At 71.6% G+C, this 57,161-nt stretch carries 51 protein-coding genes and 1 pseudogene (1 of these 52 only partly in view); 29 read left to right on the top strand and 23 right to left on the bottom strand.

The genetic code is table 11. From position 1 onward, the window contains the following. Together EAO73_RS36905 and EAO73_RS37440 are read left to right on the top strand one after the other, a co-directional pair. Positions 1-194: pseudogene (locus EAO73_RS36905) on the top strand (MFS transporter); the annotation flags it as partial. Between the two features lie 14 nt (positions 195-208). Then, a complete protein-coding gene (locus EAO73_RS37440) occupies positions 209-358 on the top strand; it encodes a hypothetical protein (RefSeq protein WP_191134256.1) in 150 nt (49 codons plus the stop codon). 298 nt (positions 359-656) lie between these two features. On the opposite strand, the gene EAO73_RS28240 is transcribed toward EAO73_RS37440, so the two are convergent. The 7 genes from EAO73_RS28240 to EAO73_RS28270 all read right to left on the bottom strand — a co-directional run bounded on the left by EAO73_RS28240 (position 657) and on the right by EAO73_RS28270 (position 9,471). Then, complete coding sequence (locus EAO73_RS28240) at positions 657-2,258, bottom strand: MDR family MFS transporter (protein WP_147974343.1); 1,602 nt, start codon at positions 2,256-2,258, stop codon at positions 657-659. Between the two features lie 84 nt (positions 2,259-2,342). Further along, the gene (locus tag EAO73_RS28245; RefSeq protein ID WP_147974344.1) at positions 2,343-2,945 is read right to left on the bottom strand and encodes a TetR family transcriptional regulator; all 603 of its coding nucleotides are present in this window, start codon (positions 2,943-2,945) and stop codon (positions 2,343-2,345) included. A 69-nt stretch (positions 2,946-3,014) separates the two neighbouring features. Then, on the bottom strand, positions 3,015-3,989 hold the full coding sequence (locus EAO73_RS28250; RefSeq protein ID WP_147974345.1) for a DUF6215 domain-containing protein: 975 nt from the start codon (positions 3,987-3,989) through the stop codon (positions 3,015-3,017). Positions 3,990-4,089: 100 nt separating this feature from the next. After that, positions 4,090-6,132: a beta-galactosidase gene (locus EAO73_RS28255; protein ID WP_147974346.1), complete on the bottom strand. Its 2,043-nt coding sequence runs from the start codon at positions 6,130-6,132 to the stop codon at positions 4,090-4,092. A 65-nt stretch (positions 6,133-6,197) separates the two neighbouring features. Next, a complete protein-coding gene (locus tag EAO73_RS28260) occupies positions 6,198-7,547 on the bottom strand; it encodes an ABC transporter substrate-binding protein (protein ID WP_147974347.1) in 1,350 nt (449 codons plus the stop codon). Positions 7,548-7,602: 55 nt separating this feature from the next. After that, positions 7,603-8,538, bottom strand: a complete 936-nt coding sequence (locus EAO73_RS28265) for a carbohydrate ABC transporter permease (RefSeq protein ID WP_147974348.1) — start codon at positions 8,536-8,538, stop codon at positions 7,603-7,605. A gap of 6 nt (positions 8,539-8,544) precedes the next feature. Continuing rightward, on the bottom strand, positions 8,545-9,471 hold the full coding sequence (locus tag EAO73_RS28270; RefSeq protein WP_147974349.1) for a carbohydrate ABC transporter permease: 927 nt from the start codon (positions 9,469-9,471) through the stop codon (positions 8,545-8,547). Positions 9,472-9,820: 349 nt separating this feature from the next. Here EAO73_RS28270 and EAO73_RS28275 point away from each other — a divergent pair, with 349 nt between their 5' ends. Beyond that, entirely contained in the window at positions 9,821-10,819 is a 999-nt protein-coding gene (locus EAO73_RS28275; protein WP_147974350.1) for a LacI family DNA-binding transcriptional regulator, read from the top strand. Positions 10,820-10,868: 49 nt separating this feature from the next. Here EAO73_RS28275 and EAO73_RS36915 read toward each other — a convergent pair whose 3' ends face one another. Further along, positions 10,869-11,081 (bottom strand): hypothetical protein, encoded by a 213-nt coding sequence (locus EAO73_RS36915; RefSeq protein ID WP_224756497.1) that lies wholly within the window; start codon positions 11,079-11,081, stop codon positions 10,869-10,871. Between the two features lie 251 nt (positions 11,082-11,332). On the opposite strand from EAO73_RS36915, the gene EAO73_RS28285 reads away from it, so the two are divergent. Further along, positions 11,333-12,439, top strand: coding sequence for an aldose epimerase family protein (locus EAO73_RS28285; protein ID WP_224756498.1), 1,107 nt, complete (start codon positions 11,333-11,335; stop codon positions 12,437-12,439). 64 nt (positions 12,440-12,503) lie between these two features. Here the strand turns inward: EAO73_RS28285 and mmsB are convergent, their stop codons facing one another. From mmsB to chvE, 3 genes are read right to left on the bottom strand one after another with little or no spacing between them, the layout of a single operon-like run. Continuing rightward, positions 12,504-13,751 (bottom strand): multiple monosaccharide ABC transporter permease, encoded by a 1,248-nt coding sequence (gene mmsB, locus EAO73_RS28290; protein WP_147974352.1) that lies wholly within the window; start codon positions 13,749-13,751, stop codon positions 12,504-12,506. Beyond that, positions 13,748-15,319 (bottom strand): multiple monosaccharide ABC transporter ATP-binding protein, encoded by a 1,572-nt coding sequence (gene mmsA, locus EAO73_RS28295; RefSeq protein ID WP_147974473.1) that lies wholly within the window; start codon positions 15,317-15,319, stop codon positions 13,748-13,750. The genes mmsB and mmsA overlap by 4 nt, the downstream gene beginning before the upstream one ends. A 47-nt stretch (positions 15,320-15,366) precedes the next feature. Then, entirely contained in the window at positions 15,367-16,476 is a 1,110-nt protein-coding gene (gene chvE, locus EAO73_RS28300) for a multiple monosaccharide ABC transporter substrate-binding protein (protein WP_147974353.1), read from the bottom strand. 411 nt (positions 16,477-16,887) lie between these two features. Between chvE and araB the strand changes: the two genes are divergently transcribed. From araB to araD, 3 genes are all read left to right on the top strand, one after another. Continuing rightward, a complete protein-coding gene (gene araB / locus EAO73_RS28305; RefSeq protein WP_147974354.1) occupies positions 16,888-18,594 on the top strand; it encodes a ribulokinase in 1,707 nt (568 codons plus the stop codon). A gap of 74 nt (positions 18,595-18,668) precedes the next feature. Then, positions 18,669-20,177 carry an L-arabinose isomerase gene (araA, locus tag EAO73_RS28310; protein WP_147974355.1) on the top strand — a complete coding sequence of 503 codons (1,509 nt, stop codon included), beginning with the start codon at positions 18,669-18,671 and terminating at the stop codon, positions 20,175-20,177. A gap of 35 nt (positions 20,178-20,212) precedes the next feature. Next, entirely contained in the window at positions 20,213-20,926 is a 714-nt protein-coding gene (gene araD, locus EAO73_RS28315) for an L-ribulose-5-phosphate 4-epimerase AraD (RefSeq protein WP_191134257.1), read from the top strand. A 171-nt stretch (positions 20,927-21,097) separates the two neighbouring features. Here the strand turns inward: araD and EAO73_RS28320 are convergent, their stop codons facing one another. Further along, positions 21,098-22,198, bottom strand: coding sequence for a LacI family DNA-binding transcriptional regulator (locus tag EAO73_RS28320; protein ID WP_147974357.1), 1,101 nt, complete (start codon positions 22,196-22,198; stop codon positions 21,098-21,100). A 265-nt stretch (positions 22,199-22,463) separates the two neighbouring features. Between EAO73_RS28320 and EAO73_RS28325 the strand changes: the two genes are divergently transcribed. The 5 genes from EAO73_RS28325 to EAO73_RS28345 all read left to right on the top strand — a co-directional run bounded on the left by EAO73_RS28325 (position 22,464) and on the right by EAO73_RS28345 (position 29,948). After that, on the top strand, positions 22,464-23,414 hold the full coding sequence (locus tag EAO73_RS28325) for an ABC transporter substrate-binding protein (RefSeq protein WP_147974474.1): 951 nt from the start codon (positions 22,464-22,466) through the stop codon (positions 23,412-23,414). Positions 23,415-23,481: 67 nt separating this feature from the next. Beyond that, complete coding sequence (locus tag EAO73_RS28330) at positions 23,482-25,029, top strand: sugar ABC transporter ATP-binding protein (protein WP_147974358.1); 1,548 nt, start codon at positions 23,482-23,484, stop codon at positions 25,027-25,029. Further along, a complete protein-coding gene (locus tag EAO73_RS28335; RefSeq protein WP_147974359.1) occupies positions 25,026-26,033 on the top strand; it encodes an ABC transporter permease in 1,008 nt (335 codons plus the stop codon). The genes EAO73_RS28330 and EAO73_RS28335 overlap by 4 nt, the downstream gene beginning before the upstream one ends. Next, positions 26,030-27,013, top strand: a complete 984-nt coding sequence (yjfF, locus tag EAO73_RS28340; RefSeq protein WP_147974360.1) for a galactofuranose ABC transporter, permease protein YjfF — start codon at positions 26,030-26,032, stop codon at positions 27,011-27,013. The genes EAO73_RS28335 and yjfF overlap by 4 nt, the downstream gene beginning before the upstream one ends. Positions 27,014-27,119: 106 nt before the next feature. Then, on the top strand, positions 27,120-29,948 hold the full coding sequence (locus tag EAO73_RS28345; protein ID WP_147974361.1) for a beta-L-arabinofuranosidase domain-containing protein: 2,829 nt from the start codon (positions 27,120-27,122) through the stop codon (positions 29,946-29,948). A 53-nt stretch (positions 29,949-30,001) separates the two neighbouring features. On the opposite strand, the gene fxlM is transcribed toward EAO73_RS28345, so the two are convergent. Further along, positions 30,002-32,371: a methyltransferase, FxLD system gene (gene fxlM, locus EAO73_RS28350; protein ID WP_147974362.1), complete on the bottom strand. Its 2,370-nt coding sequence runs from the start codon at positions 32,369-32,371 to the stop codon at positions 30,002-30,004. 415 nt (positions 32,372-32,786) lie between these two features. Between fxlM and EAO73_RS28355 the strand changes: the two genes are divergently transcribed. The 9 genes from EAO73_RS28355 (at position 32,787) to EAO73_RS28395 (ending at position 40,292) form a co-directional block, all read left to right on the top strand. Beyond that, positions 32,787-33,074 (top strand): hypothetical protein, encoded by a 288-nt coding sequence (locus EAO73_RS28355; RefSeq protein WP_147974363.1) that lies wholly within the window; start codon positions 32,787-32,789, stop codon positions 33,072-33,074. 317 nt (positions 33,075-33,391) lie between these two features. After that, positions 33,392-34,192 (top strand): SAM-dependent methyltransferase, encoded by an 801-nt coding sequence (locus tag EAO73_RS28360; RefSeq protein WP_147974364.1) that lies wholly within the window; start codon positions 33,392-33,394, stop codon positions 34,190-34,192. 43 nt (positions 34,193-34,235) lie between these two features. Beyond that, entirely contained in the window at positions 34,236-35,087 is an 852-nt protein-coding gene (locus EAO73_RS28365) for a HipA family kinase (protein WP_191134258.1), read from the top strand. Further along, complete coding sequence (locus EAO73_RS28370) at positions 35,084-35,467, top strand: DUF3037 domain-containing protein (RefSeq protein ID WP_147974365.1); 384 nt, start codon at positions 35,084-35,086, stop codon at positions 35,465-35,467. Before EAO73_RS28365 ends, EAO73_RS28370 begins: the two co-directional genes overlap by 4 nt. Positions 35,468-35,683: 216 nt before the next feature. Next, positions 35,684-36,445, top strand: a complete 762-nt coding sequence (gene fabG, locus EAO73_RS28375) for a 3-oxoacyl-ACP reductase FabG (protein ID WP_147974366.1) — start codon at positions 35,684-35,686, stop codon at positions 36,443-36,445. Positions 36,446-36,465: 20 nt separating this feature from the next. Next, a complete protein-coding gene (locus tag EAO73_RS28380; RefSeq protein WP_147974367.1) occupies positions 36,466-37,221 on the top strand; it encodes an SDR family oxidoreductase in 756 nt (251 codons plus the stop codon). A gap of 118 nt (positions 37,222-37,339) precedes the next feature. Continuing rightward, the gene (locus tag EAO73_RS28385; protein WP_147974476.1) at positions 37,340-38,917 is read left to right on the top strand and encodes an ABC transporter substrate-binding protein; all 1,578 of its coding nucleotides are present in this window, start codon (positions 37,340-37,342) and stop codon (positions 38,915-38,917) included. Between the two features lie 106 nt (positions 38,918-39,023). Continuing rightward, a complete protein-coding gene (locus EAO73_RS28390; protein ID WP_147974368.1) occupies positions 39,024-39,707 on the top strand; it encodes a uracil-DNA glycosylase in 684 nt (227 codons plus the stop codon). A 99-nt stretch (positions 39,708-39,806) separates the two neighbouring features. Then, entirely contained in the window at positions 39,807-40,292 is a 486-nt protein-coding gene (locus EAO73_RS28395; protein ID WP_147974369.1) for a hypothetical protein, read from the top strand. 34 nt (positions 40,293-40,326) lie between these two features. Here the strand turns inward: EAO73_RS28395 and EAO73_RS28400 are convergent, their stop codons facing one another. Both EAO73_RS28400 and EAO73_RS28405 read right to left on the bottom strand, forming a co-directional pair. After that, positions 40,327-40,803: a hypothetical protein gene (locus EAO73_RS28400; RefSeq protein WP_147974477.1), complete on the bottom strand. Its 477-nt coding sequence runs from the start codon at positions 40,801-40,803 to the stop codon at positions 40,327-40,329. Positions 40,804-40,949: 146 nt separating this feature from the next. Further along, entirely contained in the window at positions 40,950-41,537 is a 588-nt protein-coding gene (locus EAO73_RS28405) for a TetR/AcrR family transcriptional regulator (protein WP_147974370.1), read from the bottom strand. An 80-nt stretch (positions 41,538-41,617) separates the two neighbouring features. Between EAO73_RS28405 and EAO73_RS28410 the strand changes: the two genes are divergently transcribed. Both EAO73_RS28410 and EAO73_RS28415 read left to right on the top strand, forming a co-directional pair. Beyond that, positions 41,618-42,826 carry an FAD-dependent monooxygenase gene (locus tag EAO73_RS28410; RefSeq protein WP_147974371.1) on the top strand — a complete coding sequence of 403 codons (1,209 nt, stop codon included), beginning with the start codon at positions 41,618-41,620 and terminating at the stop codon, positions 42,824-42,826. Positions 42,827-42,884: 58 nt separating this feature from the next. Beyond that, a complete protein-coding gene (locus EAO73_RS28415) occupies positions 42,885-43,784 on the top strand; it encodes a Gfo/Idh/MocA family protein (protein WP_147974372.1) in 900 nt (299 codons plus the stop codon). An 11-nt stretch (positions 43,785-43,795) separates the two neighbouring features. Here the strand turns inward: EAO73_RS28415 and lnt are convergent, their stop codons facing one another. Further along, a complete protein-coding gene (gene lnt / locus EAO73_RS28420; protein WP_147974373.1) occupies positions 43,796-45,370 on the bottom strand; it encodes an apolipoprotein N-acyltransferase in 1,575 nt (524 codons plus the stop codon). A 92-nt stretch (positions 45,371-45,462) separates the two neighbouring features. Then, positions 45,463-46,329, bottom strand: coding sequence for a universal stress protein (locus EAO73_RS28425; protein WP_147974374.1), 867 nt, complete (start codon positions 46,327-46,329; stop codon positions 45,463-45,465). A 146-nt stretch (positions 46,330-46,475) separates the two neighbouring features. On the opposite strand from EAO73_RS28425, the gene EAO73_RS28430 reads away from it, so the two are divergent. Beyond that, entirely contained in the window at positions 46,476-46,853 is a 378-nt protein-coding gene (locus EAO73_RS28430) for a hypothetical protein (protein WP_191134259.1), read from the top strand. A gap of 48 nt (positions 46,854-46,901) precedes the next feature. Here the strand turns inward: EAO73_RS28430 and EAO73_RS28435 are convergent, their stop codons facing one another. Both EAO73_RS28435 and EAO73_RS28440 read right to left on the bottom strand, forming a co-directional pair. Beyond that, the gene (locus EAO73_RS28435; RefSeq protein WP_147974375.1) at positions 46,902-47,774 is read right to left on the bottom strand and encodes an undecaprenyl-diphosphate phosphatase; all 873 of its coding nucleotides are present in this window, start codon (positions 47,772-47,774) and stop codon (positions 46,902-46,904) included. A 186-nt stretch (positions 47,775-47,960) separates the two neighbouring features. Then, positions 47,961-48,671, bottom strand: a complete 711-nt coding sequence (locus EAO73_RS28440) for a TVP38/TMEM64 family protein (protein WP_147974376.1) — start codon at positions 48,669-48,671, stop codon at positions 47,961-47,963. Positions 48,672-49,035: 364 nt separating this feature from the next. Between EAO73_RS28440 and tuf the strand changes: the two genes are divergently transcribed. Further along, positions 49,036-50,205: an elongation factor Tu gene (gene tuf / locus EAO73_RS28445; protein WP_147974377.1), complete on the top strand. Its 1,170-nt coding sequence runs from the start codon at positions 49,036-49,038 to the stop codon at positions 50,203-50,205. Between the two features lie 69 nt (positions 50,206-50,274). Further along, positions 50,275-51,120 carry a spermidine synthase gene (locus EAO73_RS28450; protein ID WP_147974378.1) on the top strand — a complete coding sequence of 282 codons (846 nt, stop codon included), beginning with the start codon at positions 50,275-50,277 and terminating at the stop codon, positions 51,118-51,120. On the opposite strand, the gene EAO73_RS28455 is transcribed toward EAO73_RS28450, so the two are convergent. Then, entirely contained in the window at positions 51,082-52,395 is a 1,314-nt protein-coding gene (locus EAO73_RS28455; RefSeq protein WP_147974379.1) for an MFS transporter, read from the bottom strand. The two genes, EAO73_RS28450 and EAO73_RS28455, sit on opposite strands and share 39 nt — an antisense overlap. Positions 52,396-52,449: 54 nt before the next feature. Beyond that, the gene (locus tag EAO73_RS28460; protein ID WP_147974380.1) at positions 52,450-53,535 is read right to left on the bottom strand and encodes a hypothetical protein; all 1,086 of its coding nucleotides are present in this window, start codon (positions 53,533-53,535) and stop codon (positions 52,450-52,452) included. Positions 53,536-53,689: 154 nt separating this feature from the next. On the opposite strand from EAO73_RS28460, the gene EAO73_RS28465 reads away from it, so the two are divergent. Further along, positions 53,690-54,127 carry a DUF4442 domain-containing protein gene (locus EAO73_RS28465; protein WP_147974479.1) on the top strand — a complete coding sequence of 146 codons (438 nt, stop codon included), beginning with the start codon at positions 53,690-53,692 and terminating at the stop codon, positions 54,125-54,127. Positions 54,128-54,275: 148 nt separating this feature from the next. Next, positions 54,276-54,938, top strand: a complete 663-nt coding sequence (locus tag EAO73_RS28470) for a DedA family protein (RefSeq protein WP_147974381.1) — start codon at positions 54,276-54,278, stop codon at positions 54,936-54,938. 14 nt (positions 54,939-54,952) lie between these two features. Here the strand turns inward: EAO73_RS28470 and EAO73_RS28475 are convergent, their stop codons facing one another. Continuing rightward, entirely contained in the window at positions 54,953-55,483 is a 531-nt protein-coding gene (locus tag EAO73_RS28475) for a gamma carbonic anhydrase family protein (RefSeq protein ID WP_147974382.1), read from the bottom strand. Between the two features lie 166 nt (positions 55,484-55,649). On the opposite strand from EAO73_RS28475, the gene EAO73_RS28480 reads away from it, so the two are divergent. Next, positions 55,650-56,387, top strand: a complete 738-nt coding sequence (locus EAO73_RS28480; RefSeq protein WP_147974383.1) for an acyltransferase — start codon at positions 55,650-55,652, stop codon at positions 56,385-56,387. Between the two features lie 57 nt (positions 56,388-56,444). Here the strand turns inward: EAO73_RS28480 and EAO73_RS28485 are convergent, their stop codons facing one another. After that, positions 56,445-57,161: the 3' portion of an EamA family transporter gene (locus tag EAO73_RS28485; RefSeq protein WP_147974480.1), read on the bottom strand. 150 nt of this gene lie beyond the right edge of the window; only the last 717 of its 867 coding nucleotides appear in the window; its start codon lies beyond the right edge, outside the window — the gene reads right to left on this strand; its stop codon occupies positions 56,445-56,447.

Genomic DNA, 57,161 nt, shown 5'->3' on the forward strand with positions numbered 1-57,161 from the left:
TGCAGAACCTCGTGCTGGCCGCCCAGAACGACGTCCCCGCCTCCGAACTCGGCGCGGCCACCTCGGTCCTGTCGTTCTTCCGCAGCCTCGGCGGCGCCATCGGTACGAGCGCGCTGGGCGCCGTCCTCGGTCACCGGGTGGCCGAGGAGCTGAAGAAGGGCTTCGGCGGTGCGGCCGGCGGCGGCACCGGCGGGGCGCGGAACCGTCGGTGGGGACCACCCAGAGGGTGCCCGCGAGGGCGAAGGCCGCCAGGCGCACCGGGGCGTCGGTGGCGTACGAGACCACCCCGGAGGAGGTCTCGCGGGCGCGTTCGCGCCGGGCCCGCTCCTCCGGCGGGACCTCGCCGGGCTCCTCCTGAGCGAAACCGGGCCCGAGCGGGTCGGCGAGCAGCCTCTCCGCGCCGTCCTCGTACAGCCAGAGCCGGCTCACCGGGTCGGTGCCCGAGGTACCCCGGACGAACACGATCCGCTCGCCGTCGGGGGAGACGGTGAACTCCCGGGGCACGCCCAGCGAGAAGCGCCGCGTACGGGCGAACTGGCCGGGGAGCGCATCGGCGGGCGAGCCGGAGGGGTCTGTCATCCCGACACCATGACAGGTGGCGCGGGGCGAAAGCCGTCCGGGGCCCGTCCGCCGTGGACGGGCCCCGGGAGCGGGGATCAGTGCGCGGCGGGCGCGGCCGGCTGTGCCGCAGCCGTCTCCTCCGCCAGGCGCTCCATGCCGCTTTGGGTGCGCAGCGGCTTCTCCTTGATGAACAGCACCGCGATCAGCGCCAGGAAGGCGAAGGGGGCGCCGATCAGGAAGACGTCGGCGGTGGCGACACCGTAGGCGTTCTCCACGATGACGCGCGCCGGCTCAGGAAGCTTGCTGAGCTCGGGGACACCGCCGCCGGTGCCGCCGCCGGCCGCACCGCCGAAGCCCTTCTTCAGCTCCTCGGCCACCCGGTGACCGAGGACGGCGCCCAGCGCGCTCGTACCGATGGCGCCGCCGAGGCTGCGGAAGAACGACAGGACCGAGGTGGCCGCGCCGAGTTCGGAGGCGGGGACGTCGTTCTGGGCGGCCAGCACGAGGTTCTGCATCAGCATGCCGACACCGACGCCGAGGACCACCATGTAGACGCTGAGCAGGCCGAAGGAGGAGTCGGCGCCGATCGTGGAGAGCAGGCCCATGCCGGCGGTCATGATGACGCCGCCCGCGATGAGGAAGCCCTTCCACTTGCCCCGGGCGGAGATGATCTGGCCCGCCACGGTCGTCGAGACCATCAGACCGAGGATCATCGGGAGGCTCATCAGACCCGCGATCGTCGGGGACTTGCCCAGCGAGATCTGGAAGTACTGGGAGAGGAACACCGTGCCGCCGAACATCGCCACACCGACCAGCAGGCTCGCCACCGTCGTCAGCGCGACGGTGCGGTTGCGGAAGATGTCCAGCGGGATGATCGGCTCCGCCACCCGGGACTCGACCCACACCGCGGCGGCCAGCAGAACCACACCGGCGGTGACGAGCGCGGCGGTCTGCCAGGACGCCCAGTCGAAGCGGTTGCCCGCGAGGGTCACCCACAGCAGCAGCGAGCTGACGCCGCTCATGATGAGGACGGCGCCGACGTAGTCGATCTTCACCTCGCGGCGGATCGTGGGCAGCTTCAGGGTCAGCTGGAGCAGCACGATCGCGAGCAGCGCGAACGGTACGCCGATGAAGAAGCACCAGCGCCAGCCCAGCCAGGAGGTGTCCACCAGGACCCCGCCGATGAGCGGCCCGGCGACCGTGCCGACGGCGAAGACGGCACCGAAGACGCCGGAGTATCGGCCGAGTTCGCGCGGCGGGATGATCGCCGCCATCACGACCTGGGCGAGCGCGGTGAGACCGCCCGCGCCGATGCCCTGGACGACACGGCTGACGATGAGCAGCCCGACGCTGTGCGAGAAGCCCGCGACGAGCGAGCCGACGACGAACATCGACAGGGAGAGCTGGATGAGCAGCTTCTTGTCGTACAGGTCGGAGAGCTTCCCCCAGATCGGCACGGTCGCCGTCATGGCGAGGAGTTCGGAGGTGACGACCCAGGTGTACGAGGACTGGGTGCCGTGCAGGTCGGCGATGATCCGGGGCAGGGCGTTGGAGACGACCGTGGAGGCCAGGATGGCCACGAACATGCCGGCCATCAGGCCCGACATGGCCTGGAGTATCTGGCGGCGCGTCATGCCGGACGCGGGCCCCTCGGTCGGACCGGCGGCGCCGGTTTCGGGTGTGACGGCAGCGGTCATCGGCTGACGTTCCTCATTCTCTGGTGACTGGCTCCGCGACCGGTGGTGCCGCGCGGAGTGGTGGTGCGGGCGCGCCGGGCGCGCTCAGGCCTTCAGACCGGCGGCCAGCGAGGCGAACGCCTCGCGGTACAGGCTCTGGAAGGTACGTGTACGGCCCGTGGCCACCCAGACCTCGACCGCGGCCCGCACGGCGGCGACGGCCACGTGCGCGAGAAGCCGGGGATACAGGTCGCTCTCGGGGTCCTGGCCCAGCCGCTCGGCGACGACGGCCACCATGGCGGTCTCGTCGGCGCCCCGGGCGGCCAGGAAGTTGGGGAGCAGCGCCGGGCTCTTCTTCAGCACCGCCAGCTGGAGCTCCCAGCGCTCGTGGTCCTCCTCGATGGAGGCGAGCTCCTGGGCGATGGCCTCGCTGAGGGCTTCGAGCGCGGTGAGGTGCTCCGGGGCGTTGAGCACGGCCCGGCGGGTGCGTTCGGCGTTCTCCTGGGCGGGACGCGTGATCGCGTCCTCCAGGCACGGGAAGTAGTTGAAGAACGTGCGCACGGAGACGCCGACCGCGGCGGTGACCGCTTCCACGGTCACGTGCTCGAAGCCGCGGTCGGCGGCCATGCGCAGGGCCGCGCCGGCCAGGGCGTCACGCGTGGCGCGCTTCTTGCGTTCACGCAGCCCCAGGGGCGGGTCGTCGCTCATGAAGGTGCATGCTATGCAATTTTGCAGGACGGGCAAAATTGTTGTCGGCGGCCCCGGCGGGGCCGGACCTCACCCCGCGGCCCGGTCCGGGAGCGTCGGGAGGATCTTCTCGACGACGGAGAGGATGACGCCGTCGTCGGGGAGGGCGGACCCGGACTCGCTCCACACGGTGAAGTCGAAGGAGCCGCCCGGGTCCTTGCGGTCGAGGGCCACCGTCAGCGTCCTGGCCAGGGGGCCCTGCGTGCCGGGCCCGCCGGACGCGTCGCCCCCGATGCGGAACTGCATGAGGTGGTCCGAGGTGAAGACCGCGGGCCGGCCGAGGACCTTGTCCGGCCTGGGGTCGAGGGTCTGGGGCGCCAGCACCTTCACGTACTGGGCGACGGTCAGGTGGTTGTACGTCGCCGAGAACTCCACGGTGTACGTCTCGAACTGGACCCGGGCCTCCGGCTCGGCGACCTTGTCGGCGGTCAGCGACGCGGTGCCGCTGTTGCCGTAGGCCACGGTCGCCTTCTCGCCGGGCGTTCCGAGCAGCTCCGCCAGGTCGGCGCGGTTGAGCGCCTTGCACAGGTCGTCACCGGTCACCGCCCCCGGCGTCAGGGCGTACGCCTTCGGCAGCTCCTTCCCCGCGTCGTGGTCCGTGCAGGAGGCGGGCTTGCGGGCGCCGGCGGTGTCTTCCCCCGTGAAGTGGGGGGCCAGCCACACCGCGCCCACGAGCGCCCCGACCAGAGCCAGGGCCGCGAAGACCTGTGCCCCGGCGCCGGGCCCCTTCTTCTGCGCGGCAGGGGCCGGAGCCGGTGCCGGTGCCGGCGGGGCTGCCGCCGCCGGGGTCGTGGTCGTGCCGGACCAGCGGGCACGCAGCGCCTTGACCACCGTGTGGACGCGGAACGCGGTGGCTATGAGGAAGACCGCGCCGATGCCCGCCAGGATCCACCTGCGTTCGTCGAGGGCGAGATACAGGATGCGTACGCCGAAGACGGACCCGAGCAGGATGAAGAGGGGTTCGCGGACCCAGAAGGGCAGAAGGCGGAGAAGGAGACCGAGCACCCGGTGATCTCACCAGATCGTGATCATGGCCGCTGTGACGGAGGCCATAATTCCGGGCATGTTCGGACTTGGTGAGTACCTGTGCACGGTCTCCCCTCGCTCAGCCGGCCGGCTGCCGGAGTACGGCGACCCCGCGCGGCTTCAGCACGAGGGCGCCGTCCGCGTCGTTGTCACCCAGCAGCACCTCGCCGGTGGGGCCGGGGACGGTGACCGTCCGGTCGGTCCTGTTGACCAGGAACCGGAACGTGGCGTCCGGCCCTCTGCGTACGGTCGTCTCGACCGGGCCGCGTGCGGCGGGCGGCAGTTCGGCGTGCACGCCGGCCGCGTCCAGCAGCCGAGGGAGCAGCTTCGCCAGCCCGGCGGTGCCGAGCCGGGTGGAGACGTACGCGGCGGACCCCTCACCCGTCGCGAGCCGGGTGACGGCGGGGCGCCCGGCCTGCACACCGGTGCGGTACGCGGAGAGCACCTCGGTCCCCGGAGCGGTGGCCGTGATCCGGTCGGTCCACAGGGTGCCGGTCGTCCCGTCGTCCAGCTCCACCGTCTCACCGGCGACCAGCGGTCCGAACTCCTCGATCCGGATGCCGAGCAGCTCGCGCAGGGCGCCCGGGTAGCCGCCGAGCCACACGTGGTCGTTCTCGTCGACGATGCCGGAGAAGTAGGTGGTCACGAGATGGCCGCCCTGTTCGGCGTAGCGCGTCAGCGCCTTGCCCAGGCCGGCCGGGACCATGTGCAGCACGGGGGCGACGAGCATCCGGTGCCGGTGCAGATCGGCGCGGGCGGTGACCAGATCGGCGCGGATTCCGGCGTCGAGGAGGGCGGTGTACCAGTCCAGGGCCTCCTGCCGGTAGTCCAGCAGGGCGCTGGGGTGGGAGTCCTGCTCGACGGCCCACCACGACTCCCAGTCGTACAGGATGCCGACCGGAGCCGGCTCGCGCACGCTGCCGGCGACCGGGGCGAGGTCGCGCAGGGTGGCTCCGAGGTCGCACACCGAACGGAACAGCTCGCTGTCCTCGCCGGCGTGCGGGAGCATCGCGGAGTGGTACTTCTCGGCACCGGCCGCCGACTGGCGCCACTGGAAGAAGCACACCGCGTCGGCCCCGTGCGCCACATGCAGCAGCGCGTCCCGGGCCAGATCGCCCGGCGCCTTGGCGACGTTGACGGGCTGCCAGTTGACGGCGCTGGTCGAGTGCTCCATCAGGAACCACGGCCGCCCCCCGGCGATGCCGCTGGTGAGGTTCGCGGAGAAGGACAGCTCGTCACGGTCCTGCGGCCCGGGGTGGACGTAGTGGTCGTTGGAGACGAAGTCGATCTCGTCCGCCCAGTCCGGGTAGTTCATGCCGCGGGTCCCGCCCATCACCATGAAGTTGGTGGTGACGGGGACGCCCGGCGTGAGCTCGCGCAGGATGTCCCGTTCGGCGCGCAGGTGCTCCTTGAGCATGTCCGATGAGAAGCGTTTGAAGTCGAGCTGCTGGGTCGGGTTCGGGTGGGAGGCGGCCAGGCGCGGGGGGAGGATCTGCTCCCACGCGGTGTAGTGCTGGGACCAGAAGGCGGTGCCCCAGGCATGGTTGAGCGCGCCGAGGGTGGTGTATCGGTCCTCCAGCCAGTCCCGAAAGGCGCGGGCGGCGTCGTCGGAGTAGTCGTAGACGTTGTGGCAGCCCAGCTCGTTGTTGACGTGCCACGCGACGAGGGCCGGGTGTTCCGCGTAGCGGGCGGCCATCGTCCGTACCAGCTGGAGCGCGTGCCGGCGGAAGACCGGGGAGGTCGGCCGCCAGTGCTGGCGGGCCCCCGGCCACACCGTCTCCCCGTGCGCCGTGCGGGGCAGGATCTCGGGGTGCGCGGTGGTGAGCCACGGGGGAGGGGAGGCGGTCGCGGTGGCGAGATCGACGCCGATCCCGTGCGCGTGCAGGAGGTCCATGACCTCGTCGAGCCAGCCGAAGTCCCAGGTGTCCGGGCCCGGTTGGAGGCGCGCCCAGGAGAAGATCCCGACGGACACCAGGTTGACGCCCGCCCGGCGCATCAGCCGGACGTCCTCCTCCCAGACGTCGCGGGGCCACTGCTCGGGGTTGTAGTCGGCACCGTGGACGAGACGGGGGCCGGAGGTGCCGTCCGCGCCGCTGGGGCCGGACAGGAGGTGGGAGATCATGACGGTCCTTCCGGAGATGGCACCGGCGGGCGGCGCGGACGCCCGTCCGCGCCGCCCGGGGCGTACTACTTCTCGACGGTGAAGCCCTGCTCGTCGCCGTACTTGACGGATGCGTCCTGCCAGGCCTTCAGACCCTCGGCGAGCGTTGTGCCGGAGACGTACGCCTTGCCGGCCGTGTCGTTGAAGACGGAGTTCGCGTACACCTGGTACGGCAGGTACGACCAGTCGTCGGGCACGGCGGCGGCCGACTGCGCGAAGACCTTGTTGGCCTGCTGCCCGCCGAAGTACGGGAAGGCGGTGTTCTGGAACGAGGCGGACTCCAGCTGCGCGGTGGTGGCCGGGAACGCGCCGCCCTTCACCCGGGTGTCGACGCCCTTGCCGGCGTTCGCGTACTCGATGAACGCGTAGGCCAGCGCCTCGTTTCCGCCCAGCTCGGGCAGGGCGAGGGCGCTGCCGCCGTTCTCCGCGCTCGCCGTGGCGCCCGCGGTCCACTGGGGGAGCGGGGCGACGCGCCAGTCCCCGGCCGCGTCCTTGACGCCCGACGCCAGGTTGGCCGGCATCCACGCGCCGATGGCCAGGGTGGCTATCGTGCCGTCGCCGAGGCCCTTGTACCACTCGTCCGACCAGCTGGTGACCGGTGCGACCAGCTTCTCGTCGAGCAGCTTCTGCCAGGTGGCGGTGTACTTCGAGGCGCCCGCGTCGGAGAAGTCGATGCGCACCTTCGTGCCGTCGACCTTGTACGGGCGGGAGCCGGCCTGCCACAGCATACTGGTGGTGAACCCGGCGTCCCCGGTGTCGTTGGTGATGTACGCCTTCGGGTCGGCCTTGTGCAGGGCGCGGGCGGCGCTCACGTACTCGTCCCAGGTGGTGGGCACCTTGATGCCGTGCTGGTCGAAGACCTTCTTGTTGTAGAACAGGGCCATCGGACCGGAGTCCATGGGCAGCCCGTACAGGCCCTCGCCGCCCGCCTTGATGCCGTTCCACGGGCCGGGTGAGTACTGTTCGGCGAGCTTGTCCGCCCCGAACTTCTTCAGGTCGGTGAGCTCCTTGGTCAGCGCGTACTGGCCCATGGCGTAGTACTCGACCTGGGCGACGTCGGGTACGCCCTTCTTGGCCGCGATGGCGTTCTGCAGGGCCTTGTACTGGTCGTTGCCGGTACCGGCGTTGACCAGCTTCACCTTGACCTTGGGGTGCTCCTTCTGGAAGTCGGCTGCGACCTGCTTCAGCGTCGGCTCCCACGCCCAGACGGTGACGGTCCCTCCCTTCTCCAGGGCCGCCTGTACATCCGAGGCGGAGAGCTTGTCGGGCCCGGAGGCGGAGTCGTCGGAACCGCCGCAGGCGGTGAGCGTGCCGGCCAGGGCGAGAGCGCAGAGGACGCCGGTGCCGCGCAGCAGGCGGTGTGAACGCTGAGACATGGTCGTTCCACTTCTTCGAGGAATGGAGGTGAGGCACGGAGCGGGAGCGGTGGGGCTACTCCTTGACGCTTCCGGCGGCGAGTCCCGACTGCCAGTACCGCTGGAGCAGCAGGAACGCGGCGATCAGCGGGACGACCGTGATCAGGGAGCCGGTGATCACCAGATGGAAGACGGGCTGCCCGCCGGCGGTCGCGGCCTGGGCGTTCCAGCTGTTCAGGCCCAGGGTCAGCGGATACCAGTCGGGGTCCTTGATCATGATCAGGGGCAGGAAGTAGTTGTTCCAGGTGGCCACCATCGTGAACAGCGAGACGGTGACGATGCCCGGGGCGAGCAGCGGCAGCGAGACCTGGAAAAAGGTGCGCAGTTCACCCGCGCCGTCGATGCGGGCGGCCTCCAGCAGTTCCGCCGGAATGGCCTCTTGGGCGAACACCCACATCAGGTACAGGCCGAAGGGGGAGATGAGGGAGGGGATGATCACCGCCCACGGGGTGTTGGTGAGGCCCATGTTGCTGAACATCAGGAACGTCGGTACGGCCAGCGCGGTCCCCGGGACGGCGACCGCACCGATGACCACGGCGAACACGGCCCGGCGCCCGGGGAAGGCGAACTTCGCCAGCGCGTACCCGCCCAGGACGGCCAGGAACGTCGCTCCGCCCGCGCCCAGGACCACGTACATCAGGGTGTTGAGGAGCCACCGGGTGAAGACGCCGTCGTCGTAGGTGAAGGTCTCCCGGATGTTGTCCCACAGCGCGAAGTCGCCGTCGAACCAGAGCCCGAAGGAGCGGGACAGCCCCTCCTGGGTCTTCGTCGCGCTGATGAGCAGCCAGACCAGCGGGATCAGGCTGTACAGCAGCACCAGCCCGGTGAGCAGGGTGAGCAGGACGCTGCGGCGGCGGTGCCTGGGGGAACGCGCCCGGGTGGTCACGCGCAGCCGGGGCGCGGAGCGGGTGACCGCGGGGGAGCCGGTGGAGGACGTCATGGTGCCGGTCATCGCCGTTCACGCTCCCTTGCGCATGCCGCGCAGCTGGACGACGTAGGCGACGGCCATGGTGATCAGCCCCATGACGATGGCCACGGTCGCGGAGTAGTTGTGCTGCTGGCCGGAGAAGGACAGCGAGTACGTGTAGAAGTTGGGCGTGTAGTCGGTGGTGATGGCGTTCGGGGCGAGCTTCTGCAGCACGCTCGGCTCGTTGAAGAGCTGGAAGCTGCCGATGACCGAGAAGATCGTCGCGATGACGAGGGCGCCGCGCAGGGCGGGCAGTTTGATCGCGCCGATGACACGGAACTGTCCCGCGCCGTCGATCTCGGCCGCCTCGTAGAGCGAGTGCGGGACGACCCGCAGGGCCGAGTAGAAGATCAGCATGTTGTAGCCGGTGAACTCCCAGGTGACGATGTTGCCGATGGAGGCCAGGACGAGGTCGGGGGAGAGGGGGTCCGGCAGCGAGACGCCGAGCGCCGCGTTGATGTCGCTGACGAGCCCGAAGCGCGTGCCGTACATGAACCCCCACATGAGGGTGGCGACGACGGCCGGCACCGCGTACGGAAGGAAGACCGAGATGCGGAAGAAGCTCTTGCCGTAGAGCCGCCCGCTGTCCAGGGCCAGCGCCACCAGGAGCGCGATGCCGAGCATGACCGGCACCTGGACGCAGAGGAACAGCGAGACCCGACCCGCCGCCGCCCAGAAGTCCGGGTCGCTCAGGGCCTGTTCGTAGTTGTCCAGGCCGACGAATGCGGTGCCGCCGATGAGCCGGTCGCGGAAGAGGCTGAGGTAGAGCGAGTACGCGATCGGCGCCAGGAAGACGAGGGCGAAGACCGCCACGAACGGGCCGATGAAGGCCCACCCCGTCCAGGAGCGGCGGTCCCGTCGTGCGGGGGGCGGCGCAGGGCGCCGTTCTGCGGCTGCCGGGGATGACAGCGTCGTCATGATCGTTCCTCGCTCATCCGGGTCTGGACCTGGGGCGCGGTCCGGCGCGGACGGCCGGACACCGTGAAGCGGGTGATGGTTGCGCAAACATCACGCACGGCGATGTGTCGTCGGCTGCTATGTTTGCGTAAACATCGGGTGGCGGAATGTCTACACTGCCCGAACGGTGCGGTCAAGAGTCCCCGGGGCGGCCGGGGCACGGACGGCGGGTGGCTGACAGAGAGTGGACATGGCTGAGGAAACGTCCCCGAATGCGTTCGGAGCGACCGGACCCGCAGGTGGGCGGGGTGGTGCCACCGCCGCCCCAGCCCGTCGGAGCGCGCGGCACGGCGGGCGGGCGACCGCGTCGATGGCGGACGTGGCACGGCTCGCGGGCGTCTCCGCGCAGACCGTCTCCCGGGTCTCCAACGGCTACGCCGGGGTCAACGACGCGACGCGCCGCGCGGTCCTGGACGCCATGAAGGAGCTGGACTACCGGCCCAACAGCGCGGCCCGCGCGCTCAAGCGCGGGGAGTTCCGCACGATCGGCGTCATCACCTTCTCGCTCGCCACCACGGGCAACGTCCGCACGCTGGAGGCCATCGCCACCGCCGCGGCGCGCGAGGGCTACGCGGTGACCCTGCTGCCCGTGGCCCTGCCGACGCAGGACGAGGTGCGCGGCGCGTTCTCCCGCCTGGAGGAACTGGCCGTCGACGCGGTGATCGTCATCATGGAGGTCCATCTGCTGGACGCCGTGACGCTCACCCTGCCGCCGCACGTCCAGGTGGTCGTCGTCGACTCCGACGCCGGCGACCACTACACGGTCGTCGACACCGACCAGGCCGGCGGCACCCGCGCAGCCGTACGCCATCTGCTCGACCTCGGGCACGAGACGGTCTGGCATCTCGGCGGGCCGGAGGACTCCTTCGCCGCCCAGCGCCGCGCGGACGCCTGGCGGGCGGCACTGGCCGAGGCCGGCCGGGTGACGCCACCCCTGGTACGGGGGGACTGGTCGGCGGAGTCCGGCTACCGCGCGGGCCTCGAACTCGCGCGGGCGTCCGGCTGCGGGGCGGTCTTCGCGGCCAACGACCAGATGGCGCTGGGGCTGCTGCGCGCGCTGCACGAACGGGGCCTGCGCGTGCCCGAGGACGTGAGTGTCATCGGGTTCGACGACATCCCCGAGGCGTCCTCGTTCCTGCCGCCCCTGACCACGGTCCACCAGGACTTCGCCGAGGTGGGCCGGCTCTGCGTGGACGCCGCCCTGCGCAAGGTGCGTCAGGAGGAACCCGAGCGGGGGACGACGCTTGTCCCGACCCGGCTCGTCCTGCGCGCGAGCACGGCCCGGCCCGGCCGGCGGGACGCGGAGTGATCCGGTACCGCCGGCCGAGCATGCTGACGAACAGTCAGGCGAGCAGCTTTCAAAGCCGGTTGTCCCCGCCGTTGCAGGCGTAGGTGGCGACCTGCGTGTGGACGGCCGGGGTGGCGCCGGGCGCGTCCAGGCACCCTTGTGTGCCGAGGCTGGGCAGGGCCGTGGTGGGCGAGCCGGTGCGGGTGCCCCAGGCGTACGCGAGGCGGTCGAGGCCCGTGGTGTTGTGGACGCGCAGCCGGGGGGAGCGACGCGGTGCCCTCACGGCGGTAGAGCGCGTACCAGTCGTAGTCGGGACGGCATGTCCACCGGCACCACACCGTCGGCGCTGCACGTGGCCGACTTCAAGCTTCCCGCCCGAGGGGAGGCGCACAGGGCAGAGCCTGCCCGGTCCCCGGATCAAGCGGGCCCCGCCCTATGGTGTGTTGTTATCGCTCACCTATGCGGCGTTCTCTTCTGTAGTAGCCCAGTGATGAGGGGTTGAGTGAGGCTAAGTTAGCGCTCACAATGCTGGGTGTGTATCAGTCCGAGAGAACTCCTCCGACCTGCTCCCCGGCCCCCGTCTCCGGAGGCCCACCCGTCTGCCGCCCCGATCCGTACTCCGGGCAGCGCTGGACCTTCGGCTTCCCCGGCGGGCTCGTGGCGGAGGTGCACACCCGTGGCGCCCGCCTCCACAGCCTCTGGGCACCCGACCGGCACGGCGCCCCGGCCGACGTCGTCCTCTCGCCCGCCGACCTCGCCGAGACGGCCACCACCGCCCGGTACTTCGGTGCCACGATCGGCCGTTACGCCAACCGCATCGCCCACGGCCGGTTCACCCTGGACGGCACGTCCCACCGGCTGACGACACAGGACAACGGCCACTGTCTGCACGGCGGAACGGACGGGTTCGACAACCGGCTCTGGGAAGCCGAAAGCGTGCACACCCCGGAGCGGACCGGGGTGCTCCTGCACCTCCGCAGCCCCGACGGCGACCAGGGCTTCCCCGGAAACCTGGACGTCACGGTGGGCATGCTCATCGGCCGCGACGGAGACCTCACCTTCTCCTACGCGGCGGTCACCGACGCCGCCACCCCGGTCAGCCTGACCAACCACGCCTACTTCAACCTCGAAGGCGAGGGCGCCGGCGACATCCTCGGCCACGAACTGTCCGTCGAGGCAACCCACTTCACACCGGTCGGCCAGGACCTCATCCCGCGCGGCGGCCATCTCCCCGTCTCCGGCACACCGTTCGACCTGCGCCGGCCGCGCGGGATCGGCGAGGCACTGGCGTACCCGAGTCCCGAACTCGGCTCCACGGACGGCGGGTTCGACCACAACTTCGTACTGAAGGCGCGCCGGGACGAGGCGCCGCGCACCGCCGCCGTCCTCCACGCCCCGGCCACGGGCCGGTTCCTGGAGGTGCTGACCACCGAACCCGGCCTCCAGGTGTACACCGGGGGACAGCTCGACGGGGCTGTCGTCGGCAAGAGCGGTACGCGCTACCGGGCGGGCGCGGGCATCGCGCTGGAGACCCAGCACTTCCCGGACTCGCCCAACCGCCGCGGCGACCCGTCCACCGTGCTGCGGCCCGGTGAGGAGTACCGGTCGAGGACGGTCCTGCGGTTCGGCACCCGGGACTGAAACGGCATGGCTGTGCCCGCCGGTTCACCGGACCGGCGGGCACAGCCACGTCAGGGGGAGGCGGTCAGGCGCCCGCCCTCCGCTTGTTCCACACGTCGAAGCCGACCGCCGCCAGTAGCACCAGGCCCTTGATGACCTGCTGCCAGTCGGTGCCGACCCCCACCAGGTTCATGCCGTTGTTGAGCACACCGAGGACCAGACCACCGATGATGGCGCCCAGCACGGTGCCGACGCCCCCGCTCATCGACGCGCCGCCGATGAACGCGGCGGCGATGGCCTCCAGTTCGAAGTTCACCCCCGCCTTCGGCGAGGCCGCGTTGAAGCGCGCAGCGAAGACCAGCCCGGCCAGCGCCGCGAGCATCCCCATGTTGAGGAAGACCGCGAACGTCACCTTCCGGTCCTTGACCCCGGACAGCTTCGCGGCGGGCAGGTTGCCGCCGATCGCGTACACATGGCGGCCGATGACCGCGTTGCGCATCACGTAACCGAAGCCGACCAGCAGCACCGCCAGGATCAGCAGCACCACGGGCGCGCCCTTGTAGCTGGCCAGCAGCAGGGTCGTCACCAGCACGGCGGCGACCAGGGCCGTCACCTTCAGCGCGAACAGACCCGTGGGCAGGGTGTCCAGCGTGAACTCGCGCTGACGCCGGCGGTCCCGCAGTTCCTGGAACACGACGTACCCGGCCAGTCCGAGGCCCAGCAGCAGGGTGATGTTGTGGTAGTTCGTCTCCGGCCCCACCTCGGGCAGGAAGCCGTTGGCGATCCTCTGCAGGCCCTCCGGGAACGGGCCGAGCGTCTGGCCCTTGAGGAAGATCTCCGTCAGCCCGCGGAACAACAGCATCCCCGCGAGCGTCACGATGAACGAGGGAATGCCGACATACGCAATGAAGAAGCCCTGGAGCGCCCCCGCGACGGCACCCAGCAGCAGGGTGAGGAGCACCGCGACGGGCCACGCGAGATGGTGCTCGACCATGAGCACCGCCCCGACGCCTCCGACCAGGGCCATCAGGGAGCCCACCGACAGGTCGATGTGCCCGGAGATGATCACGATCATCATGCCGATGGCCAGGATGAGGATGTAGCTGTTCTGCAGGACGAGGTTGGAGACGTTGCGCGGCAGCAGCAGGTCGCCGCCCGTCCAGATCTGGAACAGCAGCACGATCAGACCGAGCGCGAAGAGCATGCCGTACTGGCGCATGTTCCGCCGTACGCCGTCCAGGAGCACCCGGACGACCGGGACTCCCGTCGGCGGTGTCCCGCCCTCGCCCGGGGGCGGGGTGGCTTTCGTGGGGGTGCTGACGTCGGTGCTCATGCCTGCTGTCCTTCGGTGGGGGTGGTACCCGCGGTGGCCACCGGTGGTACGGGGGTGTCCTGGGTCATGTGCCGCATCAGGACTTCCTGGGTGGCGGTCTCGCGCGCGACCTCGCCGGTCAGCCGCCCGGCGGCCATGGTGTAGACGCGGTCGCACATGCCGAGCAGTTCGGGCAGCTCGGAGGAGATGAAGAGGATCGCCTTGCCCTCGGCGGCGAGCCGGTCGATCACGGTGTAGATCTCGAACTTGGCCCCCACGTCGACGCCGCGCGTCGGCTCATCCAGGATGAGGACGTCGGGACCGGTGAGGATCCACTTGCTGAGGACGACCTTCTGCTGGTTGCCGCCGGAGAGACGGCCGACCGGTTCGAGGACGTTCGGGGTCTTGATGTTCATGGTCCGCCGGTACCGCTCGGCCACCTTGCGCTCCTCGTGGCCGTCGACGACACCGCGCCGGGCGAGGTCGCCGAGGGAGGCGAGCGAGATGTTCCGGCTCACCGAGTCCCCGAGGTCGAGACCGTAGTGCTTGCGGTCCTCGGTGACGTACGCGATGCCGTGGGCGACCGCCTCGGGGACCGTACGGGTACGCACCTCGCGGCCGTCCTTGAGGACGGAGCCGCGCTCGTAGTGGCCGTAGGAGCGCCCGAAGACGCTCATCGCGAGTTCGGTCCGGCCGGCGCCCATCAGCCCGGCGATGCCCACGATCTCCCCGCGGCGGACCTGGAGCGAGACCCCGTCGACGACCCTGCGGCTGCGGTCGAGCGGGTGGCGCACCGTCCAGTCCCTGACCTCCAGGGCGGGGCGGGCGTCGGCCTCGCCCGTGTACGGCGTGCGGTCGGGGAAGCGGCTGTCGAGGTCCCGGCCGACCATGCCGCGGATGATGCGTTCCTCGGTGGTGGCCGGGTCGTTGACGTCCAGGGTCTCGATGGACCGCCCGTCGCGCAGGATGGTGACGGAGTCGGCGATCCGGGCGATCTCGTTGAGCTTGTGCGAGATGATGATCGAGGTGATGCCCTGGTCCTTCAGTTCCCGCATCAGCCGCAGGAGCTTGGCGCTGTCCTCGTCGTTGAGCGCGGCGGTGGGCTCGTCGAGGATCAGCAGCCGGACGTTCTTCGCCAGCGCCTTCGCGATCTCCACCAACTGCTGCTTGCCCACGCCGATGTCGGCGACGCGGGTCTCCGGGTGGTCGTCGAGGCCGACCCGCTTGAGCAGTGCGGAGGCGCGGCGCAGCGACTCGCGCCAGTCGATGATCCCGCGCCGGGCCGGCTCGTTGCCGAGGAACACGTTCTCGGCGATCGACAGATGGGGGACCAGCGCGAGTTCCTGGTGGATGATGACGATGCCGCGCTGCTCGCTGGCCCGGATGTCCTTGAAGTGGCACGGCTCGCCGTCGAAGAGGATCTCGCCCTCGTACGTGCCGTGCGGGTGGACGCCGGAGAGCACCTTCATGAGCGTCGACTTGCCGGCGCCGTTCTCCCCGCACAGGGCGTGCACCTCGCCGCGCCGCACGGACAGGGTCACCTCGGAGAGCGCCCTGACCCCGGGGAACGTCTTGACGATGGAGCGCATCTCCAGGACCGGGCCGGTGGGTGCGGGGGATCCGGGTGCGGCGGAGGTCACCCGAGCTCCTTGGCGTTGATGTAGCCGGAGTCGACCAGGATCTTCCGGTAGTTGGACTTGTCGACGCTGACCGGGTTCAGCAGGAAGGCGGGCACGACCTTCTTGCCGTTGTTGTAGGTGGAGTCGTCGTTGATCTCGGGCTTCTTGCCGTTCAGGACCGCGGTCACCATGTTCGCCGCGACCTCGGCCAGCGCGCGGGTGTCCTTGTAGACGGTCTGGGTCTGCTGGCCCGCGATGATCGACTTCACGGAGGCGACCTCCGCGTCCTGACCGGTGACCACCGGAAGCGGCTTGGCCTTGCTCCCGTAGTCGTCGGACTTCAGGGCGGACAGGATGCCGATGGAGATGCCGTCGTACGGGGAGAGGACGGCGTCGACCCGTGCGGTGGAGTACGAGGAGGTCAGCAGGTCGTCCATGCGCTTCTGCGCGGTGCCGCCGTCCCAGCGGAGCGTGGTGACCTGGTTGAGCCGGGTCTGCTTGGAGCGCACGACCAGCTGCTTCTTGTCGAAGTAGGGCTTCAGCACCTTCATGGCGCCGTTGAAGAAGTACTTCGTGTTGTTGTCGTCGTTGGACCCGGCGAACAGCTCGATGTTGAAGGGGCCCTTCTTCGCGCCGTCCTTCAGCCCCAGCTTGTCGACGATGTAGGTGGCCTGGAGTTCGCCGACCTTCTCGTTGTCGAAGGAGGCGTAGTAGTCGACGTGCGGGGAGCCCAGGATGAGCCGGTCGTACGAGATCACCGGGATGTCGGCGTCCGCCGCCTGCTGGAGGACGTTGGAGAGCGCCTCGCCGTTGATGGCGGCCACGACCAGCGCGTCGACACCCTGCGTGATCATGTTCTCGATCTGGGCGACCTGCTGGTCGGGATCGTCCTCGCCGTACTGCAGGGTGGTGGCGAACCCGGCCTTCTTCAGACTCGCGGTCATGTTCCTGCCGTCGGCGATCCACCGCTCGGAGGACTTGGTGGGCATGGCGATGCCGATGGTGACGTCCTTCTTGTCCTTCTTCTCCTGGCTTCCCCCCTCACTGTCCTGTCCGCAGGCGGTGAGGAGCAGGGCGCAGCCGGTGGTCACCGCCACAAGGGCGGACGCGGCTCGGAAGTTCTTCATGGGCATGACCTGGCAATCCCGTCGTCGCGAGTGTGGCTCCGCCCGGAACGGGGCGGGGCGGCACGTGTCCGCGTGCCGCCGGGAGGGCGTCGTCGTTCCGGGGCTAAGGGTGGCCGGGGTTCGGCGGCCTTGATGGAGCTCGATTGTTAGCGCTCGCATCGAAGGGTGCAAGGGGCCTCGGCGCTTTTTCTTGGGGCGGCGTGCGGCCGTAAGGGGAGAAAAGGGAGGTAATCGTTGCGCATCTCGCAGGTCGCATCGGATGGTCACGCTACGTATGGAGCCCGGCTTCGCCCCCGGGCCGGCCGGGAACGACAAAAGTGCACGCAACCCTTGCCCCCAGAGATTGTGAGCGCTAACAATCAACGGGGGTGCTCAGCCGCCCCGACTACCCCTGACGAGAGAGACCGCATCGTGACGCCACACGCCTATTCCGACCCCGTCGACCGTCACCACCCCGAGGCCTGCACGGTCGGAGTGGACTTCGGCACCCTTTCCGGGCGCGCCGTGGTGGTCAGGGTGCGGGACGGCGCCGAACTCGGCTCGGCGGTCCACGACTACCGCCACGCCGTCATCGAGGACCGCCTCCCGCTCACCGGCGTACCGCTGCCCCCCGACTGGGCGTTGCAGCACCCGGAGGACTGGCGCGACGTGCTCCGCACCGCGGTCCCCGCCGCCGTCGCGGCCGCCGGGGTCGACCCCGCGCAGGTCATCGGCATCGCCACCGACTTCACCGCCTGCACGGTGCTGCCGGCCACCGCCGAGGGCATCCCGCTCGCCCTGCTGCCCGAGTGGTCCGACCGCCCGCACGCCTGGCCGAAGCTCTGGAAGCACCACGCCGCGCAGGAGCAGGCCGACCGCATCAACGCCCTCGCGCACGCCCGGGGCGAGCAGTGGATCAGCCGGTACGGGGGCAGGATCTCCTCCGAGTGGCAGTTCGCCAAGGCCCTCCAGGTGCTGGAGGAGGACCCCGGGGTCTACGCCGCCTGCGCCCGCTGGATCGAGGCCGCCGACTGGATCGTCTGGCAGCTGACCGGCGCCGAGTCGCGCAACGCCTGCACCGCCGGCTACAAGGGCATCCACCAGGACGGCGCCTACCCCACGCCCGACTACCTGGCCGGCCTCCACCCGGACTTCGCCGACTTCCCCGCGACCCGCCTGGAGTACCCGCTGTCGCCGCTGGGCTCGCGCGTCGGCGGCCTCAGCAGCCGTGCCGCCGCGTGGACCGGCCTGCCCGAGGGCATCGCCGTGGCCGCGGGCAACGTCGACGCACATGTGGCCGCGCCGGCCGCCGGAGCCGTCGAGAACGGCCGGCTGCTCGCCATCATGGGCACCTCGACCTGCCATGTGCTCAACGGCGCCACCCTCGCCGACGTCCCCGGCATCTGCGGCGTCGTCGACGGCGGCATCGTGGCGGGCGCCTACGGCTACGAGGCCGGGCAGAGCGCGGTGGGCGACATCTTCGCCTGGTGGCTCCGGCAGGGCGTACCGGACGACTACCGCGCCGAGGCCAGGGACGCCGGCGAGGACCTGCACCAGCTCCTGACCCGCAAGGCCACCGGCCGGCCGGTCGGGGCGCACGGACTGGTCGCCCTGGACTGGATGAACGGCAACCGCTCCACCCTGGTCGACCACCACCTCTCCGGAGTCATCGCCGGACTCACCCTCGACACCCGGCCCGAGGACATCTATCTCGCCCTGCTCGAATCCACCGCCTACGGCACCCGGGTGATCGTCGAGGCGTTCGAGAGCGGCGGTGTCCCCGTCGAGGAGTTCATCGTCACCGGCGGGCTGAGGAAGAACGCCCTGCTCATGCAGATCTACGCCGACGTGCTGCGCCGCCCCGTATCCCTGGGTACCTCCGAGCAGGGGCCCGCCCTCGGCTCGGCCATCCATGCCGCCGTCGCCGCGGGCGCGCACCCGGACGTCCGGACCGCCGCCGCCGCGATGGGCAGCGTACGGCGGCACGCCTACCTGCCGGACCCCGCGCGGGCGGACGCCTACGACGCGCTGTTCGCCGAATACCGCGCCCTGCACGACCACTTCGGCACCGGCCCCGACCTGCTCCTGCATCGGCTGCGGAAGATCCGCAACGCCGCGCGCACCGCGACGGCCGGCTGACAGACACACCCGTCACCCGCCCGGGACCGCCACGCCCGGACCCTTCGTCCAGCACATCGAGGAGCACACCCGACATGACGCTCGCCCAGCCCGACCGCGAGATCTGGTTTCTCACCGGCAGCCAGTCCCTCTACGGGGACGAGACCCTGGCCCAGGTCGCCGAACAGTCGCGGGTCATCCGCGACACCCTCGCGGACCAGCCGCAGATGACGGTGCGGCTCGTCTGGAAGCCGGTCCTCACCGACGCGGCCGCCATCCGCAGGGTCTGTCTGGAGGCGAACGCCGACGACCGCTGCGTCGGTCTCATCGCGTGGATGCACACCTTCTCCCCGGCCAAGATGTGGATCGCCGGCCTCGACGCGCTCCGCAAACCGCTGCTGCACCTGCACACCCAGGCCAACCGCCGACTGCCCTGGTCCACCATCGACATGGACTTCATGAACCTGAACCAGGCCGCCCACGGCGACCGCGAGTTCGGCTTCGTGCAGACCCGCCTCGGCGTCCCCCGCAAGACCGTGGCCGGCCATGTCACCACCCCCGAGGTCGTCGACCGCATCGCCGGCTGGGCACGCGCCGCGCTCGGCCGCGCCGAGCTCTCCGGCCTCCGGCTCGCCCGCTTCGGCGACAACATGCGCGACGTCGCCGTCACCGAGGGCGACAAGGTCGAGGCCCAGCTGCGGTTCGGGGTCTCGGTCAACACCTACGGCGTCAACGACCTGGTCGCCGTGGTCGACTCCGCCGACGAGGACACCGTCACCGCGCTCGTCAAGGAGTACCAGGACCTCTACGCCCTGGCCCCCGAGCTGCGCCACGGCGGCGAACGCCACGACTCCCTGCGCTACGCCGCCCGCATCGAGGCCGGACTGCGCGCCTTCCTCACCGAGGGCGGCTTCCACGCCTTCACCACGAACTTCGAGGACCTCGGCGGCCTGCGCCAGCTGCCCGGCCTCGCCGTGCAGCGCCTGATGGCGGACGGCTACGGCTTCGGTGGCGAGGGCGACTGGAAGACCTCGGTCCTGCTGCGCACGCTCAAGGCCATGGCGGACGGGCTGCCCGGCGGCACGTCCTTCATGGAGGACTACACCTACGACCTGACGCCCGGTCAGGAACTTATTCTGGGCGCCCACATGCTGGAGGTGTGCCCCTCGCTCACCACGGCGACCCCGTCCTGCGAGATCCACCCGCTCGGCATAGGCGGCCGCGAGGACCCGGTCCGGCTCGTCTTCGACGCGGCCCCCGGGCCGGCCGTCGTCATCGGCCTCGCGGACATGGGCGACCGGTTCCGCCTCGTCGCCAACCACATCGACGTCGTCACCCCGCCCGAGCCGCTGCCCGAGCTGCCCGTCGCCCGCGCCGTCTGGCGGCCGCGCCCCGACCTGCGCACCTCCACCGAGGCCTGGCTGACCGCCGGAGCACCGCACCACACCGTGCTCACCACCGCGCTCGGCGGCGAGGAGCTGGAAGACCTCGCGGAGATGCTGCGCACCGAACTCGTCGTCATCGACCAGGACACCACCATCCGGCGCTTCACCCGTGAACTGCGCTGGAACCAGGCCTACCACCGTCTGGCCCAGAGCCTGTGACCGCCGCCGACGCCTCCACCAGGACGGAGCCCCTCGTGACCGGGACCGTAGCGGAAGACCTGCGCCGCGAAGTGCTCGAAGCCAACCTCCGCATCCCCCGGGCCGGGCTCGCCACCCTCACCTGGGGCAACGTGAGCGGGGTCGACCGGGAGGCCGGGGTCTTCGTCATCAAGCCGTCGGGGGTCTCCTACGACGCGCTGGGCCCCGACGACCTGGTCGTCGTCTCCCTGGCGGACGGGAGCGTCGTGGAGGGCCGGCTGCGCCCGTCCACCGACACCGAGACCCATCGCAGCCTCTACCTGGCCTTCCCCTCGATCGGCGGGGTGACCCACACCCACTCCACCCACGCCGTCGCCTTCGCGCAGGCCCGGCGCCCGATACCGGTGCTCGGCACGACCCACGCCGACACCTTCAACGGGCCCGTCCCCGTCACCGCCGCCCTCACGCCCGAGCAGTGCGCCAAGGACTACGAGTACAACACCGGGCAGGTCATCGTGGACCTCCTGGAGCGCGACGCCACCCGGGCCGAGGAGGTCCCCGGCGCGCTGGTCGCCCACCACGGGCCCTTCACCTGGGGCGCCGACGCCACCAAGTCCCTGGAGCACGCCATCATCTGCGAGGCGGTCGCCGAGATGGCCCTGCACACCATCGCCCTGGGGGCGGTCGAACCCCCGCAGCACGTACTGGACCGCCATTTCACCCGCAAGCACGGGCCGGGGGCGTACTACGGCAACCCAGGAGCCGCGTAACACCACCGCGTGACACATGCCCGGGTCCCGCACACCGTGTGCGAGACCCGGGCACCGGTCATCGCACGACGCCGAACGCGGCGTCGGCGCGCCCGGTGGCGTCCGTGACGGGGTCGAGGCGCAGCTGGAAGGCGCGTGCGACATGGATCGTCGCCCGTTCCGCTGATCCGGTCAGTGGCCGCGGGGCGCCCGTACGCTCTCGCGCTCGACGAGCTCGGGGGTGATGACGGGCTGCGCGCCCGTGGTCCCGGCGCCGTTCAGCAGGCCGAGCAGAAGGTCGAGCGTCGTGGTGGCCACCGCGCCGAAGTCCTGGCGCACGGTGGTCAGCGGCGGCGAGTAGTACGCCGACTCCGGTACGTCGTCGAACCCGACGATGCTGACCTGCTCCGGGACCGAGCGCCCCCGCTCGGTCATGGCACGCAGGGCGCCGAGGGCCTGGTGGTCGTTGGCGGCGAACACCGCGGTGACGTCGGGCATGCGCGCCAGCATCTGCCCGGCGCGGTATCCGGAGGCGGCGGACCAGTCGCCGGTGCTGATCGGCGGCACCTCCGCACCGGCCTCCTGCAGCGCCCTGCGCCACCCGCGGATACGGCCGGCCGCGTCGAACCAGTCCGGCGGGCCGGAGATGTGCCACACCGTCTCGTGGCCCGCGTCCAGCAGGTGCTTCGTGGCCTGGTACGCGCCGTGCTCCTGGTCGACGGACACCATCGGCGCACCGCGCTCGGGGTCGCCGTCGATGGTGACCAGGGGGACCTCGGCGGGCACTCCGGCCAGCGCCGCGTCCGCCGAGGCCGTGGGGGCGATGACCACGATCCCGGCCACGCGCTCGTCCCGGTGGCGCTCGACGGCAGCGGTGATCGAGGCCGGGCCCAGCTCGGGCACCCGGTGCACGCTCACCGCGAAGCCCTCGCGGGCCGCCGCGATCTCGAATGCGGCCAGGAGCGAGGACGGGCCGTAGAGGGTGGAGTTCTGGGCGATCACGCCGATCAGCTGGGACCGCCCGGTCACCAGCGCACGGGCCGCGCGGTTGGGCCGGTAGCCCAGCTCCTTGACGGCCGCGAGCACCCTCAGCCGGGTCTGCTCCCGCACATTGGGGTGGCTGTTCAGCACCCGGGACACCGTCTGATGGGACACGCCCGCGAGTCGGGCGACATCGGTCATCGCCGGCTCCCGCACCACTGGACTCGTCACCGTGGCGTCCTTCACACCCATCTCCTCCTGACGGTGACCGCCCCGCCCCGCCCGTACGCGGGAGACATGGGTGATCCGCATTGAACGTTCAATCTACGCCCCGGCCGGGGCGCGGCCCCGCGGTGCGGTGCCGATCGCCCGGCCTCTCCCTGCGCAGACCCATAGTGAGCGCTAACACTGTCGTCCACAATAAGTGCGCCCCGATGCCGAATTGTGGTTTCCCCAGGGGTTGACGCCGTAAATGTTAGCGCTCACTGTTGACGCCCGTGGCCCCCGATCGCATGAGGTCGGTGGCAGGGACGCACGGTTCACGATGGAGGACGACGCTGTGTTCAAGAAAATTGCCATGGTCGGCTGTGCCCTCGCGCTGGCCACGCTGACGGCCTGCGGAAGCGGCGACGGCGGCGGATCCAAGGGGGCCGGCGGAGACAAGCTGGTGATGGGCTTCGCCCAGGTGGGCGCGGAGAGCGGCTGGCGCACCGCCAACACCAAGTCGGTCCGGGAGTCGGCCAAGAGCGCCGGGATCGAGCTGAAGTTCTCCGACGCGCAGCAGAAGCAGGAGAACCAGATCAAGGCCATCCGCTCCTACATCCAGCAGAAGGTGGACGTGATCGCCTTCAGCCCGGTCGTGGAGACGGGCTGGGACGCCGTCCTGCTGGAGGCCAAGCGCGCCAGGATCCCCGTGATCCTCACGGACCGGGCCGTAGACTCCTCGGACACCTCCCTGTACAAGACGTTCCTCGGCTCCGACTTCGTCGAGGAGGGCCGCAAGGCCGGCAAGTGGCTCACCGAGAACGCGAACGGCCCGGCCAAGGTCGCCGAGATCCAGGGCACCACCGGCGCCGCCCCGGCCATCGACCGGCAGAAGGGCTTCAAGGAGGCCATTGCCGGCACGTCCGACATCAAGATCGTGGCCTCGCAGAGCGGTGACTTCACCCGGGCCGGCGGCAAGCAGGTCATGGAGGCACTGCTGAAGTCGCACCCCGACATCAACGTCGTGTACGCCCACAACGACGACATGGGCCTCGGCGCCATCGAGGCGATCAAGGCGGCCGGCAAGAAGCCCGGCACCGACATCAAGATCATCACGGTGGACGCGGTCAAGGCCGGCATGCAGGCCCTGGCCAACGGCGAGATCAACTACATCGTCGAGTGCAACCCCCTGCTCGGCGACCAGCTGATGGACCTGGCGAAGAAGGTCGTCAAGGGCGAGAAGGTGCCGGAGCGCGTGGTCACCGACGAGGCCGCCTTCACCTCGGAGCAGGCGGCCAAGGTCCTCAAGGACCGGAAGTACTGACAGGCGCCGCGGCCCCGCCACCGGGACGGGTGGCGGGGCCGCTCCCCCCTTGACGAAAGCACGGGTCATGACCGATTCCCCAGCGGCCGGCGCCAGCCCGGTCGTCGACATGCGCGGTATCACCGTCGAGTTCGCCGGCATCAAGGCGCTCGCGGGCGTCGACTTCCGCCTGTTCCCCGGTGAGGTGCACGCCCTCATGGGTGAGAACGGCGCAGGCAAGTCCACCCTGATCAAGGCCCTCACCGGGGTCTACCGGCCGACGGCCGGAACCATCCGGCTGAAGGACGAGCCGGTCGAGTTCACCACCCCCGGCCAGGCGCAGGACGCCGGGATCAGCACCGTCTACCAGGAGGTCAACCTCTGCCCGAACCTGTCGGTGGCCGAGAACATCCTGCTCGGCCACGAACCGCGCAGGCTGGGCGCCATCGACGGCAGGGCCATGCGGTCCCGCGCCGGGGAACTCCTGGCCCGGATCGGTCTGACCATCGATCCCGCCTCCGTGCTGAGCAGCCATTCCATCGCCGTACAGCAACTGGTGGCGATCGCGCGGGCGCTGGTGGTGGACGCGCGGGTGCTGGTCCTGGACGAGCCGACGTCCAGTCTCGACAGCGACGAGGTCGAGGAACTCTTCCGGATCGTGCGCGTCCTGCGGGACGAGGGTGTGGCGATCCTGTTCGTCTCGCACTTCCTCGACCAGGTCTACGAACTGTCGGACCGGATGACCGTGCTGCGCAACGGCACACTCGTGGGGGAGTACCTGCCCCAGGACCTCGACCGCATGGGCCTTGTGTCGGCGATGCTGGGCCGCGAGCTCGGCGTCCTCTCCGAGGTCGAGCGCCGCTCGGAGGAGCGGGCCCCGGGCAGCGCCCCGGTCCTGGTCGCCCGGGGCCTCGGCCGGGCCGGTGCGATCGAGCCGCTCGACCTGGAGATCCACGAGGGCGAGGTCGTCGGCCTCGCCGGCCTGCTGGGGTCCGGCCGTACCGAACTCGCCCGGCTGCTGTGCGGTGCCGACCGTGCCGACCGGGGCACGCTCACCGTCGGCGGCGAGACGGTCCGGCCCCGGGGGCCGCGCTCGCTCATCGCCAGGGGTGTCGCCTTCTGCTCCGAGGACCGCAAGGCCGAGGGCGTCGTCGCGGATCTGAGCGTCCGCGACAACCTGATCCTCGCCACCCAGGCCTCCCGGGGCTGGGCGCGGCCGGTGCCCCGCCGCACCGCCGAGGCGATGGTCGCCGAGTACATCGAGCGGCTGGACATCCGCCCCGCCGATCCCGACGCCGTGATGGGCAACCTGTCGGGCGGCAACCAGCAGAAGGTCCTGCTGGCCCGGTGGCTGGTGACCCGGCCCAGGCTCCTGATCCTCGACGAGCCCACGCGCGGGATCGACGTCGGCGCCAAGGCACAGATTCAGAAAGTGGTCGCCGAACTGGCGGCCGAAGGCATGGCGGTGCTGTTCATCTCCGCCGAACTGGAGGAGGTGGTACGGGTGTCCGACCGGGTCGTGGTCCTGCGGGACCGGCACAAGGTGGCCGAACTGTCCGGCGGCGACGTCTCCGTGGACGCCGTCATGTCGGCCATCGCGGCCGACGCCCACAGCGGGGCGGCGGTGGCCTCGTGATCCGCGGACGTCTGCTCTGGCCGCTGATCGCGCTCGCCGGCCTCCTCCTGCTCAACGTCGTCTTCACGCACTCCTTCCTGGCCCTGCGCATCCAGGACGGCCACCTGTACGGAAGCCTCGTCGACATCCTGCGCAACGGCGCCCCGACCATGCTCATCGCGGTGGGCATGACCCTGGTGATCGCCACCCGCGGCATCGACCTGTCCGTGGGCGCGGTCGCCGCGATCGCCGGTGCCATCGGCTGCACCTGGATCGCCGACGGCGGAGACGTGCCGACCGCGATCCTCCTCGCGCTCGCCGTGTGTGTGCTGCTCGGGCTGTGGAACGGCTTCCTGGTCTCCGTGCTCGGCATCCAGCCGATCATCGCGACCCTCGTCCTCATGACGGCCGGACGCGGTGGCGCGATGCTGCTCACGGAAGGCCAGATCGTCACCGTCGACAGTTCGGCGTACCGGCAGATCGGCGCGGGCTTCCTCGTCCTGCCGATCGCCATCCTGATCAGCCTCGCGGTCCTCGGCGGGGTCGCCCTGCTGACCCGCCGCACCGCCCTCGGCATGCTGATCGAAGCGGTGGGAGCCAACCCCGAGGCCAGCAGGCTGGCCGGAGTGCGCTCCCGCACGATCACCTGGACCGTGTACGTGTTCGCCGCCTGCTGCGCCGGCGTGGCGGGTCTGATGATCAGCTCCAACGTCAGCGCCGCGGACGCCAACAACGCGGGCCTGTGGATCGAGATGGACGCCATCCTCGCGGTCGTGATCGGCGGCACCTCGCTCGCCGGCGGCCGTTACTCGCTGGGCGGCACCCTCATCGGCGCGCTCGTGATCCAGACCCTGACCACGACCGTCTACACCATCGGCGTACCGACCAACGTCACCCTGCTGTTCAAGGCGGTCGTGGTGATCACCGTATGCCTGCTGCAGTCCCCGCGCATGGCCCGGATCATCGGCGGCCGGCGCAAGACCCCCGTTACCGCACCCCGACCCCGGAAGGTGGCCGCCGGATGAGCACATCGGCCCTCGCATCCGTCCGACTCCGCCTTCCCCAGCGGTTCCTGCCCGTCGTCGCGACCCTCGTGGTGTTCGTGGTGACCTTCGGGACCGGGTCGGTGCGCTACCAGGACTTCGCCTCCGGCCAGGTGGTCGCGAACCTCTTCATCGACAACGCCTTCCTCATCGTGCTCGCCGTGGGCATGACCTTCGTCATCCTCACCGGCGGCATCGACCTCTCCGTGGGCGCCGTCGCCGCGCTGTCCACCATGATCGCCGCGTCCACCCTCCGGGCGGGCTGGCCGCCCCTGCTGTCCGTACTCGCCGTCCTGGTGGCCGGAACGGTCCTCGGCCTGCTGATGGGCCTGGTCATCCACTACTTCGACGTGCAGCCGTTCATCGTCACCCTGGCCGGGATGTTCCTGGCCCGGGGGCTGTGCTTCCTCATCAGCGTCGAGTCGGTGTCCATCGACAACACGGCCTTCCGTGACTTCGCCACCGGCACGATCGAACTGCCCGGCGACGTCACGGTCACCTACAGCGTGCTCGTCGCCCTGGCCGTGGTGGCCGCGGCGGTGTACGTCCTCCACCTCACCCGCTTCGGCCGCACCGTGTACGCGGTCGGCGGCAGCGAGACCTCGGCACGGCTGATGGGGCTGCCCACCACCCGGGCCAAGGTGGGCGTCTACGCGGTGAGCGGCTTCTGCTCGGCCCTGGGCGGTCTGCTGTTCGCCCTGTACATGCTCTCCGGCTACGGACTGCACGCCGTCGGCATGGAACTCGACGTCATCGCCGCCGTCGTGATCGGCGGCACCCTGCTGGCCGGCGGGGTCGGCTATGTGGCCGGCTCGATGGCGGGCGTGCTGGTCCTCGGCACCGTACAGGCGCTGATCTCCTTCGAGGGCACCCTCAGCTCCTGGTGGACCAAGATCGTCATCGGCGCCCTCCTGCTGGCCTTCATCGTCCTCCAGCGCCTCATCGTGCGACAGCGGCGGTAGAGCGGCCCGGCCCGAAGAGCACACACGTCCGTGCGACACCGAGGAACAGCGTCCGCCCCCACCGGACCACCCCGTCACCCGACGACGAGACGAGGAGCGCACACCCATGAGCCCAGCCCTCTCCAGGCGCACCCTGCTGCAAGCCGCGGTGTTCACGGCGGCCGCACCCGCCATCGGAACGGCCCTCCCTCCGTCGGCGGCCGCCGCCGCACCCCGCGCGGCGGCCGCCCCGGCCCTCCCCGTGCCGTCCGCCTGGACGGTCCGCCCCTTCGCCCTCCAGGACGTCGCACTCGGCTCCGGACTCTTCGCCGGCAAGCGGCAGTTGATGCTCGACCACGCCCGCGGCTACGACGTGAACCGGCTCCTCCAGGTCTTCCGCGCCAACGCCGGCCTCACGACCGGCGACGCCGTCGCACCCGGCGGCTGGGAGGGGCTGGACGGCGAGGCCAACGGCAATCTGCGCGGCCACTACACCGGCCACTTCCTCACCATGCTCTCCCAGGCCTGCGCGAGCACCGGCGACATCGCCCACGCCGACAAGATCCGTTCCATGGTCGGCGCGCTGACCGACGTACGCGAGGCGCTGCGCCACGAACCCCGGATGCTCGCCGTCCCCGGAAAGTTCGGCACGGGGCAGGACAACGTCCGGGGCTCCTACCAGTACGTGGACCTGCCCGGCACCGTCCTCGGCACCGGGACCGCGCTCACCCTCTCCGCCTGGATCAGGCCCACACACGCGGACAACTGGGCCCGGGTCTGCGACTTCGGCAACGACACCACCCGCTACCTGTACCTAGCGGCCCGCGACGCGAACGGCGTCCCCCGGTTCGCGATCACGACCAACGGACCCGGCGGCGAACAGTCGCTCACCGGGAGCGCCCCGCTGCCCCTGAACCAGTGGAGCCACCTCGCCGTCACGATCGGCGGCAACACCGGCACGCTGTACGTCAACGGGACGGCCGTCGCCCGCAACACCTCGATGAGCCTCGGCCCGGCTGCCCTCGGCACCCTCGCCGACCACTGGCTCGGCCGCTCCCACTTCGCGTCCGATCCCGTGTTCGCGGGCGCCTTCGACGAGTTCAACCTCTGGTCCAGGGCGCTGACCGCCGCCGAGATCACCGCCCTGCAGACCCGGCGCGCACCGGAATCCGCCGCCGGGCGCGGCAACCTCGCCTCGTACGACTTCTTCGAGACCACCGGCGGCACGTTCACCGACGCCTCGGGCCGCGGCCTGCACGCGACCCTCCGCCGTACCTGGGGCGCCCCGAGCCACCCGGGATTCCTCGCCGCCTACCCGGAGACCCAGTTCATCGAACTCGAATCGATGACCAACGGCGACTACACGCGCGTATGGGCCCCCTACTACACCGCCCACAAGATCCTGCGCGGTCTGCTCGACGCCCACCTCGCCACCGCCGACGCGCGGGCCCTCGACCTCGCGTCCGGGCTCTGCGACTGGATGCACTCCCGGCTCTCCAAGCTCCCGGCGGCCACCCTCCAGCGCATGTGGGGCATCTTCTCCAGCGGCGAGTTCGGCGGGATCGTCGAGGCGATCGTGGACGTGCACGCCCTCACCGGCAAGGCCGAACACCTGGCGCTGGCCCGCCTGTTCGACCTCAACCGCCTCATCGACGCCTGCGCGGCCGGCAGCGACGTCCTCCACGGCCTGCACGCCAACCAGCACATCCCGATCTTCACCGGCTACGCCCGCCTGTACGACGCCACCGGCGAGGAGCGGTACCTCACCGCCGCCAAGAACTTCTGGGACATGGTCATCCCGCACCGCATGTACGGCATCGGCGGCACGAGCCAGGGCGAGTTCTGGAAGGCCCGGGACGTCATCGCCGGAACGATCAGCGCGACGACGGCCGAGACCTGTTGCGCGTACAACCTGCTCAAGCTGAGCCGCACCCTGTTCTTCCATGACCAGAACCCGAAGTACATGGACTACTACGAGCGCGCTCTGTACAACCAGATCCTGGGCTCGAAGCAGGACCGGGCGGACGCGGAGAAGCCGCTCGTCACCTACCTGATCGGCCTGTCGCCCGGCCATGTCCGCGACTACACCCCCAAGCAGGGCACCACCTGCTGCGAGGGCACCGGCATGGAGAGCGCCACCAAGTACCAGGACTCCGTCTACTTCGCGCGCGCAGACGGCAAGGCCCTCTACGTCAACCTCTACAGCGCCTCCACCCTGACCTGGGCGGAACGCGGCGTCACCGTCGTCCAGACGACCGACTACCCACGAGAGCAGGGCACCACCCTCACCATCGGCGGCTCCACCGCGGCCTTCGACCTCAAACTACGGGTGCCGGCCTGGGCGACCGCGGGATTCCGGGTGACCGTCAACGGCACCCCAGCCGGCGGCACACCGGTCCCCGGCAGTTATCTCACCGTCAGCCGCACCTGGACCGAGGGCGATGTCGTCAAGGTGGAGATCCCCTTCCGGCTCCGGGTGGAGAAGGCCCTGGACGATCCCTCCCTCCAGACCTTGTTCCACGGACCCGTCAACCTGGTGGGCCGTCACTCCTCGACCACCTACCTGCCGGCCGGGCTGTACCGCAACGCCGCGCTCTCCGGCGACCTGCTCCCCTCCCTGACACCGGTGGCGGGCAAGCCCCTGCACTACACGCTGGACGGCGTCGAGTTCGCCCCCTTCCACGAGGGCACCACCGACCCGACCCACGCCTACGTCCGGCGCGCCGAACCCCGCCTGGCCTTCGGCGGCACCGACTCGGGCGCCACCAACCCGGCCCGCGCGGACGGCACCACCCTGCTGGACGAGATCTGGTCGGCCGCGCCGTTCGCCTCCAAGGACGCCCTGGTGAACCGGGTCCGGACCACGGTGGACAGCTGGGTCTCCGCCGGCCTGCTCACCCGGGCGGACGGCCAGAAGGCACTGACGACCGCCCAGAACGCCACGTACGTCGCCTGACGCCCGGTCCCGCGCACCGCTCACGGTGCGCGGGACCCGGCGCAGCCGGACGGTCAGGACTCTCCCGCCGTCGCGGCGACCGTCCCGGAGTGACGCGCGGGGGCCGGGAGGTGTCCGGTCCGGCCCGGCCACCGGAACACGAGGCGGGAGTGTTCCTTGTCCAGGACGTCCCCGGCGGGCAGCAGTTCATCCGGCGTACCGGCCGGATGGAGGGTCAGGACGGGCTCGGCGTGCCGGTCGTTGTCCTCGGCCCGGATGTGGCGGTCCCAGGCCCGCACCGTGGCCGCGAGCCGCTCGGCGAGCCGCGGGCCCTGCTCCCCGAAGGCGTGGACGACCCACTCCCATTCCTTGTCCTCCGGCAGCTCGCCGTGCCGGGTCTGGACATGGGTCAGGTACGCCAACGAGGCCTCGCCGAGGACGGCCGGCGCGTCGCGGCCCTTCGAGAGGGCCGTGACGCCGGTGTCCCGATGGGCGTGCAGCCGGACGAAGGCCGGCAGGGTGGTGGCCGCGTACAGCTGAAGGGAGCCGAAGTAGGCGTTCGCCCCCATGGTGATGCCGGTGGCGAGGTCGTGCCGGGGCCCGCGCAGCGCCTCCTCCAGGCCCGCCGTCGGTGCGGCGGTGCCGTGCTCGAAGCGAAGCGTCAGTTCACCGTCGAGGAGGGCGGCGGACGGGATGGCGCGTGCCTGCTGTCCCTGGTCCCGGACGAAGCCGCAGTACGTGAAGTGCCGGGCCTCCAGCACCTGACCGTGGCGTTCGAAGGCGACCGCACGGGTGTAGCCGCCGATCTCCAGCGGCAGGACCAGGCGCCCGCCCTCGGCCAGCTGCTCCCGCCAGGCCGGCGAGACGTCCCAGCAGCTGTACGTGATCATGCTGCCGTCGAAGCCGCCACGGGGCACGAGGTGGGCGGGGGCGCCGAGTGCCGCGTCCCCCTCGACGACGGTGACCCGCCCGCTGCCCGCCTCCGTGAGGAAGCGGCGGGTGCGGCGCACCACCCACGGGTCGATGTCGGCGGTCACCACGCGCCCCGCGGCCCCGGCGGCATGCGCGATCAGCTCGGCGTTGTACCCGCCGGAGCCCGCCTCGAACACGACCGCGCCCGGCTCCGGGCACAGGCTCTCGATCATGTCGGCCTGGAGCCAGGCCGCGGACACCGAGCTGATCGCCACCCCCACCCCGTCGCGCCGGGTGACGACGGCCCGGTCGCCGCCGTCGTACGCGATCGCGAGAGGTACCTCCGGGGCGAAGCGGTGGCGGGGCACCGTCCGCAGCGCGTCGCGCACCCGTTCGGACGGGGCCCAGCCGCCGCCGATCACCGTCCCGGCCATCGCATGACGCAGCCGGACCGCCTCGGCGGGCTCACCCGGCACGGGCGGCTGCTCGCCGACGACGGGGTAGGAGACCACGGACGGCAGGCCGGGAACGACCCCCGGCCACACGGCGTCCAGCGCCTGGGCGGCCGGCACGAACACGGGGCCGGCGCAGGAGAGGGCGTGCAGATCGAAGAACTCCCAGCGGGAGAACAGCTTCTCCTCCCGGACCGCCGGGGTGCCCGTCCAGGCGTTGATCCGGACGACGGCCGTGAGCCGTGGAACGCCGTGGCTGTCGTCGACCAGCACGGTCACCACATGCGCGTCCGCCGGTTCGGCGACCAGCCCGGTCTCCTCGGCGAGTTCACGCACGGCCGCGGCGGCGAAGCCCTCGGCCCCGGTGGTCTTTCCGCCGGGCAGCTCCAGCATGCCGCGCCGGGACCGGCCGAGCAGGACCCGGCCGGCGTCATCGGTGACGACGGCGAGGGCGCCGGTCAGCGCATGGCCCGTCGTCGGGCTCTTCTCGACGGCTCGGGTGCCGGTGTGGCCGGGGCCGCGCAGGACCAGGAAGGCCAGGCCGTCGGCGTCCAGCCGCTCCACCATCCGCCAGCCGGCGGCGAGTACGGCGATCTCTTCCTCGTCCAGGGCGATCCCGCGCCGTTCCTCCGGCGTGTGCTCCACCACCGGCGTGACGACGATCAGAGCACCGCCCTCCCTCAGCCGCTCACCCAGCCCGTGCACGACGCGACCGCGGTCCTTCAGGAACGGGTATGTCAGCCGCAGCACGACCAGGTCGTACCCCTCCTCGTGCAGCGGGGCCGGGTCGTCGCGCTCAATGTCCAGCGGCAGCCACCGCACGCCCTCGACACCGGCGTGCTCCTCGCGGGCCCGCCCGAGCGCGTTGCCGGCGAAGTCGACGGCGTCCACGGTGTGACCCAGCGAAGCCAGGAGGACGGCCAACTCGCCGGTGCCGCAGCCCACATCGAGCGCGCGGCCACCGCCTTCCGGGACAGGGGCGTGCTCGGCGAACAGCTCGCGCTCGCGCTCACCGACCGGCCGGAACCCCTTGCCGTCGCCGAAGTGCCGGTCCCACTCATCGCGCGTGGTGTATGTCAACGTGCTGCTCCTCGTGTGGTGGGGGCGTTCACGGGCGCGGCTCCCGCTCGGCGTATTCAACGACGCCGCAGCGCTGTCGAGCACCTGCTCTTTCGGACGGGCCGGATGTGCCGGGGTTGAGCGGTCCGGCGTCGCTGCGCACCGCACGCCCCTTGCCGCGCAAGGCCTCGCGGGTGGGGACCGGTTGGCCGAAACGCCGATGCACGCGTGCCGTCACTGTCCGCGATCGGCCGCGCCCCTCGGGGCCCGGCGACGAGGCGCCGGGCACAAGTCGGCAGCCTGTGTGTCACTTTCGGGTGGGGTCACCCGTATGGATCGTTCCCTTCGGTGATGAAAGTCGTTGGGGACTCTGGAATCCCGAAAATGATCACGATCGAACACCCTGCGTGTCCGGTGCGATTGCAGGAGGTAGGAAATGCTCTCTCTGCTGGAGAGCTTCTACGACACGATGGACGAGCTGCACGTCGACTTCTGCCGGCGTCTGGAGGACATCGAGCAAGAGGCTTGGTCCGCCCCGGTGCCGAGTGCCTCCGACGAAAGCGGGCACGACCCGCAAGCGGACAGGTTCGAGGAGATCCGGTATCCGCTCGGGCTGCGTCAGTTCTGGACCGATGACCGTCTGTCGCCCGAACCCGCGGAAGAACTGGAAGAGAAAGGGCTTGAGAAGAAAGGGTTCTCCGGCCCGTCTCACCCTCACCGGTGACTCGAAGGAACGATTCACCTCCACCCGCCCATTCGCTCGCTCCTACGAATGCAGAGACTGTGAAGAAGCTCATCGCGACCGTGCTGTTCACCGCGACGTTTGTCCTGGGCACCGCCATGGCCGCCCCCACCACCCTGACCGGCTCGGCCTCCGACTTCGTCGGGGGCGCCCCATGAATCCGCCGGCCCGCTCCGAAACCCGTTTCCCGTAAGGGAGTTGCCTCCCGTCGAGCTGGTGCGGACGTCGCTCGTGAGGAAGCATGGGCCTGCGCGGCACGGAGTCGTCCGTGCCGCCGTCGTACGAGGCGAAGAGGGCCGATGACTGACGGGCAGGGCAACCAGGTGGCGGTGGACGGGTTCGACACGGGCACGCCGCACTCGGCGCGGGTGTGGAACTACTGGCTGGGCGGCAAGGACAACTACGAGGTGGACCGCCGGCTCGGCGCCACGATGGAGGAGCTGTTCCCCCAGATCATCGGGATAGCCCGCGCCTCCCGGGCGTTCCAGGCCCGAGCAGTGCGCCATCTGGCTGCCGAGGCGGGGGTGCGCCAGTTCCTGGACCTCGGCACGGGCCTGCCGACGGCGAACGCCACGCACGAGGTCGCCCAGGCCGTCGAGCCGACGGCACGCATCGTCTACGTGGACAACGACCCGATCGTCCTCGCCCACGCCCAGGCCCTGCTGACGAGCCGGCCCGAGGGCGCCACGGACTATGTGCACGCGGACCTGAGGGACGTCGAGGCGGTGCTGCGCCAGGCCGCCCGCACCCTGGACCTCGACCGGCCGGTGGCCGTGATGGTGCTCTCGACGCTGGGGCACGTGGCGGACTCGGAGGAGGCCGCGGCGCTGCTCCACGGCTACCTGGACGCGCTGCCGGCGGGCAGCTACCTGATGCTGTGCGACACCATCGAGACCACGGAGACGAAGGCGGGGTCCGACGAATACGCCAGCGGCGGCGCCATGCCGTACGTCTCGCGTCCCAAGGAGCTCATCGCCGCCTTCGCGGACGGGCTCGAACTGGTGGAGCCGGGCTTCGGCTCGATCAGCCTCTGGCGCCCCGAGGAGCCGGTCGTCGGAGACCCGGTCGACCAGTGGGGATTCGTGGCCGCCAAGCGGTAGCCGCCCCGGACGGCCCGGCCCGAGGGGTGGGTAGCCTGGCGAAATGCTGACAGAGGTTACCGCGACCCGCTATGTCACGCCCCTGCGTGAAGGCGGCTCGCTCCCCGGGATCGTCGAGGCCGACGACCTCGGCACGTACGTCATGAAATTCACCGGAGCCGGCCAGGGCCGCAAGACCCTGGTCGCGGAGGTGATCTGCGGGCAGCTCGGGCGCCGGCTCGGGCTGCGCGTGCCCGAGCTGGTGCAGATCCAGCTGGACCCCGTCATCGGGCTCGCCGAGCCCGACCAGGAGGTGCAGGAGCTGCTCAAGGCCAGCGGCGGGCTCAACCTCGGGATGGACTTCCTGCCCGGCTCGCTCGGCTTCGACGCCCTCGCCTACGAGGTGGACCCGCGCGAGGCCGGGCGGGTCGTCTGGTTCGACGCGCTGATCAACAACGTCGACCGGTCCTGGCGCAACCCGAACATGCTCGTCTGGCACGGCGACCTCTGGCTCATCGACCACGGCGCCACGATGATCTGGCACCACAACTGGCCCGGCGCCCAGGCGTCCGCCGCCAAGCCGTACAACGCCTCCGACCACGCGCTCGCCCCGTTCGGACCCGACATCGCGACGGCCGCGGCCGAACTCGCCCCGCTGGTGACGCCCGGCCTCCTCGCCGAGGTCGCCGCCGACGTCCCCGACGAGTGGCTGGTGGACGAGCCGGGCTTCGACTCGACGGACCAGCTGCGCCGGGCCTACGTGGACGCGCTGCTCGCGCGGGCGGCCACCATCCACGAGCGGATCGTCATGGACGCGCCCACCCCCGACAAACCCTCCCAGGCCCCGGGCTGGATCACCGAGCGCCTCGCCCCGCGCCACCACCTCACGGACAGCGACAAGGGCGGCCGGGCATGAACGAGCGCGATGTCTTCGAGTACGCGCTGCTGCGCGTCGTACCCCGTGTCCAGCGCGGGGAGTGCTTCAACGCCGGCGTGGTGGTCTACTGCCGTGCCAAGGGCTTCGTGGCCGCCCGCACCGAGCTGGACGAGACCAAGCTGAAGGCGCTGGACCCCGGCGCCGACGTGACCGGGGTCCGGGCCGCACTGCACGCCGTTGAGGGCGTCTGCCGCGGCGGTACGGACGCGGGCCAGGCCGCCGGCGACGACGCGGGCCGCCGCTTCCGCTGGCTGATCGCGCCCCGCTCCACCGTCGTACAGCCGGGACCCGTGCACAGCGGCCTCACCACCGATCCCGAGGCCGAGGTGGAACGGCTGCTCGACCTGCTGGTGCGCTGACACGCACCCCGGGCCGCCGTCCGCGCACCGTGTGACGGCGGCCCGGCGGAGTGTGACATGCGCCGCTGCGCCCGTGGGCCGTTGACACCGGGTGCCAGGGCTTCTAGCGTCTCGTCTGCTGAAGGTACTAAGCGGTTGCTCAGCCATCGGGCCGGTTCTCTCCGGGAGCGCCCCGACGTCCGCTGAGCCGCTATCCAAGGGCGAGGAGAGCCAAGCATGTCCACCAGCGAGCAGCGCGTAGCCATCGTGACGGGAGCGGCCCGGGGCATCGGCGCCGCCACCGCGGTACGTCTTGCGGCCGAGGGCCGCGCCGTCGCCGTACTCGACCTCGACGAGGCGGCCTGCAAGGACACCGTCGAGAAGATCACCGCCGCCGGGGGCAAGGCACTCGCCGTCGGCTGCGACGTGTCGGACAGCGCCCAGGTGGAAGCCGCCGTCGCGCGGGTCGCCGCCGAGCTCGGCGCCCCGACCATCCTCGTCAACAACGCGGGCGTGCTCCGCGACAATCTGCTCTTCAAGATGAGCGAGTCCGACTGGGACACCGTGATGAACGTGCACCTCAAGGGCGCGTTCCTGATGGCCAAGGCCGTCCAGAAGCACATGGTGGACGCCAAGTTCGGCCGGATCGTGTCGCTGTCCTCCTCCTCCGCCCTCGGCAACCGCGGCCAGGCCAACTACGCGGCGGTCAAGGCGGGCCTCCAGGGCTTCACCAAGACCCTCGCCAAGGAGCTCGGCAAGTTCGGCATCACCGCCAACGCCGTCGCGCCCGGCTTCATCGTCACCGAGATGACCGCGCAGACCGCCGCCCGGGTCGGCATGGGCTTCGAGGAGTTCCAGGCGGCCGCCGCCACCCAGATCCCGGTCCAGCGCGTGGGCGTCCCCGACGACATCGCCAACGCCATCGCCTTCTTCGCGGGCGACGAGGCCGGCTTCGTCTCCGGCCAGGTCATGTACGTCGCCGGCGGACCGCTCAACTGAACCGAAGGGCTGCGGACATCATGACTGAGCAGGACAGCGGCAAGGTCGCGCTGATCACCGGCGCGAGCCGGGGCATCGGCTACGGCATCGCGCAGGCGCTCGTGGAGCGCGGCGACCGGGTGTGCATCACCGGACGCAACGAGGACGCCCTGAAGGAGGCCGTCGAGGCGCTCGGCGCCGACCGGGTCATCGGCGTCGCCGGCAAGGCGCACGACGAGGCGCACCAGGCGGCGGCCGTCGCCCGCACCATGGAGGCGTTCGGCCGGGTCGACTTCCTGGTCAACAACGCCGGGACCAACCCGGTCTTCGGGCCGATCGCGGAGCTCGACCTCAACGTCGCCCGCAAGGTCTTCGAGACCAATGTGATCTCGGCGCTCGGCTTCGCCCAGCAGACCTGGAAGGCCTGGCAGAAGGAGAACGGCGGGGCGATCGTCAACATCGCCTCGGTCGCCGGCGTCTCCGCCTCGCCCTTCATCGGCGCGTACGGGATGAGCAAGGCGGCCATGGTCAACCTGACCCTCCAGCTGGCGCACGAGTTCGCGCCGGTGGTCCGGGTCAACTCGATCGCCCCGGCGGTGGTCAAGACCCGGTTCGCGCAGGCGCTGTACGAGGGCCGCGAGGCGGAGGCGGCGGCCGCCTACCCGCTCGGCAGGCTCGGGGTGCCGGAGGACATCGGCGGCGCCGCCGCCTTCCTCACCTCCAGCCAGTCGGACTGGATCACCGGCCAGACCCTGGTGGTCGACGGCGGCATTTTCCTGAATGCCGGAGTGGGCTGAGATCGGCCTGGGCCGATATGGCCGCGATTGCCTCAAGTGCCCCGCCGGGCCGACGGATTGACCTGGCGGGGCGCTGCGGTATGGTCTGCCGACCCATGGCTGATCGAGGAGCGTGCACGTGTTCTACCGGGCCAGTCTGCAGGTCGCTGCAGCCCTTGCGTCCCTGTCCTTGCTGGCCGGTTGCGGGCTGCTGCCCGGCGACGGCTCGGACGTGGACCAGAAGCTCGCCGTCGGGACGACCAGTGAGCCCTCGACCCTGGATCCGGCGGCGGCCTGGGACGGCTCCTGGGAGCTCATGCGCAACGTGTTCCAGACCCTGGTGAGCTTCCCGACCGGCAGTACGACGCCCGAGCCGGACGCGGCCGAGGAGTGCCGGTTCACCGACCGCACCAGCACCGCCTACCGCTGCAAGCTCCGCACGGGGCTGAAGTTCTCCAACGGCGACAAACTCGACGCCGAGGCCGTCAAGTACTCCATCGACCGGATCTCGCAGATCGGGGTCAAGGGCGGGCCCGTCGGCATGCTCGGCTCGCTCGACCGCGTGGAGACCAAGGGCGACGACGTCGTCATCTTCAATCTGAAGAAGCCCGACGCCACCTTCCCCTTCGTGCTGGCCACCCCGGCCATGTCCCTGGTCGCGCCGAGCGCCTACTCGAAGCACAAGATCCGCACCGACGGCAAGGTCACCGGCTCCGGCCCCTACCTGCTGGACTCCTACAAGCAGGGCGACCGCTCCGAACTCGTGAAGAACCCCGACTACAAGGGGTTCGCCGACCGCAAGAACGACGCGGTCACCATCCGGTACTTCAAGACGTCCAGCACCATGGTCGAGGCGCTCAGGAAGAACGAGATCGACGCCACCTACCGCGGTCTGTCCGCCGAGGACGTCGTGAGCATCGAGGACAGCGGCAAGAACAGCGATCTCCAGATCGTCGAGTCGACCGGCGCCGACATCCGCTTCCTGGTCTTCAACCCGGACGACCCGGCCGCCGGGAAACCGGCCGTCCGGCGCGCGATAGCCCAGCTGATCGACCGGGACGCGCTCGTCGCCAAGGTCTACCGGGGCACGGCCGAGCCGCTGTACTCGATGGTCCCGAAGGGCATCGCAGGGCACGCGACCAGCTTCTTCGACACCTTCGGCAACCCCAGCAAGGAGAAGGCCCGCCAGATCCTGGCCGACGCGCACATCACCACCCCCGTCGCCATGACCTTCTGGTACACGACCGACCGGTACGGATCGTCGACGGCGCCCGAGTTCGACGAGCTCAAGCGCCAGCTGGAGGCCTCCGGACTCTTCCGCATCACGCTGAAGCACAGGCCGTGGAAGACCTTCCAGGAGGGCTTCACCAAGGGCGAGTACCCGGTCTTCGGCCGCGGCTGGTTCCCGGACTTCCCGGACCCGGACAACTTCATCGCCCCGTTCGTGGGCAAGAACAGCGTCACGGGCATGCCGTACGTCAAGGACGAGATCACCAAGCAGCTGCTGCCCCAGTCCCGCAAGGTGAGCAACCGGGGCGCCGTCGGCAAGGAGTTCGAGCGGGCACAGAAGATCCTGGTCGACGACGTGCGGCTGCTGCCGCTGTGGCAGGGCAAGCTGTACGTGGCTGCGGGCGACGACATCGGCGGCGGCGAACGCGCCCTCGACCCGCAGACCGTCATGCAGATGTGGGAGCTGTACCGCAAGGCCAGCTGGTAGCTCCCCCGCGCGGGCGGGCCTCCGCGGCCCGCTCGCGGACCGTGTTGTCAGTGGCGCCCGGTAGGTTCTGGGAGCAAGAACGGATTGCTTACCGGAGGTTGTTCACGTGACCGACACCGACCTGCTGCCCGAGTCCTGGCGCGGCGTCCTCGGCGAAGAGCTGCAGAAGCCGTACTTCAAGGAGCTCGCCGAGTTCGTCGAGGAGGAGCGCTCCGCCGGACCGGTCTACCCGCCCCGGGAGCAGGTGTTCGCGGCCCTGGAAGCGACCCCCTACGACAAGGTGAAGGTCCTGGTCCTCGGCCAGGACCCCTACCACGGCGAGGGCCAGGGCCACGGCCTGTGCTTCTCCGTGCGGCCCGGCGTGAAGACCCCGCCCTCGCTGCGCAACATCTACAAGGAGATGAAGGAGGAGCTGGGCCTGCCCGTCCCGGACAACGGCTACCTCATGCCGTGGGCCGAGCAGGGCGTCCTCCTGCTCAACGCGGTGCTCACCGTCCGCGCGGGCGAGGCCAACTCGCACAAGGGCAAGGGCTGGGAGAAGGTCACCGACGCCGTGATCCGGGCCGTCGCCGACCGCCCCGACCCGGCGGTCTTCGTGCTCTGGGGCAACTACGCGCAGAAGAAGCTCCCGCTCATCGACACCGAGCGCCATGTGGTGGTGAAGGGCGCGCACCCCTCGCCGCTGTCCGCCAAGAAGTTCTTCGGCTCCCGGCCGTTCAGCCAGATAAACGAGGCCGTCGCCCAGCAGGGCCATCAGCCCATCGACTGGCGCATCCCCGACCTGGGCTGATGGCCCCGAGCCTCCACGCGCCCGCCCGTCCCGGCGGTTAGCGTCGAATCCGACGCCCGGCCGGCCGGCGGGTGCGGGCGCGTGGTGAGGGAGGCCGTGGTGACGGAGCAGCGGGAGATGTCGGAGGACGTCTTCATGACCAGGATCGGCCAGGCGGTCATGCTGCTGCACGGCGGCGACCGGGAGGAGGCCCGCAACCGCTTCACCGTGCTCTGGTCGGAGATCGGTGACGACGGCGACGCCCTGCACCGGTGCACGCTGGCGCACTACTTGGCCGATACGCAGGACGACCCGGCCGACGAGCTGGCCTGGGACCTGCGGGCACTGAACGCGGCACGGGCGCTGGCCGACGAGCGCGTGGCCGGGCACCGGGACGCCCTCGCGGTGCGGGCCTTCTACCCCTCGCTGCACCTCAACCTCGCCGCCGACTATGTGAAGCTCCAGCGCCCGGCAGCCGCCCGGGACCATCTGGAACGGGCTCGGGCGGCCTCGGTGGTACTGGCGGACGACGGCGCGGACGACGGGTACGGGGGAGGCGTCCGGGCGGCGATCGGCCGGCTGGAGCGGCGGCTGCGCGAGTGGTGACGGCCGACCCGGTCAGGCCGTCACCTGCGCCGCGTCACCGGCCGTAGGTGTGGTCGCAGATACGGGACTGCGGGCTGCCCGCCGGCCAGTGGCCGTAGCCTCTGCCGAGGGCGCACACCCCGGTTCCGCCGCCGGGCGCGGGCAGGGCCGGCGCGGGGACGGCCGGGGGAATCCGGCGCGGCAGCGGACGGACGGGTGCGGGCCGGGGCTGCTGCCGGAGCGGCGGGCGCGCCTCTGCGGGGCGGGCGCGGGGCGGGCGCCGAGGACGAGCGGACCGCCGAACCGTTCGGCGGCGGCGGTGGCGTCGGTGCGCGCCGGACGGCGAGGCCGAGGGGGAGCGCTCCGCCTTCGGCACGGCCTCCAGGGTGTCGTGGACCGGCGAACGGGCGATCTGCGGGGCCAGGTGGTGCGCCGGCCGGCTGACCTCGGAGCGCGGCGGGGCGGCCGGCTGCGGCTGGACGGACACACACCCCGACAGGGCCGCGACGGCGAGGCCGGCCAGGAGCTTCACGGTGGTTCTCGTTCGTTGCACCTGATCAACTCTGGGGCGCCGCTGACCGGCCCGTGAGTCCGTACACGGCAATTGGCCCGCACGAGTGACACCGGTCAGCACCGCGCCCCGAGCGCCGCCCCGAGCCCGCGCCGCCGCCCTGCGCGTCAGTGCCCCAGCATCCCGCGCAGCAACTCGTCGAAGCCGGTGCGCAGCTCCGCCTCGCTCGGTACGGAGCGGTGGTACGAGCCGGCCGCGCACGAGAACATCAGCCCCTCGCACCAGGCGACCAGGGACAGCGCGTGCCGCTCCGGCTCCGGTGAACCGGCCGCCGTCATCAGCGCCACCAGCGGCGTGCGGAACTGCAGGCCCGTCGCGTCGAAGAAGGCCCGCAGCCCGGGGCGCCGGGTGGCCTCCAGCGCCAGTTCGTACCGGCAGACGAGCAGCTCCGGGTGGTGCGTCAGATAGCGGTGCAGGGCGCGGGCGAGCGCCGCCACCAGCTCGTCGGTGCCGCCGCCCGCCGGGAGTCCGCCGGGGGCGAGGACACCGGCCTCCCGCTCCGCCAGTCGTCGCACCGCGGCTTCCAGCAGGGACTGCCGGGTGCGGGTGTGGTTGGACGTGGAGCCCTGTGGCAGCCCGGCCCGCTCGTCCACCGCGCGATGGGTCAGCCCCCGCATACCGCGTTCCGCGAGGAGGGCGAGCGCGGCGTCGGCGATCAGATCGGCCCGGTCGGAGCCGGTGGGGCGTGCGGTCATGGGAGCAACCTACCGGTGCAACTACAGGTGTAGTACATTGGGCGGGTCACTACAGGTGTAGTTGCGGCGGAGGGAAAGTCATGGACATGCCCCGTGCGGTCGTCATCGGCAGCGGGATCGGCGGACTCACCGCCGCCCTGGCCCTGCACCGGTCCGGCTGGCAGGTCACCGTGCTCGAACGCGCGGACTCCCTGGAGCCGGTCGGAGCCGGCATCGCCCTCGCCCCCAACGGCCAACGGGCGCTCGACGTCGTCGGGCTCGGCGACGAGATCAGGTCCCTGGCCGCCTGGCAGGGCGAGGGCGGAATGCGCGCGCCGTCCGGCCGCTGGCTCGCGCGCACCGACGCCACCGCCGCCGCCGAACGGTTCGGCGGTCCGCTCGTCCTCGTGCACCGGTCCGTCCTCATCGACCGCATCGCCGCCCGGCTCCCCGCCTCCGCCGTCCGCACCGGCTGCCCGGCCCGCCTGACCGATCCGGGCACGGTGGGCGGCGCCCCCGCCGTCGTCTCCACGCCGGAGGGGACGATCGAGGCCGAACTCGTCATCGGCGCCGACGGCATCCACTCCGCCGTACGGACCGCGCTCTTCCCGGACGCCCCCGGCCCCTCCTACGCCGGCTTCACCACCTGGCGCGTCGTCGTCCCGGCCCCGGAGCGGCCCTTCGCGCCGCACGAGACCTGGGGGCGCGGCGCCCTCTGGGGCACCCAGCCGCTCAAGGACGGCCGGATCTACGCCTACGCGGCGGCGACCGCGCCCGCCGGAGCACGGGCCGACGACGACGAAAAAGCCGGACTCCTGCGCCGCTTCGGCGACTGGCACGACCCGGTCCCGCAGATCATCGCGGCCGCCGCACCGGGGGAGATCCTGCGCAACGACGTGTACCGGATGGACCGTCCACTGCCCGCCTTCCACCGGGGCCGCACCGTGCTGCTCGGGGACTCCGCCCACGCGATGGCCCCCACTCTCGGCCAGGGCGGTAACCAGGCCATCGAGGACGGCATCGTGCTCGCCCACCACACGGCTCCCGGCCGGGACCTGGGCGCGGGTCTCGCCGCGTACACCGCCGACCGGCTGCCCCGTACCGCCGCCGTCGTGCGCAAGGCCGACCGCGTCTCCCGGCTCATGAGCCTCAGCGGCGCCCCGGCCGTCGCCGTGCGCGACTTCCTGATGTCGGCCGTCTCCCGCCTCGGCCCCGGCCTCGTCCTGCGCACCTTCGACGGGATCGCCGACTGGCGGCCGCCGGGGGACACGTATGCTGCCGGGACGACGACGGACGCGCCCGCGGCGTAGCGGCCGGGCCCTCCCGACGCTCGCGGCGCACGGCGCTGACCAGCGAGAGGAACACCCTGTGAAGGTCGGCTGCATCGGGCTCGGGGACATCGCGCAGAAGGCGTACCTGCCGGTGCTCGGCGCTCTGCCGGGCATCGAACTCCACCTGCAGACCCGCAACCCGGCCACCCTGGACTCGGTCGCCGCCGCCCACCGCATTCCGGCGGAACGCTGCCACCGGGACCTGGACTCACTGCTCGCCCAGGGGCTCGACGCCGCGTTCGTGCACGCCGCGACCGCCGCCCACCCCGAGATCGTCGGCCGGCTGCTCGAAGCGGGCGTCGCCACGTACGTCGACAAGCCGCTCGCCTACACGCTGGAGGAGTCCACGCGCCTGGTCGAGCTCGCCGAGGCGCGCGGCACCGGTCTCGCCGTCGGCTTCAACCGCCGGCTGGCGCCGGGATACGCCCAGTGCGCGGAGCACCCGCGCGAACTGATCCTCATGCAGAAGAACCGGGTCGGGCTCCCCGAGGATCCCCGGACCATGGTCTTCGACGACTTCATCCACGTCGTGGACACCCTGCGCTTCCTGGTGCCCGGCCCCGTCGAGCGCACCGTGGTGAGCGGCAGGCTCGTCGACGGACTGCTGCACCACGTCGTGCTCCAGCTGTCCGGCGAGGGCTTCGCCGCCATCGGCGCGATGAACCGGCTCAGCGGCTCGACCGAGGAGCGGCTGGAGGTCTCCGGCCAGGACTCCAAGCGCGAGGTGCTGAACCTCGCGGAGGTCATCGACCACAAGGGGCAGCCGAGCGTGCGCAGGCGCGGCGACTGGGTTCCGGTGGCCCGTCAGCGAGGCATCGAGCAGAGCGTGCTGGCGTTCCTGGACGCCGTGCGCGAAGGCCGTCCGCTGAGCGCCCGCGACGCCCTGGAGACCCACGAACTGTGTGAACGGGTCCTGCGCGAGCTCGACGCCGCGTAGCCCACGGCGCGCTATACCACTGCCGCTTCCGCCGGCCGTGTACGCCTCCGGGAGCGCGCGGCCCGGACGCCCATCGAGGCGCAGTACACGGCCAGCACGCCCAGCGCCCCGTACACCGGCCAGTCGCCCAGCCGTACGTACAGCGTCGTGCCCCGGGCCAGCGGTACCCCGTAGACGGCGGTGCCGCTGGTGTCCGTGCCGAGCCGGGACCCGACCGCCTCGCCGTGCGGGCCGTACACCGCGCTCACCCCCGTGAGGGTGGCGTGCACCATCGGGCGTCCGCTCTCCGCCGCCCGCAGCGCGCCGAGCGAGGCGTGCTGGCCGGGCGCCCAGCCGTGCTGGAACGACGACGTGGACGACTGGGCGATCAGCAGCCCGGCGCCGTCCCGGACCAGCCGCCGGCTCATGTCGGGGAACGCGGACTCGAAGCAGACCAGCGGGCCGATGCGCAGCCCGTCCGCGCCGGGCACCCGCATCGTTACCGGGCCGGTGCCGCGCAGCCGGTCCTCGCCCGCCGCCCGGCCCATCGAGGTCGCCCAGCTCAGCACCGACCGGGCCGGGATGTACTCGCCGAACGGCACCAGCCGCATCTTGTCGTACCGGTCCCCGGTGAGCCCGTCCGGCCCGACCAGCACGGCGCTCTTGAAGATGCCGGTCCGCCCCGCCCCGTCGGTCTGCCGGGCGTCCACGTTGACCAGGACGTCCGCGCTCACCGCCCGCGACAGCGCCGCGAGCCGGGCCGTGATGTCGGGCCGCCGGACCGGATCGACGCCGACACTGCTCTCGCCCCACACCACCAGGTCCACGTCCCGCCCGGCCAGCGACCGCGTCAGCTTCTCGCTGAGGTCGAACCTGCGCTGGATGCTGCCCGGCCCGTCCACGATCCCGGGCTGCACGACGGCCACCCTGGCTGTGCCGGTCCGCTCCGGCTGTGGCGCCCACATCCAGGCGGCCCCGACCACGAGCGCCCCCACCAGCAGCGACACGGCGGCGGCGACGCGGGCGGCGGAGTGCACCAGCAGCACGGTGAGCGCGGTGTTCACCGCCACCACCAGCAGGCTCACCAGCCACACCCCGCCCACCGACGCCAGCCGCAGCGCCGGCTCCACCTGCCACTGGCTCGCCCCGAGCAGCCCCCAGGGGCCGCCCAGCGCCTCCCAGGACCGGACCAGCTCGATCATCAGCCAGCCGCACGGAATCACGACCACCGCCGCCACCGCGGACCACCCGCCCACCGGCCCGCGCAGCAGCCGGCCCACGAGCACCCCCCACGGCGCCCACAGCAGACCGAGCAGCGCCGCGAGGACCACGATGAACACATGCAGACTCGGCATCAGCCAGTGGTGCACGGCGATCATGTAGCCGGTCCCGCCCAGCCAGGCGTCCCGCGCCGCCGCCCGCCCCGTACCGGCCGACCGGATCAGCAGCAGCAGCGGGACCAGGCAGACATAGGCGAACCACCACAGCGAGGGCGCGGGGAAGGCGAGCGCCGGCAGCGCACCGGCCACCAGCGCGGCGGCCGCGCGCCCCGGTGTCGGGTCCAGCATCCGTGCGCCCCGCTCGCGCCACCCGGCCCCTGACCCCATGCCGCGCCTCCTCGCCCCACCCGCAGGCAGGTCCGTCCGCCATCCGATCCGGCTCTCCTGCCCAGTGTGGGGCAGCGGACGCGGCCCGGCCGTCAGCAGGGGACGACGGCCACCGGGCCCATGGCGTGCGTGAGCGTCGTGTGGGCCACCGGCGAGAGTCCGAGCCCCAGCGACTCACCGCCCCGCCGCCGCCCGACGACGGTCAGCGACGCCGTGGCGGACGCGGTGACCAGGGTGCGCGTCGCGGAACCGTTGACCGGCTCCTTCATCACCTCTACCTGCGGATACGCGGTGCGCCAGCCGGCGGTCAGCTCGGCCAGTGACCGCTCGGCCGCGTCCGCCGCCGCGTCCCGGTCGAAGACGGGCCCGCCGGACAGCATCGACGAGAACATCGTCCAGCCGTGCACGATCCGCAGCCGCGCACCCGGGTGCGCCGCCGCCGTCGCGAAGGCGAAGTCCAGCACCCCCTCGCTGCTCTCGTCGGCGGCCACTCCTGCCACGATGTCCGGGAAGACCTCGCCCGTTCCGTCGCCGGGCTTCTCGTCGTCCCGGCCGCCGTGGACGATCACCACGGGGCACTTCGCCATCGAGGCCGTCGCCAGGCTGTTGGACCCCAGCATCAGGGAGCGGAACCCGCCGAGCCCCCGCGAACCGAGCACCACCAGCGAGGCGTCCCGGCTCAGCGAGACGAGCGCCGCCGACGGGAAGTCGAGCGGTGCGAGCGTCGAGGGCCGCAGCCCCGGGGCGGTCTCCGCGACCCGGCGCACGGCCGAGGCCAGCAGCTCGCCGGCCTCCTGCTCCTGCGCCTCCTGGTCGGTGCGCCGGGAGAGTTGCCTGACGTGCACGATCAGCAGGGGCAGATCTCGTGCGACCGCCTCGCGCGCCGCCCAGTCCAGCGCGTCCATGCTGTGCGAGGAGCCGTCGACCGCCGCGATCACGGGAAGCTCGGTGCCACTCATGGGTTCCTCTCCGCCGGTGGGGACCTGCCCCGTACGCTACGGCCGTCCGGGCGCGGATGCCGAGGTGGGAGCGGCCGTCCGGGCCCCGGCACGGCATACCGCCGCACGTCGTAGTACCTGTGGGCCGGGCCGCCTATGCTCGCGGGATGGAGCAGAGCGAAGTGGTGAAGCGTGTGGTCGGCATCCTCACCGAGGCGGGGGAGATGCGCCGGCTGCTGGAGGAGAACCCCGACCGCGAGGACGCCGACACCGATTCGACCGTGGTGACCGCCCTTCTCAACGAGACGATGCCGCGGATCGCCATCCCGGAGGACGCCACCGTCGAGGACGTCGTGGTCCTCGTCGGCCGTGAGGTCGGCGGCGCGGTCGAGCAGCTCGTCGGGGCGTTCACCCTGGCGTTCGCGATGCTGGCCCAGGTGCACGACTCCGGGCAGACGGACGTCACGTCGGCGGACGTGCTGCAGGACCTCGCCCTGCGCGCCGAGCAGTTCGGCGCCGAGGGCCCCGGCGACGCGGAGATCTGACGCGATGTGCCGCCCCCGGCGCGACCGGGGGCGGCACACGCGCGGAGGTCAGCCCGCGGACTCGCCCGCGTGCGGGCTCAGCGCACCCGCGCCGACCAGGACGAAGAGCAGGATGCCCAGGGCGATCCGGTAGATCACGAAGGGCATGAAGCTCTTCGTCGTAATGAACTTCATGAACCACGCGATGACCGCGTACCCCACACCGAACGCGATGAAGGTCGCGAAGACGGTCGGGCCCCACGACACATGACCCTCGCCCGCGTCCTTGAGCTCGAAGACGCCCGAGGCGAGCACCGCGGGAACCGCGAGCAGGAACGAGTAACGCGCCGCCGCCTCACGGGTGTAGCCCATCAGCAGACCACCGCTGATGGTGGCGCCGGAGCGCGAGACACCGGGAATCAGGGCCATTGCCTGGCAGCAGCCGTAGATCAGGCCGTCCTTGACGCCCAGTTCGCGCAGCGTCTTGCGCTGCTTGCCCGCGCGGTGCCTGCCGCCCGTCTCGTCGCGGGCGGCCAGCCGGTCCGCGATGCCGAGCACGATGCCCATCACGATCAGGGTGGTCGCGATCAGCCGCAGATCACGGAAGGGCCCCTCGATCTGGTCCTTGAACGTGACACCGAGCACACCGATCGGGATCGAGCCGATGATGACCAGCCAGCCCATCTGGGCGTCGTGGTCGCCGCGCATCGAACGGTCCGTCAGCGACCTGAACCACGCCGAGACGATCCGGGCGATGTCCTTGCGGAAGTAGATGAGGACCGCGGCCTCCGTGCCGATCTGGGTGATCGCGGTGAACGCCGCACCCGGGTCGTGCCAGCCGGCGAACGCCGCGGTGAGCCGCAGGTGCGCGCTGGAGGAGATCGGCAGGAACTCGGTCAGTCCCTGGACGAGGCCGAGGACGAACGATTCGAACCAGCTCATGGGGCTTGGGCCATCCCGGATTGCTCATGCGGCGGCCGACGGCGTATGCCGTCGGCGGCGTGCGGATTGCGGTCGTGGCGAGGACAGGGCCGCGCGGGGCCCCGTCTCGTCTTCGGTCGCGGGCAGCGTATCGCCCTCGGGTGAACAGCCGACGACACCCCCCGCGCCCCCGGCCGGTCGCGGTCCTCAGGCGCCCAGGCGGTGACGGCGGCGCCAGGCGACCACGGCCGCACCGGCCCCCGTCAGCACGATGAAGCCCATCGCCGCGAGGAAGGCGGGGGAGGTCGGCGAGGACGCCTCGCTGCCCGCCACGACGTACGCGGCCGTGTTCGGGACCGAGCCCAGCCCCGTCGCCACCAGGAACGGCGGATAGCCCATGCGGGAGACGGCGGCACAGTAGTTGGCGGCGGCGAACGGCACCCCGGGGAAGAGCCGCAGCGCCAGCATCGAGCGGAAGCCGTGCCGGCTCAGCTGACCGTCCGCCGCCCGCAGCCACCGCCCCCGCACCAGGGTGCGCAACGCGTCCTGGCCCAGGACCCGGCCGAGCATGAAGGAGATCCCCGCGCCGAGCACCGTACCGCCGAGCGCCGCGGCGAGACCGGCCTGCGCACCGAACAGCGCGCCCGCCGCGAGGTTCAGCAGGGGGCGCGGCACGAACGCCACCGTGCAGACGCCGTACGCCAGGCCGAACACCACGGCCGCCGTGGAGCCGCCGCTCAGCTGCCCGAGTCTCCCGGAAGTCAGCAGTTGCTGCGGCTCCAGCAGCAGCATGGCCGTGGCGGCGGCCACCAGCACGGCGACGAGCAGCGAGAGCCGGGACCACGGCGAGAGCAGCACGCGCGTGCAGCGCACGGCGAGACCGGGGGCGGGCCGGGTGTCGGGGACGACGTCGAGCATTCGGGGAGAGTAACCGACAAAGGTGTGTGATCGCCGTAATGCGCCCCTGCCCGGCTCCGGCGGCCCGTGCCCAATCCCCGTACGGTCCGCCGTAATTCGCTCGACGGGCCGACGGGCCGTCGGAGATGATCGGGCCATGTTCCGGTACGCCTTCCCCGCAGCGCCGTCCGCAGTCGCGGACGCGCCGGAGGCTGCCGTCGACACCCTCGCAGCAGGTGGCGCCGCAGCGCTCACCGCTGCCGCAGCGCCCTTCGGCGGCGCCCGAAGCTGACCCTCCCCCGACTGTCCGGCGGACCCCGCGAGGGGAGGGTCGGCCGGGCCCCGGGGTCCTCACGTCACGCTTCGCATCCCAAGGAATGAACCCATGCCCAAGACGGCATACGTGCGCACCAAGCCGCACCTCAACATCGGCACCATGGGTCACGTCGACCACGGAAAGACGACTCTGACCGCCGCCATCACCAAGGTGCTCAGCGACCGCGGCACCGGCACCTTCGTCCCCTTCGACCGCATCGACCGCGCGCCCGAGGAGGCGCAGCGCGGCATCACCATCAACATCGCGCACGTCGAGTACGAGACCGGCACCCGCCACTACGCGCACGTCGACATGCCGGGCCACGCCGACTACATCAAGAACATGGTCACGGGCGCCGCCCAGCTCGACGGGGCGATCCTCGTCGTCTCCGCGCTGGACGGGATCATGCCGCAGACCGCCGAGCACGTGCTGCTCGCCCGTCAGGTGGGCGTCGACCACATCGTGGTGGCGCTCAACAAGGCGGACGCCGGCGACCCCGAGCTGACCGACCTGGTCGAGCTGGAGGTGCGCGAGCTGCTGTCCGCGCAGGGCTACGGCGGCGACACCGTGCCCGTCGTACGGGTGTCGGGGCTGCGGGCGCTGGAGGGCGACCCGCGCTGGACCGGTGCCGTGGAGGCGCTGCTCGACGCCGTCGACACCTATGTGCCGATGCCGGTGCGCTACACCGACGCGCCGTTCCTGCTGCCGGTGGAGAACGTCCTGACCATCACCGGCCGGGGCACGGTCGTCACCGGCGCCGTGGAGCGCGGCACGGTCCGCGTGGGTGACCGGGTGACGGTCCTCGGTGCGGACACCGAGACGGTCGTCACCGGCCTGGAGACCTTCGGCAAGCCGATGGAGTCCGCCGAGGCCGGCGACAACGTCGCGCTGCTGCTGCGCGGCGTCGAGCGCGACCGCGTGCGCCGCGGTCATGTCGTCGCGGCGCCGGGCAGCGTCACCCCGAGCCGGCGCTTCACCGCGCGGGTGTACGTCCTGTCGGGGCGCGAGGGCGGCCGCACCACCCCGGTCACCACCGGGTACCGGCCGCAGTTCTACATCCGCACGGCCGACGTGGTCGGCGATGTGGACCTCGGCGAGGCGGGGGTGGCGCGGCCCGGGGACACGGTCACCATGACCGTCGAGCTGGGCCGGGACATCCCGCTGGAGCCGGGCCTCGGCTTCGCGATCCGCGAGGGCGGCCGCACGGTCGGCGCGGGCACGGTCACGGAGCTGCTCTGAGCCCCGCGAAGACCGTGGGCCCGCCTCCCCGGACGCTCCGAGGAGGCGGGCCCACCGCACAATGGGGGAGTGAACGAGTCGATACCCGTCATCCGAGATGTGGACCACGGCACCGCACGGCTGCTCCCGGACGTGGACCGGGAGCGGGCCTGGCTGCTGACGGTCGACGGAGCACCGCAGTCCTACGTCGACCTGGACGCGCCCGAGCACCTGGAGTTCGAGTACGCGCGACGGCTCGGCCATGTCGTGGACTGCGCGGCGGACCCGGGCGAGCCGCTGGACGTCCTGCACCTGGGCGGCGGCGGTCTCACCCTGCCCCGTTATGTCGCGGCCACCCGCCCCGGTTCCCGGCAGGAGGTGGCGGACGCGGACCGCGCTCTCCTCGACCTCGTCGCGGAGCACCTGCCGCTGCCCGAGTGCGGCGGCATCACCGTGCACGCGGCGGACGCCCGCGCCCGGCTGGAGGAGACGGTGCCCGGCTCGCTGGACCTGCTGATCGCGGACGTCTTCGGCGGGTCACGGGTGCCCGCCCACCTCACCACCGTCCCGTACGCGCGGGCGGCGGCGCGGGCGTTGCGCCCGGACGGGATCTACGCCGCCAACCTCGCGGACGGGCCGCCGTTCGGTTTCCTGCGCTCGCAGCTGGCCACCTTCGCCACCGCCTTCACCGAGCTGGCGCTGATCGCGGAGCCGGGCGTGCTGCGCGGCCGGCGCTTCGGCAACGTTGTCCTGGTCGCATCCCGCGCCCCGATCGACACGGCGGCCCTGGCCCGCCGGTGCGCGGCGGACGCGTTCGCCGCGCGGGTGGAGTACGGGGAGGCGCTTGAGGCGTTCGTCAACGGCGCCCGGCCGGTCGGCGACGAGGACGCGGTCCCCTCACCCGAGCCGCCCGACGGCTCCTTCCGCATCGGCTGACGTGGGCGGCACGAGCGGGGCCGCGGCCACCTCCACCGACTCGGTCCTGCGGGTCAGGTTGCGTACGTCCGGCACGAAGAGCACCGCGCCCGTAACGAGCACGACCAGCCCCGCGCAGCCCCACAGCGCCTGACCGCGCCCGACCAGCGACTCGACGGGTCCGGCGAGGGCGGTGGCGACCGGCACCATCGCCACCGAGCCGAACCAGTCGTAGGCCGAGACGCGCGACAGCTTCTCCTCGGGGATCTCCTGGTGCATGGCGGTCATCCAGGAGACGCCGAACACCTCGATCGCCGTACCGCTGACGAACATCACCACGCAGAGCCAGGTCGCGGACAGCGGCACGGCGAGGCCGGCCGACGGCAGGGCCAGCGGGAAGACGCAGAGCGTTCCGGCCAGCAGGAGGCGGCGCGGCTTCCAGCGCATCATCAGCAGTGCCCCGGCCAGGTTGCCGACGCCGAACGCGGCGAGCGCGAAGCCCCAGGGCCGGGCGCCGCCGAGTTCGTCGCGGGCGACCAGCGGACCGTAGACCGCCTCGGCCGCGCCCACGGCGGCGACCACCACGGAGAACTGGGCGACGATGGCCCAGAGCCACGGCCGGCCGGTGAACTCCTTCCAGCCGTCCCGCAGGTCCGCGAGCAGCCCGCCCCCCGGCTCGCGCGCCGGGATGTGGCTGACGTCGAGGAAGGCGCGCAGGGCTCCCGCGACCGCGAAGGCGGCGGCGTCCACGGCCAGCACCCAGCCGGGGTCCATCGCCGCGATCATGGCGCCGCCGAGGGCCGCACCGCCGATGGCGGCGCCCTGGGTGGACATCCGGAAGAGCGCGAAGGCACGGCTCGCCTGTTCGCCGCTGACGCTCGACATCAGCATGCCCTCGGCCGCCGGGCTGAAGAAGGCCTGCCCGGTGCCGCACAGCGCGGTGAGCAGCATCATCTGCCACAGCTGGGGGTCGCCGGCCAGGACCAGCAGGGCGAAGAGGCCCTGCGAGACGCAGTTGAGGGTGTTGGCCGCCACCATCACCCGGTGCCGCGGCAGCCGGTCCGCGATCGCCCCGCCGATCAGCAGGAAGAGCACCAGCGGCACCGTCCTGGCGGCGGCGACGAGGCCGACGTCACCGCCGTCGCCGCCGGTCTGGAGAACCGCGAACGCCGCCGCGATCAGTGCGCCGTGGGTGCCCAGGGCGGTGATGATCGAGGCGGCGGTGAGCAGCCGGTAGTTGCGCCCTGCCGGGACGGGGCGGGTGGAGCGGGAGGCGGGGGCGGCTGCGTCGGTCACCCAGGGACTATCGCGGCCGCGCCCCCTTTGCGCAAATGAGTTCCCGGACCGGGCTCAGGACTCGCTGTCGGTGTCGGTGATCGGCACGGTGCGCACCGTGCTGAGGATCTTCTCGATCGTCGCGTTGGGCAGCTCGTCGTCGACACCGGCGGCGGCGTACAGCACCCAGGAGGCGAAGGCGCCCTTGGTGTTCTTGAACGTGAAGGCGTACGTCTTGCCGTCACTGCTGCACTTGGAACGCTTGGTGACGTTGGGCGCGGTCGCGGTGACCAGGCTCCCGGTCAGCCCCGACTTGGTGGTGTACTGCTTGGGCTTGCTGATCTTGATGGTCTTCTTCGGCATGTGCTGCGCGAACGCGGCCCAAGCCCAGGTGCCGGCCTCGTTCCGGGCGTTCACATCGGCGTCCGTGGCGCCCTCGGCGCCCCGGGTGCCGGTGCCGGCCAGGCTGTAGTTGTCGTCGGTGCCGTCCTTGTCGGCGTCGTCGGTGCACCACTTCTTCTTGAGGTCCGCCGGCCCGGTGAACCCGATGAGCGGCATACCGTCGTTCTTCTTCTCGTCCTCGAAGAAGGACAGCACGCCGGGCGGGGACACCTCCCAGTCGCCCGGCACGTCGAACTGGGTGCCCCACTTGGGGTTCGTCACGACCTTCCAGCCCGCGATCTGCGGCTTGGCCTCGTCGTCGCCGCCGCGCGGGTTGGCCTCGGACGGGGACGCGGAACCGGACGGCTTGACGGGCGCGGACGACTTCTTGCCGCCGGCGACGTTCTTGCCGTCCTTGTCGTCGTCCTTGTTCAGCACGATGACACCGGTGACCGCGGCGGCCACCACGACCGCGGTCGCCGCGACGATCGCCACGATCGTCGTCTTCTTCTTGTTGTTGTCACCGCCGGGCTGCGGATCGCCGGGAGGTCCGGGCACCGCGTACTGCGGTGCCGTGGGCTGCTGGTACGGGTTGGGCTGTCCGTAGCCCCCCTGCCCGCCCTGCTGCGGGTACCCGTAACCGGGCTGCTGCTGTCCCTGCTGCTGGTATCCCGGCTGCTGATAGGGATTCGGCTGCTGGTACCCCGGCTGCTGGTACGGGTTCTGGTTCTGGTCCTGCGGGTTCTGCTCGCCCCCGGGCGGCTGCTGTCCTGGCCACATGGCGAGTAACGATAGAGGTGCCCCGCCCGGCGTGCTACGTCCGCCCCCGTGTGCGAACGGTGAAGGAGGGGCGGCGGCCGGACGGGACGTGGCCGCGAAGGCATGGCCAAAGGCTGCTACCCATGAGTAACATCGGTCCATGAGCGCTGAACAGATGACCGCGGGCGAGATGCTCGCCGCGACGGTCCCCATGGTCCGGACCCTCAACCTCGAATTCCTGGAGTCCACCGCCGACCGCGCGGTGGTCCGCATGCCGGACCAGGCCGACTACCACAACCACGTCGGCGGACCGCACGCCGGAGCCATGTTCACGCTGGCGGAGTCGGCGAGCGGTGCCATCGTCATCGCCGCGTTCGGCGACCAGCTGGCCCGCGCCGTGCCGCTCGCGGTGAGCGCCGAGATCGGCTACAAGAAGCTGGCCATGGGGGAGGTCACCGCGACCGCCGTCCTCGGCCGCCCCGCCGCCGAGGTCGTCGCGGAGCTCGACGCGGGCGAGCGCCCCGAGTTCCCGGTGACCGTGGAGATACGCCGCGGGGACGGAGCCGTCACCGGGGAGATGACCGTGGTCTGGACCCTGCGCCCCCACTCCTGACCCGTACGACCCGACGGCCGCCCGACACCGGACAGGTGCCGGGCGGCCGTTCGCGCTGTCCGCCCCGGTGAAGCTGAGGGTAGGCTTCCCGCGCTGCGCCGATGAGTTGTCCGGCGGGCGACGAGACATCACACGTAAGGAAACGGCGTTGCACATCCAGGAGTGGCTGGAGACCGTCCCCGCGATCAGCGTGTACGTCCTGGTGGGCGTCGTCATCGGACTGGAGAGCCTGGGCATCCCGCTGCCCGGCGAGATCGTCCTGGTCAGCGCGGCGCTGCTGGCCGCGAGCCACGACGGCATCAACCCCTGGATCCTGGGCGCCTGCGCCACGGCGGGCGCCGTGATCGGCGACTCGATCGGCTACGCCATCGGCCGCAAGGGCGGCCGGCCACTGCTGGCCTGGCTCGGCGGCAAGTTCCCCAAGCACTTCGGAGAGAGCCAGATCGCCCTGGCCGAGCGCTCCTTCCAGAAGTGGGGCATGTGGGCGGTGTTCTTCGGCCGCTTCGTCGCGCTGCTGCGCATCTTCGCGGGACCGCTGGCCGGGGTGCTGCACATGCCGTACTGGAAGTTCCTCGTCGCCAACGTGCTGGGCGGGATCGCCTGGGCGGGCGGCACCACGGCCGTCATCTACTCGGTGGGCGTCGTCGCCGAGGCCTGGCTGAAGCGGTTCTCCTACCTGGGCCTGGCCATCGCCATCCTGATCGGCCTCGCCTCGATGCTGATCATCAAGAACCGCGCCAAGAAGGCCGCCGCCGCGCACTCCGAGGCGGCCGCCGAGCCGGAACCGGGGACCGTGCCGGTCGCCGACTGAGCGGACGGCGTTGTTCAGCCGCCGCACGCCTCGCGGTGCGCCTTGGCCAGCTCCACGTAACCCACCGCGTTGAAGCGGACGCCTTCGAGCTCCTCCTCGGTCAGCTGCCGCTTCACCTTCGCCGGGACGCCCGCCACCAGGGAGCCCGGCGGTACCCGCATCCCCTGCGGGACCAGGGCCTGCGCCGCGACCAGCGAGCCCGCGCCGATGTGCGCGCCGTTGAGGACGGTGGCCCCCATGCCGATGAGTACGTCGTCCTCGATGGTGCAGCCGTGCAGGACCGCGTTGTGCCCGACCGAGACCCGCTCGCCGACTGTCACCGTGAAGCCCGGGTCGACGTGCACGCTGCAGTTGTCCTGGATGTTGGAGTCCGCACCGATGACGATGGGGCCGCAGTCCGCGCGCAGCACCGCCTGATACCAGAGGCTGGAGCCCGCCGCCATCGTGACGTCCCCGATCGCGACCGAGGTCGGCGCGGTGAACGCGTCCGCGTCGATGGACGGCTCCTTGCCGCCCATGCCCATGATCAACGCCTGCTCCGCCATCGCGCGTTCCTCCGTGCTCCGCTGCCGTGGGTCGCGGCGGCCACGGCGACCCCCGGCCGTCCGCCGGGGAAACCGTATGCGACGCACCGCCGTCCCAGGCCTGTTGGGGTGAAGATCACAGGCCGGTGCGGCCGAAGGCCCGGTGGGCGCGGACTACCGTGAGCGCGTGCCCAAGAACAGAAACGCGTTCTCCTCGCTGACCGCCTGGCGGCGGCGCGCCCTGTCCGGGGCCGTCCACCGCTGCTGGCGCTGGGCGCGCGAGGCGGGCGCGGTGACCGCCGAGCACCCCGGGGGACTGCGGTTCGCCCGGATCGGCGGGGGCACCCGGCTGGCGTTCCCGCAGGGCACCGTCTTCGGGGAGCCGTGGATCGAACTGGGCGACCACTGCATCATCGGCGAACAGGTCACGCTGACGGCGGGACTCATGCCCGACCTCGATCTCGGCCCCGACCCGATCCTCACCCTGGGCGACGGGGTGGTGCTGGGCCGCGGCAGCCATGTCGTCGCCGACACCACGGTGACCATCGGCGCGAACACGTACTGCGGGCCGTACGTCTACATCACCTCGACCAACCACAGCTACGACGACCCGCACGAGCCGGTCGGCAGGCAGTGGCCGCGGATGGAGCCCGTCTCCATCGGTCCCGGCTGCTGGATCGGTACCGGTGCGGTGATCCTGCCGGGCGCCCGGCTCGGACGCAATGTCGTCGTGGCCGCCGGCGCGGTCGTCCGCGGCGAGGTGCCCGACCGGGCGGTCGTGGCAGGCGCTCCCGCCCGGGTCGTACGCAGCTGGCATCCGGACCGGGGCTGGGAGCCGCCCCTGCGCACACCGGCCCCGGTGCCGATCCCCGCGGACGTCACCCCGGAACAGCTGCTGGCCGTGGCGGAGCTGGAAGAGGGTTAGGGCCTAGGGCCTTTCGTCCGGATCAGGCCGGGCTCGCGCGCTGACCCGGCCCCGCGCTCAGCCGGTCGCCAGCAGGACCGTGCCCACCAGTGCGAGTCCGGCGCCCGCCGCCTGCACGCCCCGCAGCCGCTCCTTGAGGTACCCGCGCGCGGCCAGGGCGGTGACCACCGGATAGAGCGAGGCCAGTACGGCGGCGACGGTGACCGGGCCGTGCTGCGCGGCCATCGCGTACGTGCCGTTGGCCGCCACGTCCGCGAGCCCGACGAACGCCAGCGCCGGAAGGGCGGCCCGGACCGCCGCCGCGCCTCCCTCCTCGGGCAGCGCCCGGCCGCCGCGCCGCACCGAGACGTACAGCGCCCCGCCGCCCACCGCGATATTGGTCAGCCGCTGCACGAACAGGGCGAGAAACAGCCCGGTCACTGTCGTCGACGCCTCGGCGATCAGCGACATCACGGTCCCGAAACCGAAGGCGGCCACCAGCGTCAGCAGGATCGCCCGCCGCTGCACCGGGGCCCCGCGCAGCTGCGGGCCGCCCGCCATCACGATGCCCGCGACGGCGACGGCGACCCCGGCGCACTGCAGGAGCCCCGGCCGCTCCCCGGCGATCAGTCCCACGCCCACCGGTACGGCCACGCCGAGCGAACCGAGCGGGGAGACCACACCCATCGGTCCCAGAGCGAGCGCCTTGTAGAAGCAGAGCATCGCCATCGGCCCCACGACTCCCGCCCCGACCGCGAACCAGAGCCGGGGACCCGCCTCGCTCCAGCCGCCCGT

This window comes from Streptomyces sp. col6 (assembly GCF_008042035.1).
Classification (GTDB): domain Bacteria; phylum Actinomycetota; class Actinomycetes; order Streptomycetales; family Streptomycetaceae; genus Streptomyces.

Bases quoted from the DNA above. Each gene is read 5' to 3' on its own strand.
- EAO73_RS28240 (WP_147974343.1), bottom strand. From the start codon at position 2,258: ATGACCGCTGCCGTCACACCCGAAACCGGCGCCGCCGGTCCGACCGAG.
- EAO73_RS28245 (WP_147974344.1), bottom strand. From the start codon at position 2,945: ATGAGCGACGACCCGCCCCTGGGGCTGCGTGAACGCAAGAAGCGCGCC.
- EAO73_RS28255 (WP_147974346.1), bottom strand. From the start codon at position 6,132: ATGATCTCCCACCTCCTGTCCGGCCCCAGCGGCGCGGACGGCACCTCC.
- EAO73_RS28260 (WP_147974347.1), bottom strand. From the start codon at position 7,547: ATGTCTCAGCGTTCACACCGCCTGCTGCGCGGCACCGGCGTCCTCTGC.
- EAO73_RS28265 (WP_147974348.1), bottom strand. From the start codon at position 8,538: ATGACCGGCACCATGACGTCCTCCACCGGCTCCCCCGCGGTCACCCGC.
- EAO73_RS28270 (WP_147974349.1), bottom strand. From the start codon at position 9,471: ATGACGACGCTGTCATCCCCGGCAGCCGCAGAACGGCGCCCTGCGCCG.
- EAO73_RS28275 (WP_147974350.1), top strand. From the start codon at position 9,821: ATGGCGGACGTGGCACGGCTCGCGGGCGTCTCCGCGCAGACCGTCTCC.
- mmsB (WP_147974352.1), bottom strand. From the start codon at position 13,751: ATGAGCACCGACGTCAGCACCCCCACGAAAGCCACCCCGCCCCCGGGC.
- mmsA (WP_147974473.1), bottom strand. From the start codon at position 15,319: ATGCGCTCCATCGTCAAGACGTTCCCCGGGGTCAGGGCGCTCTCCGAG.
- chvE (WP_147974353.1), bottom strand. From the start codon at position 16,476: ATGAAGAACTTCCGAGCCGCGTCCGCCCTTGTGGCGGTGACCACCGGC.
- araA (WP_147974355.1), top strand. From the start codon at position 18,669: ATGACGCTCGCCCAGCCCGACCGCGAGATCTGGTTTCTCACCGGCAGC.
- EAO73_RS28320 (WP_147974357.1), bottom strand. From the start codon at position 22,198: ATGCGGATCACCCATGTCTCCCGCGTACGGGCGGGGCGGGGCGGTCAC.
- EAO73_RS28325 (WP_147974474.1), top strand. From the start codon at position 22,464: ATGGTCGGCTGTGCCCTCGCGCTGGCCACGCTGACGGCCTGCGGAAGC.
- EAO73_RS28330 (WP_147974358.1), top strand. From the start codon at position 23,482: ATGACCGATTCCCCAGCGGCCGGCGCCAGCCCGGTCGTCGACATGCGC.
- yjfF (WP_147974360.1), top strand. From the start codon at position 26,030: ATGAGCACATCGGCCCTCGCATCCGTCCGACTCCGCCTTCCCCAGCGG.
- EAO73_RS28345 (WP_147974361.1), top strand. From the start codon at position 27,120: ATGAGCCCAGCCCTCTCCAGGCGCACCCTGCTGCAAGCCGCGGTGTTC.
- EAO73_RS28355 (WP_147974363.1), top strand. From the start codon at position 32,787: ATGCTCTCTCTGCTGGAGAGCTTCTACGACACGATGGACGAGCTGCAC.
- EAO73_RS28360 (WP_147974364.1), top strand. From the start codon at position 33,392: ATGACTGACGGGCAGGGCAACCAGGTGGCGGTGGACGGGTTCGACACG.
- EAO73_RS28365 (WP_191134258.1), top strand. From the start codon at position 34,236: ATGCTGACAGAGGTTACCGCGACCCGCTATGTCACGCCCCTGCGTGAA.
- EAO73_RS28370 (WP_147974365.1), top strand. From the start codon at position 35,084: ATGAACGAGCGCGATGTCTTCGAGTACGCGCTGCTGCGCGTCGTACCC.
- fabG (WP_147974366.1), top strand. From the start codon at position 35,684: ATGTCCACCAGCGAGCAGCGCGTAGCCATCGTGACGGGAGCGGCCCGG.
- EAO73_RS28380 (WP_147974367.1), top strand. From the start codon at position 36,466: ATGACTGAGCAGGACAGCGGCAAGGTCGCGCTGATCACCGGCGCGAGC.
- EAO73_RS28405 (WP_147974370.1), bottom strand. From the start codon at position 41,537: ATGACCGCACGCCCCACCGGCTCCGACCGGGCCGATCTGATCGCCGAC.
- EAO73_RS28410 (WP_147974371.1), top strand. From the start codon at position 41,618: ATGGACATGCCCCGTGCGGTCGTCATCGGCAGCGGGATCGGCGGACTC.
- lnt (WP_147974373.1), bottom strand. From the start codon at position 45,370: ATGGGGTCAGGGGCCGGGTGGCGCGAGCGGGGCGCACGGATGCTGGAC.
- EAO73_RS28425 (WP_147974374.1), bottom strand. From the start codon at position 46,329: ATGAGTGGCACCGAGCTTCCCGTGATCGCGGCGGTCGACGGCTCCTCG.
- EAO73_RS28430 (WP_191134259.1), top strand. From the start codon at position 46,476: ATGGAGCAGAGCGAAGTGGTGAAGCGTGTGGTCGGCATCCTCACCGAG.
- EAO73_RS28435 (WP_147974375.1), bottom strand. From the start codon at position 47,774: ATGAGCTGGTTCGAATCGTTCGTCCTCGGCCTCGTCCAGGGACTGACC.
- EAO73_RS28440 (WP_147974376.1), bottom strand. From the start codon at position 48,671: ATGCTCGACGTCGTCCCCGACACCCGGCCCGCCCCCGGTCTCGCCGTG.
- tuf (WP_147974377.1), top strand. From the start codon at position 49,036: ATGCCCAAGACGGCATACGTGCGCACCAAGCCGCACCTCAACATCGGC.
- EAO73_RS28460 (WP_147974380.1), bottom strand. From the start codon at position 53,535: ATGTGGCCAGGACAGCAGCCGCCCGGGGGCGAGCAGAACCCGCAGGAC.
- EAO73_RS28465 (WP_147974479.1), top strand. From the start codon at position 53,690: ATGACCGCGGGCGAGATGCTCGCCGCGACGGTCCCCATGGTCCGGACC.
- EAO73_RS28475 (WP_147974382.1), bottom strand. From the start codon at position 55,483: ATGGCGGAGCAGGCGTTGATCATGGGCATGGGCGGCAAGGAGCCGTCC.